The sequence below is a fragment of the Trichococcus pasteurii genome, from assembly GCF_900112935.1.
Classification (GTDB): Bacteria; Bacillota; Bacilli; order Lactobacillales; family Aerococcaceae; genus Trichococcus; species Trichococcus pasteurii.
Genome location: NZ_FONM01000022.1, coordinates 1 through 43,782, shown reverse-complemented (window position 1 = coordinate 43,782; position 43,782 = coordinate 1). Strand labels below are relative to the sequence as shown.

The window sequence follows — 43,782 nt, the reverse complement described above, 5'->3', positions numbered from 1 at the left end:
CCTGAATTATTCATAGGTTTTCAGAAAACACCTTGAAATGTTGTTCTATCAACGTATTCTTTATTTCACTTTCACACCCAAAAGGTGTGAAAAAAGAACCCCTATCTGTTATGGTTAATGTACTACCAACAACCATAGAAAGGGGTTCTCTCAATGGCAACTTTACACGAAAACACTCTAAAATTCAATCAAAAAATGACGGTTACAAATACTGGAGGTAATCTCTCCACGGATGCTGGTCTCATTTTGGTTAAAGAATTCCTTCATTCAATCGGATTCGAACAGTTGATGGAGAAAGAGCTTCATTTTCAAGACTCCCGTCTCTCACCTACACATTCGAATGAAACCATCCTTGAACAACTGATTTTCCAATTAATTGCAGGCTATGATACCGATGCATCTGCCAACATCTTACGTCATGATCCTTTCTTCCAGCAGATGCTTGAAAAAAGTACATTGGCTTCACAACCTTCGCTTTCGCGTTTTTGGGATCGCATTAGTGAGAGTCCCGATGCGCTTTTGCAGCTACAAGCGCTCAATCAAGCGATTCTGGATAAGGTACGCATACAACGTAATGCAACAGAACTGGTTTTTGATTTGGATTCCACATATAGTGACACCTACGGCGATCAAGAAGAAACGGCCTTTAACACACATTATCAAACAACCGGTTATCATCCGCTCGTTGCCTTTGATGGTCTGACCAAGGACTTTCTGAAGGCGGAACTGCGTTCCGGAAACACATACTGCTCAACCGGGGCAGCCGATTTTTTGAATCCGCTTCTTGAACACTATAATCAGACCGTTCCAGTCAGCACCATTCTTGTCCGCGCAGATAGTGGCTTTGCAGCGCCGGAACTGTATGACCTCTGTGAAGAAAAAGAGCATCAGTACGTCATTCGGCTCAAACGGAATGCCCGCTTGCATAAGTTCGCGGAACAGTTTGTTCAAGTTGGGGATGAGACCGAATGGAGTCAGAAGGAAGAGCATTTCTACTCCATTCGCTACCAAGCCGGCACTTGGAAGCATGATCGTAGAGTTTGCATTCGTTCTGTCAGGGAAGCAAATGAACTGATTTTCCACCATGAATTCATTATCACCAATCTATCCGATGTTGTCTCGACTGAACAAGTCTACCAAACGTATTGGAAGAGAGGTACGATGGAGAATTTCATCAAGGAAGCCAAGAATGGCTTCTTCTTCGACAAGACGGACAGTTCTCATTTCTTGGAGAATGCCGTCCGCATGATGGTCAGCGTCCTTTCCTATAACATCAACAATTTTATACGCACACTAGCTTTCCCGGAAAAGGCCAAAGGCCTACAGATACAAAGTATTCGTCTTCGGTTTTTCAAGATCGCTGGGAAACTGATCCACAGCGGAAGACGCATGATGCTAAAACTCAGCACCCATCATGTCTACCAAGATGAATTTTTTCATATCCTACGGCAAATTCAATCCTTGTCTTGGTGAGGAGACCCCGCAAATTTAAAAAAAACGTTCGAACAAAGGAATTAGTATGCCCAAAAACACAATAACAATCGCATTCCGTGCTTCTTTTCGTCTCTAAGAGACGTTTTGAAAGGGAAAAAATAACAGCTCTACCAAAAATCCAATATTGCAGATGAAATAGAGTTGTTCATATCAAGATTTGGGGTGGTATGAATAATTCAGGTATACTGGAAGAATGTGTAGATTGGATGGAGATTGGGAGTCTTCATCTGAGTCACATAATGGCCTGATATCCTGTGACTGTAGTAAAAAAACAATCCGGAAAGAAGTGCCAAATAATGCTGACAATCCAATTTATTATTTCAATACTGATGGTTCTAGTCTTAGTGATGTTGATCATAAATACAATCCGTAAATATGATTCTGTTTTGAGAGCAGATGTGAAACGACTGCGGGCTGAAAATGAGGCTTTGAGGAAAGAGCTTCTCAAACGCGGCATCGTTGAATATGTCCAGTCGTTGATGATCGGCAGCGAAAACAAACGCTGTCCCTACACTATAAAAAACCAGCCGGAAAACGAAAGTTCGATAGACGAACTCCGTTTCCCGGCTGGTTTATTTTGTTGAAATCAATTGATTTACCTATGTTGTGCTACGTAGTTATTGCAACCGTGGTGCTTCAGATTTAGTCATTTTTGTATGAACAGCAATAGTCCACATACTTCTCGACGATCATCTTGAAGGATGAGTTTGCAGGAACGACATAGCTTTGACCTTTGCTGTAAAGCGTGTATTCCGCTTCACCCGGCAGCATGACCGACATGTCACCGCCCAGGACTTCCATGATTTCTTCGGCATCGGTGTTGAATTCGTACTCGCCTGCCAACATGAAGCCCAACGTCTTTTTCTCTCCGCTTTCGAACAGAACCGTTCTGCTGGTTACTTTCCCGTCAAAATACACATTTGCTTCCTTGATCACTGTCACATTTTTGAATTCCATCCTATTTCCCCCATTAGCTTGATTATTTTATGTTTTTCTTGCACGTATTACTATTTCCTCAGTATCTTCTCCATGGCCTTGCCTTTTGCCAACTCATCAATGAGTTTATCCAGGTAACGGATCTTTTGCATAAGTTTGTCTTCGATCTCTTCGACTCGGTAACCGCAAATGACCCCTGTGATAAGCGAAACGTTGGGATTCAGCTTTGGCGCCTGGGCAAAAAAGGTTTCGAAATCGACTTTGTTTTCCAACTGTTGCTGCAGGGTCGCTTCATCGTATCCGGTCAGCCAGAAAATGATTTCATCGACTTCCTCTTTCGTGCGGCCTTTTTTCTCGGCTTTCTGGATATACAACGGATAGACGCTGGCGAACGACATTCCGAATATTCTTGTGTTCTTCATGAGTACCCCCTTCCGAATCTTCCTGAAGCTATCTTTGGTGCTTATGCTTTTTATTATGCCATAAATCGCAAAAAAGCTCACCATTTATTAATTTTACTGCTTGATGCTCGCCGTCATATCCAGGATATCTATCGGATCATTTGTGCTGTCGATTCGATACACAACTTCATTCTTCTGCCACATAACCATCGTTTCCGTTTGCGAAGGGCTTGTCACAGCCACTCGGATACGCCCCGCATCATTTGGCGGCGGCAAAAAGATGCTTTCCAATTCATCTACAATATTCTTTGCCAAATCTGGACCAATCTGGTTTCCGATAGGATACAGCACTTCCAATAACCAATTGCCTTCATTCCATGCCAACAGCGTTTTGCCCATGCCCGAATTTTGATAGCCGACTATTCCGTACCCCAGATCAAGAGTGGGAGCATCCGGTGAAAATCCCTCACTGGCATCGTGGTGGTCAATGGCTTTCGTTGCAGCCGATTTATGTACATAGACGATGGCTTCAAATGTAGCTACTTGGCGGGCTATGTCCGGATTATTCAACGCTGCATCATTGATCGGAACAAGCCCTTTTGTTTCGTAGAAAGTGACAAAGTATCCGTATTCCGTCCTTTCGGCAGCAGCACTGGCATATGTGTACCCAGGATTCAGCGGAATCGTGGAGGGTAAATGATCTGGGCTCTCACCCAAAAGGTTAGCCACTTGATGCAGCAATGCCTCGGTTGGGTCCACCGTTGCCGTTCCCTGTGATCCTGCTTCATAGTGCCCCATGTTCGTCCATCCCAGAACAGCATACTGATTCCAAACATTTTCGCCTGCCACTGCAACAGTGCCGTCTTTTCTTAGTCCGAAAGTATTCCCGCCTGCGGTAATGGCTATCATATCTTTCCAGCCTGATACGTCGCATTGCCCTTCTTGGTTGTATCCCGTTGCAACGACCGTGCCGTCCGATTTCAATCCGACAGTATTATGGGCTCCTGCTGCCACGGCGATGACATCCGACCATTCGGAGACATCACCTTGACCATAGATGTTGTCTCCCGCAACAACGACGGTCCCGTCAGCCTTCAAACCGACAGCATGCGAATCACCGGCGGAAATAGCCACGATATCCGACCATCCGGAGACAGCAAGTTGGTTGCACTCATTTTTCCCTGTGGCGACAACTTTTCCATCCGATTTCAGCCCCAAGGTATAGCCATTCCCCGCGGATATGGCAATGATGTCTCTCCAATCCTGTACGTTGCATTCCCCGCTGCCATCGTTTCCGGTTGCGATGACTGTTCCATCTGCCTTCAGGCCAACCGTATGGCCGATTCCGGCAGATACAGCCACAATATCTTTCCAATCCGCAACGGTGCTTTCTCCGCTAAGATTACTCCCTGTTGCCACCACCGTGCCATCCGGTTTCAAGCCTACCGTGTGATAGGCTCCCGCTGATACAGAAATAATCTCCGACCAACTTCCGACATTCCCTTGCCCGGCTTCATTCCAGCCTGCAGCAACTACCGTACCCGCTTTTTTCACCCCGACCACATAGCCTCCGCCCGCGGAAAGGATTTCTTGTTGCGTGAAACTGGAAGCAAGGGGAAGCGTCAGCATCTGGCCGACGTAAATCAGGTTGGGGTTACTGATTTGGTTGGTTTCTACAAGCTGAGCAACAGTCACACCATACCTGAGCGCGATTTCGGAGAGCGTATCGCCGGATACAACCGTATACTTCATCCCGAATGGTTGCGAAGAATCCCCCCTTGCAGGAATGATTAGTTTTTGCCCCAACCTGATCAGTCTTGGTTGGACGATATCATTTTCCATCACAAGCTGTCGCAAGGTTACACCATATTCGAGGGCAATTCCGTAAAGAGTATCGCCTGCTTTGACAGTGTATACGATATTTTCTTGTGCTGCCTTTTGTGAATCCACAGCAAGTACGTTTGTCGAAAAAAAGCCGAAAAGGAACAACATCGAAAAAAACACAGAGCCAACTAATCTACGCATCCCTTGTACACAAGTAAGCATTTTTCTCTCCCTCTTTTCCGAATCCATCAGCAATGAGGTTGTCCAAAGCGGAATTTAATACATTTTTATAATGGCTTTAAAATTCGTACCTTGTTCTTCAACTCTATTTTACTGCTTCAATAATTGTTAATCAAAAAACGGCATTCAAATAATCCGGAAGGCAAAAAAAAGCGGAAAATCCGACATATTATAGGTATTCCGCTTAATCGATTCTATTTTCTTTTTTAGGTCTTTTCTGTAGCCATCGCACATTATAATTCACGGCTCCGGGCTCTAATTTTACGGGATGCTAGCAATGGCTAAAAAAGATGGTAGGATAAAATTCGGTTCAAACAGAAAAAAGCCAGCAGTCTGGAGACTGCTTATCTCCGAACCGCTAGCCAGCCTTTTTCTGTTCCCTATTGTCGACGGGAGTTCCACTTTATCGGTGCACTGCAGATGCTTTCTCGGTCTGCCTATTCTGTTTGTTCATCACGTTCTCTATTTTTGAACAGCAAGTGTCTCTCCTCAACAGTCACTTGCTATTCTGTAACTAGTGTAGGTTCCATTGCATCCCAGAAAACTTGCGCTATTGCCCGGTATCCTTGAACAGTCGGATGAATATCGATTGGCAAGAATTTCTCTAGATGTTTGTCCATACTGTCATAGGGATCAACATAGGTGACGCTTGGCATGGTATCGGGTAGGTTACTAAGACTTAAATTATAGTCCTGAATCAAACCGTCCAAGTCAGCCTGCAGTAAGGGAATTTTGTTTGGATCATCTGGATCATTCACACCCAAGTCCGCCAAAAAAGGGAAAGCATTATAATAGCCCATAATGTATATTTGGGCGTATGGCTTCCCTGCACTATCCTCCATAGCACGTATTTCCAAGATTTTTTGGACAACTAAGTATGTAACAGTAGGAATATAGCCCCTTATCCCTTGTATTGTCGGGGCTATATCTCCCTGATAATTCTGAGTATAAAGCCAATTCGCTAGGTCTGTTTTTGTTAAATTCGATAATCCTACATCGTCCATTTGCACCCAACTCAACAAGTCATTAGCGCCAATGTTCAACGTGATGACATCAGCTTCCTGAATTGCCTCAACAAGCTTTGCACGGTCACCACCAGTAACAGGTTCTAGGACAGTCTGAGTTGTCTTGCCCGACTCCCCAAAATTGGCATAGCTGCTTAACAGACCTTTACCGGATAACTCATCCCGGATGAACTTGGGATAACTTGTCCCATATACCTTAGTAGATCCGCTGCCTAACTCAGTCGGTTTTTGGCCCGCAGCAAGGGAGTCCCCCAAGGCAACATAATCGATTGTCTTTTTATTTTCCGCTGCGGATACCGTTCCAGTAGCCATGGCGGAAAGCAACAATAAGTTGAAGATTGTGATGGATATTTTCCGAATAAACATGATAGATAACCCCTTTTCAAATTATTTTGCGAATCAAAGCAGACTATAACCATTACGTTTAGCGTTGAATACAGTCACCTGTTCTACTATCATCCCTTTACTTTTTTGAATCCCTCTACGGCAGTTTCCCTGTCAGCGGTTGCAAACTTCATAAACTAATTGTACTCCTAAATGTATTTGCTACAAAATAATACGAAAATCCCCTCAAAAATAGGTGTTTCGCCCATATTTCCGCACTGATAATTCCCGTTTTCCCATAACTTCCCTGATCAACCAGAGCGCCAGCCTAAATTCTGGATTCCTCATTCTTCTTTCGTCAGCATTTCCATGAATTCCTCGCCGGTCATTGTTTCTTTTTCGAGAAGATATTTTGCAAGTTCATGCATTTTCGGTAAGTTTTCCCGGATGATTTCCTTGGCTTTCTCGTGGGCGAATTTGATGATGCGCAAAACCTCATCATCAATTTTCGCGGAGGTTTCATTCGATACGAGCGAGGTTACATCCGTTCCCAGATAAGGATTATTGATTGTTTCCAAAGCCATCATGTCGAATTTATCACTCATACCGTAGCGCGTGACCATCGCTCTCGCAATAGCTGTTGCTGCCTCTATGTCATTTTCAGCTCCGGATGTAACCGTATTCAAAATAACTTCCTCGGCAGAACGACCGCCCATGTAGGTGACGATTTTATTCAGGAATTTTTCCCGGCTCATCAGAATCTGGTCTGTCTCTTCAGATTGCATGGTGTAGCCAAGAACTCCAGATGTCCTTGGGATGATGCTAATTTTATTGACTGGTGCGGAATCGGTCTGTTTTGCGGCAACAATCGCATGGCCAATTTCATGGTACGCGATTGCCAGTTTGTCTTCTTTCGAAAGGATCGCATTTTTCCGCTGGTATCCGGCCAGAATGATTTCCAAAGCATACTCCAGATCGGATTGGTTGATTTTGCCGCGTCCCTCCTTTATAGCATGGAGAGCGCCTTCATTTATCAAATTGGCAAGATCAGCGCCGGAGCTGCCGGGTGTATCCCTAGCGATCTCCTTCAGGTTGATATCTTCGGCCATTTTGACGGATTTTACATGAACCTCCAGAATCGCTTGCCTCCCGGCAATATCCGGCAGTTCAAGCGGGATGCGCCGGTCAAACCGTCCAGGTCGCAGCAGCGCTTTGTCGAGAACTTCAGGTTTGTTCGTTGCCGCCAGGATCACCACACCTTTTTCCGAGGAAAAACCATCCATCTCGTTCAATAATTGGTTGAGCGTCTGGTCCCGCTCATCATTTCCGGTTATCCCTGACAGATTACGGCTCTTGCCGATCGTATCGATTTCATCAATGAAGACGATGCAAGGGGCTTTTGCCTGCGCTTGATTGAACAGATCCCGCACCCTCGCAGCTCCCACGCCGACGAACATCTCCATGAATTCTGATCCCGAAATAGAGAAGAAGGGAACCCCGGCTTCTCCAGCGACCGCTTTTGCAAGCAGCGTTTTACCGGTCCCCGGAGGTCCGACAAGCAGAATCCCTTTTGGCATCTTCGCCCCGATTTCCCGGTATTTTTGGGGATTGTGCAGAAAATCGATTACTTCCCAAAGTGCTTCTTTCGCTTCGTCCTGGCCCGCTACGTCCGCAAATGTTTTTCCTGTTTCAGATGCAGCATAAACCATGACATTGCTTTTGCCGAATTTCATTTCGCTGCCGCCGAGCCCTCCGACTCTTCCCTGAAGCCTGCGCATCATGAATCCCCAGAAGACATACAATAACGCCAATGGCAGCATCCAGATCAGGAAAAAATCAACAATCGGCGAACTTTCTTCAACAATCTCTTTTTCAAACTTTGCTTCAGTAAGCAGCAGTCGTTCAGTAAGCTGTGGATCCTCCATTCTGCCGGTGATGAAGGTGCTCTCTTCACCTTCATCGTCCAGCGCTGTGAATTCTATCCGGTTTTCCTCCACCAGAACCGACTCGACACTGCCTTCTTCAAGCATTGTAACAAACGTCTTATAATCCACTTCCGTTACCGGATTTTCCTGAAGACCGGGAAAAACGAAAAAATTCAGCACAATCAGAAAAATTGCAATTGTCACAGCAAAATTCAGCCATTGTTTATTGACCTTCGGGGGCATTTTAGATTCCATCAGCTTATCCCTCCCCTTCTTAAAAAAGAACATTCCGTCATACTTATTATCCCAGAAATATAGGATATTACAAAAAATTATGCAGTCTTTGAAATAAGTGCTCACCAAATGATCAATCGCATCTCACGAAACTTGTTTTTATAAACGTTTTTATTTTTTGTTTACAATTATGATAACGAATTGTATAATCGTTTACATAACAAAAAGGGAGGAGGATGGGGTTTTATGATTGACAACAGCACTCTAGCAGAATTACAGAACGGTTATCGATTTGATCAGCATGCTAAAAGCTACGCCTGCTTATTTTGTCGTCAAATCTACCAACAGGGCATCATCTATCCAATGGAAGAGGTGCTTTATGAAGCGGAAAAGGCTATGCTCGTACACATACAGCAATCGCATGGCTCTGTTTTCGAAACACTAATTCAATTAGATAAAAAATATACAGGATTATCTGACGTTCAAAGGGAAATGTTACTGCTATTTCATGAAGGACTATCCGACAAGGAAATATTGGAGCGGTCTTCTTCGGGAAGTATCTCGACCATCCGGCAACATCGATTCAAGCTGAAGGAAAAGGAAAGGCAGGCAAAAATTTTTCTTGCTCTGATGGCCAACCTGGACAGCGGCAGAGTACCCATGAAAGATAGCCCTATTCACAAGGAGGATTTAATAGTGGATTCACGCTATGGCATTTCAGAAACTGAACGGGAAAAAGTACTGCAAACCTATTTTAAAAACGGATTGGATGGGGCAGTGGATATTTTCCCAAGCAAGGAAAAACGCAAAATTATGGTGCTGCAGCATATTTTGAAGCGTTTTGACCAAGATAAGAAATATTCTGAGAAGGAAGTCAACGACATCATTAAAACGGCTCACGATGATTATGTGACGGTGCGTCGCTATTTTATCGAATATGGATTTATGGATCGCAACAGCGATGGCTCGCAGTACTGGGTTATCACTGACTAACGTTGAATTTTACAGTCTTTTCCGCATAATTGTATAAAAAGTGAATGGGGCTGTATCAAAATCAGAATAGTATTTTCTGGTTTGATACAGCCTCTTCTTTGGCATATTTTCAACTGTTTTGCGACCACCGGCTATCCTTTCACAACACCCAGCGTTTCCAGCCTGCGGATAGGCTCAATCAAGTCCAGTTCATTGGCGATGACAAAATCGATATCTTTATAGGCAAACCGGGCTTCTTCTCCTATATCGCGTTTCCTTGTCTTCCCCAGAAAAATTCCCTTCGATTCAAGATCGAGGATTGTATCCTCCACACTGAATGTTTCCATCGCCTCTTTCCTGCTCATCTGGCGTCCGGCTCCGTGCGAGCAAGATTGAAAACTTTCCGGATTCCCTTTTCCTTTGACCAAATAGGAACTCGTCCCCATTGCACCTGGGATGATCCCCCATTCGCCTTCCCTGACCCGGATGGCACCTTTCCGATGAACCCAGATCCTCTTCCCGGCATGTTCTTCATAAGCGGCATAATTATGATGGCAATCGATCGGTTCGGACACTTCAATCTCGGTAAAATCTGCATATTCGGCAACAAGGCGACGAATGATTTCGATAACGATCCCCGTAATCTTCGCCCGGTTCTCTTTGGCAAACGCCATGGCAAACTCCATCCATCGGATATATTCTTTTCCGATGTCGCTTTCCGCCGGCAGATAAGCCAAGTTCCACTCCGGAGGAACGGGTGAATGTTGCTGTTTGTTCAGTTGCATTGCCTTGTCATCAAAATAACGGCAGACAGTATCCCCAACATTCCGCGAACCGGTATGGACCATCACGCCCAAGAAGCCCTCTTCATCGGTTTGCAGCTCGATAAAGTGGTTCCCGCCGCCAAGCGTCCTTGCTTGAAAATAAGCCTCATCCAACACATAGGCAAGTTCCTTGGTTGCTCCCACCTTATCCTGTTCTTCCAGATACCAGGAAAACTGCCGGACAGCTTCGCTAGCTTGTTTGCGTTTATGTTTTTCATAGCCGTTCGGAATGCTGCGCAGAATAGTGTTGACGATGGTTTGCGCCAATTTCCCATCGGGCGTCTCACCCGTAATAAGGATTTCCACGGGAATATTGGTTTGCACAAAAGTCATGCCACAGCCGATATCAGCCCCGACTGCATTCGGGACGATCATCCCTTCAGCAGCCAGGATGCCTCCGATGGGCATGCCATAACCGGCGTGGGCATCCGGCATGAGCGCGATGTGTTGATAGGCAAAAGGCAGATTGGCCAGATTTTTAGCTTGTTCCAGACAAATCCGATCCAGTTGGCCTGTATCCTCAAGCCAAATTTTGATCGGCACTTTCTGTTCAGAAGGTTCGTACAACGTGAACATATTTCATCCCCCATGCGTCGAAATTTGCATAACCAACAGCGAACTCGCGGAATCGGCAGTTTCTGCCAAAGCTTAGTTATCATCATTTTTTCGGTCGCAAATTATTGCCGCTCCATCATATTTACGAAGGCAGCCGGAACCGTAATGGTTTCTCCAAGGGTGGACTCGTAGCTGATCGTTCCAGCCGCCGTGCCATAAAATTTTATGAGGTCATTTTCCGAAATCCCAGATCCATTGATATTAGATTCGTATCCCAGAAAAATGACGGCACCCTCCTTATCATCAACCGCCACCAGCATTTGTGAAGATCCCTCACCTTGCATCATTTGAATGACCCGACCGGACAACACAATCATCTCAGAATTATAATCATCGGGTGCCTGTGCTAATTGATCATAGGTGATATCCGTCCGATAATTCGCAGGATCCTTGAGTTTTGCCTCTGCTTCAGCCTGAGCTTTGGCTTGAGCTTCAGCATTAGCTTTCTCTTCAGCCGCTTGGATGGCCTCTGTTGCCTGTTTATCCGCCTCAGCTTTTTCTATGCTTGCTGCAGTCGCCATCTCTTCAAAGTTAGCTATTGCGGTTTGCACTGCTGTACCGGATGCGTTTGTTTCCGCCGTATCCGTTCCTTTACCGAATGCAACCATCGTCCCGACCGCAACAATAAAAATCAACCAAAACCACCATTTTTTCAATAACAGTATTCCGTTTGCCTCATTGCTTGTCTTCTTTGCCATAAAATCCACCTCCCGCATTCTGTCCTCTTCCCCGCAGCTTTTTCCTGGGCAAGAAGTCGGTATTTCTTCTTTAATATGTACCTTTATTATACCCCCAAAGATCACGCAAGCGGTATCATTCACTATCCAGTATAAGCCTACTTATAAACCGAAAATAAAAAAAGAAGCACTTGTCAGAATTCGACTCTGACAAGTGCTTCAAATTTTCAATTTGGATGGACCTGGAATAAACATTTCAACCCAACGGCCATCAGAATTTTACTTCAATCAGGAAGTCGCACGCAGTAACTCTGCATCGCCGTTGTACGCCAATGCTTGCGCGCCTTCTTCACCAGTGCTAACGCGGATGACATTTTCAACATCATAGACAAAGATTTTCCCGTCGCCGATATTGCCTGTATATAACGCTTTTCTGGCAGTTTCGATCACTTGTTGGAGCGGCACTTTGCTGATCACGACTTCCACCCGGACTTTAGGCAGCAGATCCGCATCGGTTTCTACGCCGCGATAATAAGTTGTATGCCCTTTTTGCACGCCGTAGCCGAACACATTCACGACCGTCATGCCGGTGATTCCGATGCCGTTCAAAGCTTTTTTCAGATGATCGAATTTGCTTTCATTGATCAAAATTTCCACTTTGGTCATTTTTTTCGTCTTATGTGCCTTGTTGCCCGGGGTCGCTGTCGCGTGGTTTTCCACGACAACGGCTTCATCCATGGCGACTACTTCTGCACCAAACTGCTTTTTCGGGGAAACGGCTGGACTTGCCGGAATGGCAACAGCATCATGCGAACCAACCGCAAGGCCTGCAGCACTGACCGACCCGTAAGCCGTTTCGCCGTGCAAGGAATAGTCCAAACCGTCTTCCTCTTCCTCCTCGGAGGCTCTTACCGGCATAACCAGGCTGATCAGTTTCAGAATGACAAAGGAAACGATGGCTGAATAAACAGTGACCGCCAAGATACTGATGATTTCTGCGATCAGCAGGGCAGCATTTCCGTCAACCAAGCCGCCTGTTATATCCGGATTGATTGTGGATGTCGCGAAAATCCCCGCTGAGATTCCACCCCAAATTCCGCCGACCCCGTGACAGCCAAAAGCATCTAGTGCATCATCATAGCCGATTCTCTTTTTCAATTCAGTGACAGCGAAGAAACAAAGTATCCCACCGACGAAACCGATGAGCAGAGCTGAGAATGGGCTGACATAACCGGCACTTTGCGTAATCGAGCCAAGTCCGGCGATGATTCCGCTGACCAAACCTAACGCAGTCGGTTTTTTATGCAGGACCCATTCGCACATAAGCCAGCTGAATCCAGCAGCAGCTCCGGATACAGTCGTTGTGATGAAGGCATTCATTGCAATGCCGTTCATGCTGAGCGCGCTGCCGGCATTGAAGCCGAACCAGCCGAACAACAACAAGCCGGCACCGATCATCGTCATCGGGATGTTATGCGGTCGGACAGAGTCTTTGTTGGTTCTTTTTCCGACAAAAATCGCAGCCACAAGCGCTGATATACCGGCGCTGACATGAATAACCGTTCCGCCTGCGAAGTCGAGAGCGCCCATTTCACGGATCCAACCGCCATTGCCCCATACCCAATGCGCGATCGGGTCATAGACCAAGGTTGACCAGAGCAGTACGAATGCAAGGTACGCCGGGAATTTCATTCTTTCCGCAACGCTTCCGGAAATGATTGCAGGTGTAATGATTGCAAAAGCCAATTGAAACATCATGAATAACTGATGTGGGATTGTCGGAGCATAATCTGCAGGGGCGAAACCAACATTTTTAAGAAAAGCAAATGAAAAGTCGCCGATGATTGAATTGTCTCCTCCGAATGACAAGGAATAACCTAAAAGTATCCATTGTATAACCACAACTACAATAGCTGCATAACTATGCATGGTTGTGCTCAGAACATTTTTTGCCCTGACCATCCCTCCGTAAAATAAAGATAAAGCTGGGGTCATCAGCAAGACCATTACCGTTGCGAGGAACATGAAAGTCGTGTCCGCCATATTGATTTCCATTTAATTGATCTCCTTTGCCTGAATATTTCTGATTTGTTCTTAACTATGGAGCAAATTATATAATCAAAAAAGAAGATAGTCATTCCGATACTCACAACTGATGGGACTATATGTTACATAAACCTGGGATTATACCCAAATTCATGACAGCGCTCGCAAATATACACAGTCCAAAACAGTCGCCGGTTCTGTCAGTGATCGCTGTTCGTCCGCAAAAATATAAGCCACAGTGTTTGCGGAAGGATTCGCCTACTCATTCCTTTCTTCACGAGCAAGGAAAAACCGCTGAAAAACCCATCAGTTCAGTGTTCCGCGACGTCTCTCTATTGGAATAACTCCCGAATCAGAGGCTTTTTCGACGGCAGGATGCCCTAAAAAACAGTGAATCTAAATGCAAATTCTGCACTTACTTGATGTCTCTGCCCCAGTGCATATGCTCCGTTTAGCTATGGAAACTCTGTGAACAAGCTCACATTACTTGTCACCGCACACCAGAAGCAATAGGTCAAAAAGCCTGTCAGATCAACTTTCTTATTGAATTCTATCAATAAAATGGGGAATTTCAGAAAAAGTGGGGATTTGATGATTGGATGAAACTATCGAGTGGGGCCTGTTTGATTGATTTATCCGTTTTTGCTGATTTTACCAAAAAATTCACTTCTGCATGGGAGTAATTCTGCTCATGGACGTCAGATTTTACGGCAATTCAGCTGGAAACGCCAAAACAGTGCTGACTAATTTCGGTGCGCAAGAGGGCAGGCAAAAGAGGGGGTGAAATAATCTTTATTGTTGATGTAGGTCAAGTCTATTTTTGTGAATCCATCCTATAATGAAATCATCAATCATCAGAAAGTAGGAGTCCATATGTCCAATCAATCAACCTTTAACGATGTAAAGGAAAGCATCTTTCCAACACTGGAGCAATATGTGCCGATCGTAGCCCGCGTTCACGGAAAAAATCACCCGGAATTCCATGAAGTCCACAAACTGTTCAACGCAATTATTGAGAAAACCCAAGCAGCCGGCGCAGAAAAACCCGACTTGAACGAAGAATTCACCCAATTGCGCGCCGTTTCGAATAACTACACCGTTCCGGATGATGTCTGCGAAAGCTACGAAGCGGTCTACCAGATGTTGGCTGAAGCGGACAAAGCCTACCACGCTTAATAACCGCCAAAAGATTGCTATTTCTGAGCACTTCTCAGGCATACGAACAGAAAGGCCAAGATTCGCATATGGAATCCTGGCCTTTCTTTTTGTCTGTTGATCCAGGCATCGCGCTTGATGGATACCCTAATAAGAATGCCTGCAGAACTCTACGACTACTGCAGATTCCGGACTCCCTTGCAACCGGCTGACCATTTCTGTCCCCAAACCTGCAGAAGGTGTTATTCTATTGACTACTCCCCAATATAATCATCAGTTTCTTGATTGCTGTCTTCACTTTCGGAGTTGCTGTCATCCTCTTTGGATGGAACTTGGGATGGGATTCCCTTATCCGCAACCGGAACGGTTTCAGCGCCACTGCCTTTTTGCTTAGATGGTTTGCCCTTGCTTTTCCCTTTGAAGGAGAAAAAGACAAGAAGTCCGATAGCCACTGTTGCCACAACATCATAGGCTATGAAAGCAGTCTTGAAATTTGACCAGAGTGTTTTGCTCTCGGAGCTTTTCTTCTGTGAATTTTCTATGAGCTTGTCGATTTCAGAATGTTCAGGGAATAGTCTCTTGACCGCCTCAAATTTCGTCAAGGCGTCTTTGTAGTAGCCGCCCCAATACAATTCGAGCCCCTCTTTGTAGAGTTTGTCCACTTCGCCTTCCTCATTGGAGCCGCCAGATTGGGAAACGAATTCCTTGATGGTGTTGGAAGGGACAATGAAGTTGAATCCTTGAACTTCCTGACCGTTGACGGTGTCGCCCCCGAATGTAGATATCCCGATAACTTCACCATCCGCTCTGACGACTGGCCCGCCACTATTGCCGTGGGTGATGGCTGCATCCATTTGGAGAATAGGTGCCCCTTGCGTTGAACGTTTGTCCACAGCCGAAATGTTCCCGGAAGTCACAGAAACCACCAAAGCAGCATCAGGAGAAAGCGCACTCGATTCGGCTGCGGCCGGGAACCCGAGCGCCCATACGCTATCTTGCAGCTGAACTTCATCCGAATTCGCAAGGCTCAACGATGGAAGATTATCCGCTTCAATCTTGACGATAGCAACATCTTTCCCTTCCCCTGTAGGTGCCCCGTAACTCTTGATTTCGCCATTGAACATGATTTTACTGTCTATCTGTTGGACATCAGCAATCTCACTACCGGGCAGCACCACTCTCAGGCTCCTATCGACCTTAGTCCATCCCATGTAGCTCCACAGGAAATTATAGGCGTTGTCGTAGGTCTCTGAAATGCCTATGGATGTCAGATAAGAACTGAATTGGTCGGCATAGTAGGCTAACGACATATCCGCCAAATCCTGATCATCCAATTTGGAATATTCAACAACATGGGCGTTTGTGACGATATAGCCATTTTCGTTGATGATAAAGCCGGATCCTTGGGCGCCGAATTGATCCACAGTACCGATTCCATTGAAGAAATTGTAAAGCAGATCATCATAATAAGAATCACCGGTCCCATAATAAGTCCATTCCACACTTACCATGTCAAATAAATATACAACCGCTGGATCCGTGTAATCCGCCACCTTTTTTGCGGTGCTGATGTGAGAAGTGTCCGGTTTTATGTTGATCAGAAAAATGCTTGTGACGATGGACGCGATAAGAATAACGATAGCCGGAACGGTCATAAACAGCCTCTTTTTCATTTTCGATATCCTCTTTCCTCATCATAACTGTGGTTGATGTACCTGGAATTCCGATGATTTAGAATCCAACAACTTGCGCTTCTTATAACAAGCCTCCTCCATGGTTGCCTGCTCAGTGCCGTTCTTCCATATACTGACTTTCTTGCAAAATGCCACACATTTATTATAACGCTTCCATTTTCCAACGCAAAAGCACACCCCTTACAGAATGTATCCACTTATTGTGGGTGTAATATTCTATTTATGGGATCTGAGCTTTTTTATGGTAAAATATTGATGAATAATTCATTCAGAAAAGGATACTTGAATTCTGCAAGCATCCTGAATTTCATAGGCCTTGCCAATCCAGATGATAGAAATGGAGAGAATCGCATGAAGAACAAACTAATGAAAAAATTTTTATGGATTGTTTCTGTCATAATAGCTGCAATAGTTGTTCCTCCCTTAATTGATGCCAGTCCCTTATTTGAAACCGCAAGGAACAAATCCTCCGAAACGGCTCTACTGCGGGAGCAATTGGTGGACATGTCGGAATTGACAACATTGAAGTACGAGTACAGCAATGTAATTGTCAGCCGGACAGACAAAAGTTTTTCTTTTTTTGACCTGCCTGATTTCAAATATGCAGAGGCCATTCGGCTCATTGAATATTCCGGCTATCTGAAAGCCGGGACCGATCTGGCAAAAATGGAATTAGACATTGATGAAGCATCCAATAAAGCGTCGGTCAGACTTCCAGAATCACAAATTCTCGACAATGTCGTCGAGACTGAACAAATGACCGTTGAAGATGTAAAAGGAACTATCTTTTCCGACTACCCCACTCAAATCATTATTGACGAAATCAACGTTCATAAAAAACAACTTGAAGAAGAAAAAATCAGTCAGGGGTTCTTGGAAGAAGCAGACGCGAATGCTCAGTCATTTATGACTTCCGTTTTGAAGTCTCACGGCTATGATGAAGTGGACGTCGAGTTCTATTAAATCAAATTTCAATAATTAACAAGAAAAAAACCGCATGAAACCAACAACTAAACGTTGGTTTCATGCGGTTTTCATTTAAGTTCAAATGTCATTTACGTAATCAAGTATCAATTAGCAAAGGCGCTTAGCCCTTCATAGCTGTCGCTGTGGATCACATCAGACTTCAAGTAATCGATGATTGATTCCGGAATTTCCACGCCTTGAGACTTGTTTCTCTCATAGCGCTCGTTGGATCCTTGTCCAGGGTAACGGACACTTGAAAAGCCTTCTGTTGGTTTGATGGCGTTCAATTCCTCCATCGTTTGGCTGATGTGCTGTCTGAAAGTATCGGCATCCCCGAAGCGGGCTGGATCGAGGATAATGTAGAGTTGTCCCAAGTTCCGGCCGGCATGCAGGTCATTGTACATGGAGCTGACGTGTTTTCCGAACGGCAGATTCATCAGGACGCCCGAAAAGATGTCGACCATCATCATCAGGCCATAACCTTTAGGACCGGCGATGGGCATCAATCCCCTCACCGCATGCGGATCGGTTGTGGCTTGCCCGTTTTCATCGACCGCCCAATCTGCTGGAATTTCACGGCCTTTTGAGCGGGCATCCAGGATTTTTCCCCAGGCCTGCACAGTGGTCGCCATATCAAAAATCAGCGGCGTTTCCGTCGCACTTGGCGCGCCGAAGCCGAGCGGATTGGTCCCGTAATACACTTCTGCGCCGCCAAAAGGCACAGCCATCGGATCCGACTGCGTCATCGCCATTCCGGCTAATCCCGCTTCAGCAATTTTGCGCAAATAATAGGACAATGTGCCTGTGTGCCCACATCTGGACACGCCGACTACCGCAACGCCGGATTCTTTCGCCATTTGGATGGCTGGTTCCAAGGCCAAGTTCGCCACGTACTGCCCTTGCGCGTTATCCCCATGGAAAACGCCGGAGCTTTCCCCGGTTTTTTCGAATCTGATTTTGGGTTCTAGTGTGATGCCGCCTTTATGGATGCGTTCCGAATAGTACTCCACCCGGACTGCGCCGTGGGAATGCACGCCGCATAAGTCCGCATACACCAAATGGTTCGCGGTTTCGGCTGCCTGGACTTCCGGCAGGCCCGCTGCTTGGAGTTTATTTTGGATCAACGCGTGCAACTCATCGGGAGTCACTTTGATCAATTTTTCTTCCGACATGAATGATTCCTCCTTCGCCTTTCAATAATGATAACTAGACTGAATGCATGTTGGAAGTCACCAAACAGACTGACCTCCACTAGCCATAAAGCGCTACCATTTTATAAGATTACAATATCACAAGAAAAATCGGATAGATTTAGCCGAAGTGCACAAATTGCCCGTGGTTGCTTGAACGTTTTAAACGAATGAAAAAATGCGTGATCTGCATACGCTTCAATTGAGAAGCACCTGCAGATCACGCATTATTATTTCTTACAATCTCCAGCAAGCCTACGCACTGGTTTGCTATGCGATCCATATTCAGCAACTTGAATGTCTGCATGATGTCAGTGAGCTTTTGGGCATCCTCCTGTTGCTGCATGATGGCGATTAATTCCTTGAAGAACAGCAACATGGTATGTTCATACATCTTGTTGTCCGATGCAGAAACGGTCTTTTCCAAATCAGCGTAATAAAACAAGCTCTTCTCCAGGTCATTTTTCTCCAGCTGCAAAACCAGGATATTTGAAATGAGGGAAAACAGTTCGTTTTTATACCGTTTCATCCGAGTGAACTCAGTCATCTTCTCCTTGGCTTTAGCGTACACAACATCCACTGCATCCTCCGGAAAAAAATCCAAGGCATTGGTGAACAAGACCAACTCATAATAATGCCATGTCTCGCAATCGAAAAGATAGTCTTTTATGACCGCCATCTCCTTGTGCGGGAATGGCAGTTCGCTGAGGTTACACCGCAGTAGATGGATGATGCTCGCATGGTGCAAATATTTGATTTGGGAAGTTTCATCAAAATGATTTCTGGACGCTTCTTCTAAAGCCGCCAACCTTGGTATATCCTTTGCGTAGTAGGCTTCTGAATAAGCGCTGATCATCATAGCATCCGTATTCGCTTTATTATCGCTATAAATGAAAGTGAACTCCTCCAAATACAGATTCAAATTATCAAGAATCTGGAGAAATTTCTCGGCAGTCGTATCGCTGTGACCTTTTTCAAATCGCGATATGGCCGGCCTGCTCAGTATACCTTTGTAAACTTCTTTCGATTTCAGATTCTTGTTCTTCCGAATGTCACCTAGTACTTCTCCGATGTGCATCAACACCCCACCTTTTTGTTCCGTATTATTAACATTTTTACTATTAACAGTATAACTAGTTTACACTAAATATGTAAACAAATAGGAAGTAGGAGGAGTGTAAAATGTTGGAAAGCATCGGAACCCTTATTTGGGAGGTGATAGGAGGTAATATATTATGAATTTTTGGAAATGCATTGATTTCATTTTTTATTTTTCTTTAACACTTTTGATGATTAATGACTATTTTCCTGATTCGTTCCTATTTAATTTAATTCCCATAAAGTTAAATTTATGGATCATCTTAAGTTTGTACCTTTTATATATTCTATCAAAACGATTCCGCCGTCCCAAAAATACAGACAATATAAATGGGCAGATACTGTCAATAATCTATTTGTTCTTCGTAATGCTCTTGCTGACCGCTTTAGGCGGGAAATCCGCTTCGGGTATAGGTTTAGGAAACATTGGTGTTTGGGTAACTTTAGGTATTTCTCTTGGAGAAATTTTTGCGCAGAAACGTAAATCAGAATGAAAAGCAAGCAACGTGCGATGCCTTTTCGCAGGTTGCTTGCTTTTCTTTTACAAGGTTTTCTTACTGGATTCTCAGAAAATTTCAAACAGAATTTAGGCTGCCGAATAGAAGGTGATTATCACAATCCAATTCCAGATTGTATATTGAAGATTACATCGAAGGCTCACCTTACTCTGTGATCTGAGGCAGCAGGTCTCCTGTATCGCTCAGATTATATTCCGTTTCGGTAAGGAGACCTCCGTTTTTACGTAAAGCGTAGTCGGAGAAGATAGTACCATCCTATTGAAAAATGTACGTTTTCTCCTTGCCTACCTCCTTTTTTCTTATATTTTGAATTCATACAGCAACAAAAAATTGATTCAATGAAAAAGGCGACTGTCAATGATTTTAGTTTAAACTAGTTCTGTCATTAACAGTAAAAACATTAATAATACGGAACAAAATATTGGACTGATTAAAAAATCTTGCCTATTGGATCTGATTGAAAAATATAAAGATTCCACGAAAAACCGCCAAATCGGAATGAAATTCGGTATAATACAGGAGTACAAGGCATGTAACGATGCCCAGAATCCGATGTTTAAGGGAGATAAAATGAGAAACATAAAAATGACGATCGAGTATGATGGCGGCAGATACCTAGGCTGGCAAAGGCTCGGGGATTCGGACAAAACCATTCAAGGCAAAATAGAGAACATCCTGTCGGCAATGACAGGAACAGAGATCGAAATCATCGGCTCAGGCCGGACCGATGCCGGCACGCACGCAAGGGGACAAGTTGCCAATTTCAAAACGACATCCGATATGGATTTGTTGGCGATGCGGGACCACCTGATCCGTTATCTACCGCGCGACATTGTCGTCAAAGAGCTGGAAGAAGTTCCGGAAAGGTTCCATGCCCGCTATCACGCAGCCGGAAAGACATACAGCTACCATGTCTGGAATAATGTCGTGCCTTCCGCATTTGAGCGCCATTACAGCTACCATTACCCTGGCCAGCTTGATGTCGACAGAATGAACGAGGCTTGCCAAAAGCTTGTCGGGAAGCATGATTTCCTCGGGTTCTCTTCACTCAAGAAATCGAAAAAATCGACGTTCCGGACCATCAATGACATCACAATCCAGCAGGAAGGCAATCTGCTGCACTTTTCGTTCACAGGGGAAGGCTTCCTCTACAACATGGTGCGGATCATGATGGGGACGATCCTGGAAATCGGAGCCGGGACGATGGAACCGGAATACATTGACGCCATCTTCAAGAGCGGAATCCGCAGCGAGGCTGGGATGACCGTTCCTTCACACGGGCTGTTCCTGGATGAAGTTTATTACGATTGACAGTAGGCACAAATTCTAAAAAAATAGACGAATACGCTGCGGTTTTTCGCAAGTATTCGGCTATTTTTCATTGATTGCCACAAAAGCTGCTCGCTCAACTTGCCGTGCAACCCATAAAACACTGCTCTTCTGCTTTGTCTTGTGAAATATTTAATAAGTGATAAAATAAAATTTGGATTAAGGAAGTGTCCACATGCGTATCAATAAATTTATAAGTGAAGCAGGTACAGCCTCCCGACGAGGCGCCGACAAACTGATTACCGAGGGGCGCGTAACGATCAACGGAAAGCGGGCAACGATCGGCAGCCAAGTGGAGCCGGGGGACGATGTCCGCGTAAACGGCAACCAGCTTTTCGTAGCCCGCAACAACGTCTACATTGCCTTGAACAAACCGGTCGGCATCACGAGCACGACCGAAAAAGGCGTCAAAGGGAATATTGTCGATTTGGTCAACCATCCCTTCCGTGTTTTCCATATCGGGCGCCTCGATAAAGATTCTGAGGGCTTGATCCTACTCACGAATGACGGCGATATCGTCAATGAAATTCTGCGTTCCGAGAACCAGCATGAGAAGGAATATGTCGTTTCCGTGGACCGCCCAATCACGCCTGAATTCCTGAAGCAGATGTCAGAAGGGGTCAAAATATTGGATACGGTCACCCTGCCTTGCAAAGTAGAGCAACTATCAAAATATGATTTTAAAATCATCCTGACCCAAGGACTCAACCGTCAAATCCGCCGCATGTGCGAGGAATTGGGATACAACGTCTACCGATTGCAAAGAATCCGCATCATGAATATCCAGTTGGACAATCTTCCAGTGGGACAATGGCGCTACCTGTCCAAGAAGGAAAAGGCGCAGTTATTCCAAGAGTTAAACTACGAGCCTAAGGAATGGTGAAAACAGAGGATTAGAGTAGCCTCTGCCACAACTTCCTCAGTTATTTCCATATTCCGCAAAAAGAAAGGCCAGAATCCGTTTAGGGAATCTTGGCCTTCTTTTTTGTCCGAGGGTTCATCGACATAATTGATATTTGAAATCGATTGTATTTCCATAGTTACTTTTTGCCAGCTATTGGGCAGAATACCTTCATTACCAGAAATGCATGATTCAAATTCATAATTGTGTTTTATTCAGCTAACAGTTGCTACTCCCCAATATAGTCATCATTCGATTTACTGCTCGCTTCACTCTCGGAGTTGCTGTCATCATCTTTGGATGAAACTGGGGAAGTGATCCCCTTTTCCCGAGCTGGTTCTGTTTCAGCGATACCGCCTTTTTTCTTGGATGGTTTTTTGCCTTTGAAGGTGAACAACAAAAGAAGTCCAATAGCCACTGCTGCCACAGCATCATAGCTTATGAAGGCAGTCTTGTAGTTTGACCATAGTGTCTTGCTCTCGGAGCTTTTCTTCTGTGAATTTTCTATGAGCTTGTCGATTTCAGAATGTTCAGGGAAAAGCCTCTGGACCGCCTCAAATTTCGACAGTGCATCTTTATAATATCCGCCCCAATACAAATTGAGACCCTCTTTGTAGAGTTTGTCTACTGCTCCTTCCTCATTGGAACCCCCAGATTGGGAAACGAATTCCTTTATGGTGTTTGAAGGAACAATGAAGTTGAATCCTTGAACTTCCTGACCGTTGACGGTGTCACCCCCGAATGTGGATATCCCGATAACTTCACCATCCGCTTTGACGATGGGCCCGCCGCTGCTGCCATGGGTGATGGCTGCATCCATTTGGAGAATAGCTGCGCCTTGCGTCGAGCGTTTGTCCACAGCCGAAATATTACCGGAAGTCACAGAAACAACCAAAGCGGCGTCCGGAGAAAGCGCACTCGATTCCGCAGCAGCCGGGAAACCGAACGCCCATACGCTATCTTGAAGCTGAACTTCATCCGAATTCGCAAGGCTCAAAGTCGGAAGATTATCCGCTTCAATCTTGACTATGGCGACATCTTTGCCTTCCCCTGTAGGTGCGCCATAACTCTTGATTTCGCCGTTGAACATGATTTTGCTATCTATCTGTTGGACATCGGCAATCTCGCTGCCTGGAAGGACCACTATAAGACTCCTATCAACGTTGAGCCATCCCATGTAGCTCCACAGGAAATCATAGGCGTTGTCGTAAGTTTCTTCAATGCCAATGGAGGTCAGATAAGAACTGAACTGGTCGGCATAGTAGGCTAAAGACATATCCGCTAAGTCTTGATCATCCAATTTGGAATATTCAACAACATGAGCGTTTGTGACGATATAGCCATTTTCATTTATGACAAAGCCGGATCCTTGAGCGCCAAACTGATCCACAGTACCAATCCCTTGAAAGAAATTGTAAAGCAGATCATCGTAATAAGAATCACCGGTTCCGTAATATGTCCATTCAACACTTACGCCATTGTATATATATACAATGGCTGGATCGGTGTAATCCGCCACTTTTTTTGCGGTGCTGACTTGAGATGTGTCCGGCTTTATGTTAATCAGGAAAATGCTTGCGACGATGGACGCGATAAGAATAACGATAGCCGGTACAGTAATAAGTAGCCTCTTTTTCATTTTCGATATCCTCTTTCCTCATCTTCCAAAGCTTGTAAAGTAGCGTAGGATGCTCTTGCAGCTCGAGTGTTTCTCAAGAACGAACCGCTTGAATTTGCCCGTTTCAGGTTTTATCTCGTTTTGGTGGAAACCTTTGAAAAGACATTGACTATGGTATTAAGCTTCTTAACCATTATTTCCCGTCATTGTTAGGAGTGCGTGCAAAGATTCCGACTAGGGCACCTACTGATGCTGACCCAATAGAAACTAGCGCTTCAGGAATCTTGCTCGCCCCAGTTGGGTCTATAATGAGTACTATTACCCCCGCAAATGCAGCAGTTAAAGCCAAAATGCCTAGGATAACGATAGAATATTTATAAACAAAAGGTATACCTGTATATCCCACTATATCTTCCACTTTCTTTTGTATTTCGGCATCTTGTGCATCCGGATTCTCTCTTACGACTTTTATTGTTTCTTCAATCAACTTTCTGTCCATCAATTTGATCGCCCCCTATCAAATTTCTAAATCAATATATAATAGGCGCTTCATTAAATCGTGTGGAGAACTCTGATTCCTCACTATTGAATAGCGCGCTTGAGTTTTCCTTCAAAAAAAAGAATCATTACCTTAAATATTTAAACGTTAGTGTATCATTGTACCCTGATTCATTTTAAATACCGCAAGGATACAGTGGCTCAATCAAACTAAACTGTTCTTCACCTCGCTTTGATGAATTTCTGTTAACATTCGTTGTTTGGATCGTTTTTTCACCCCCGTCATGAAATTTTCGAATGCTATTTCCCGTATATCATTTCCGTTTTTGCGCAGCTCTCCTATAATCTGAGCTACTTTCACAAAATGGATTTCTGCTGTTTAGTTTATTTTCAGACTCTCAATTTGTTCAATATATCACACGTTAATTGTACACCTCTGCTTCTCGAATGTACAAAAATGAACCCCATAGAAATCCAGTTTTTTTATTATGTTATTTGAAAAACTAAATTCCAGTTGAGCCCATCAACTGAATGACTGGTAAACAAAGGTGGCTAACTTATCCCCGAAATTTCTGCAGATAATTATTCTTGAGAAGCATTTTCTGGTATTATATTCTTATGACATTTTAATGGAGGAAAATCAAACATGTTGGAATTTAAACAAAATATACGGGGAAATGTAGCCCTTGGTGTAAACCCGCTTGGATGCAAGCAGGAAGTATTGAATGAAATCGACTATGTAAAAAACAAAGGAACTTTTGCAGGTCCGAAAAAGGTATTGATCATTGGTGCGTCATCAAGCTACGGTTTAGCCACCCGAATCAGCCTGGCTTTTGGTGCGGGAGCGGATACGATCGGCGTTTCTTTCGAAAAAGGACCGAAAAATGAACGGAATCTCGGCACAGCCGGCTGGTACAACAATATCGCTTTCCGTGAGGCTGCCGAAAAAGAAGGCCTGATCGCCAAGAATTTTGTGCAGGACGCCTTCAGCCACGAAAGTAAGCAAGAAGTCATCGAATATATCAAGAACGAGTTCGGGGGCAAAGTAGACCTGGTTGTTTATAGTCTGGCAAGCGGCAGAAGGACAGATCCCGATACTGGAGAGACGTACACTTCCGCAATCAAAGCCCTTGGGGAGCCCGTGGTCGGTCCGAACATCAATATGCAAAATCAGGATTTCTACATCGAAACGCTGGAACCTGCAACAGAGGAAGAAATCGCCGGTACCCTAAAAGTCATGGGTGGCGAAGACTGGCAGCTATGGATGGAAGCGTTGAAGGAAGCAGATGTATTGGCTGACGGGGTTCTGACGACCAATTATTCTTATTTGGGAACAGAGCTGAACCGTCCTTACTACGGTGGCGGTACCCTTGGTCTTGCCAAAGCAGATTGTGATGAGAAGGCGAAGACCATCAATGCGTTGTTGGCTGACATCAACGGTAAAGCCCAGATTGTGGTGGCAACTGCCGTTACCACCAAAGCAAGCTCAGTCATTCCGTTCTTCCCTGTTTATTGCATCGGTCTTTACAAAGTCATGACGGAAAAAGGCACCCACGAAACACCGATCATGCATATCGACCGCATTTATCGCGATATGGTTTATGGTACCAAGGCTGAGTATGATGAAGCTGGCCGCCTGAGACCGGATAGCTGGGAACTTGACAGCGACACGCAAGCTAAAACAAAGGCACTGATCGAGCAATTGAACAAAGAGAATTTCAATACCGACATGGCGGCGTATGATCTTCTTTACAAAGAGTTTTCAGTTTTAAGTGGATTCATGGTTGATAACTATGTCGAGCAAGACGTTACGATCGAAGAATTGAAAGCTTTGGAATATTAAATCGTTCCGGTGACACCAATTCACCTTTTATCCGCACCGATGAATGACAAGTCCTAGCTCTGAGAGTCAGGACTTTTCTCCTTCTACGGCTGACAACACAAGCGTTCTTCTTCCATCCGGTTACCGTTTCCATCTAAATATTGGTCGATAATCAAAATAGTGTTATAATGATAGACAATGATACACCAAATTTGAATAAGCCTTTATTGACCAGACACAGCTATTGCCTCTGCAAAAGAAAGAAGGAAAATGGATATGTTCAGAATAAAAAATTTCGAAGATAACAATGATGTGAAAATTGTCGAAGAGATGGGCGCATTTAAGGTCGTGGAATACTTGAAAGATTTGAGTGTCGATCACCTGACAGCTCAAGCTGCCTACTATGCTTCTGAAATGAACGTCAGAAGAAGACAGCTGGTCTGCGATGTCAGCCTTTCCGACATCACCGTTCAATCAGGAGCCATGCAGTGGATGGTCGGGAATGTCAGTGCTACAACCGGGCTTAAAGGCGTGGGCGATTTTTTGGGAAAAGCGCTTCGAGGGAAAGTCACGAATGAATCCGCAATTAAGCCTGAATACACCGGAACCGGAAAACTGGTATTGGAACCGACCTATAAGCATATTTTGCTGATTGATGTCGATGACTGGAATGGCTCAATTGTAATCGAAGACGGATTATTTTTGGCTTGCGATTCGGAATTGAACCACAAAGCAGTCATGAAGTCCAACCTCTCTTCTGCTGCGATGGGCGGAGAAGGTCTTTTTAACCTAGGTCTTTCTGGCGGCGGGATTGTCGCACTTGAATCGTACGTACCAAGAGAAGAACTGATAGAAATAGAGTTGGAAAATGATGAATTGAAGATTGATGGGAATATGGCGATCGCTTGGTCCGGCAGCCTGGAATTTACAGTATCAAGATCAGGCCAGACGCTTCTGGGTTCAGCCGCATCCGGCGAAGGTTTGGTCAATGTCTATCGTGGAACAGGCAAAGTTTTGATGGCGCCCGTTCTTCGCTAATAGAAGTTCGCTTGCCAATCCAGCAGTGCTTACGTCCATTCAAAAAAGGATCGGAACAAAGTGTATCAAAAACACTTTGTTCCGATCCTTTTTCTTATCTGCCCGGATTGATTCCAAGCGAAATGCGGCCATAGCGGGTGATGCGATCCAACACCCAAGCCGGACTCCACACAATCTTGATTTTGACGGCATTGATGAAACCCAACGGATCCAGCTGCTCATGGACCCCCTTCAAAATATGCTCCGAGCAAGAACAGCCGGCCCCCGTAAACGTCAATCGGACCGTGCAAATCCCGTCGTCATCCAAATCGATGCCGTAAATCAATCCGAGATTGACGATATCGAGGCCGATTTCCGTATCGATGACGTTCATTAGTTTTTCTTCCAGTTCTTCCTTGTGCTGATCCGCTTGACCAGTATACGTGATGGCTTTTTCCACTATGAAGCACGCCTCCTTTATTTTTCCTCAAATGGGTTGCGGTTGAAGAAGTCGGTTACGGCACCTTTCGATGCGGATGACACGATGTGTGCGTATTTGCCCAGGACACCGCGCGATTTCAAAGGCGGCAACACCAGTTTTTCGCGTCGCTTGGCCAACTCTTCATCGGATACTTGCATCGTCAACTCACGCGTATCCTGGTCAATGATGATCGTATCATTCGTTGCCAATAAGGCGATCGGTCCGCCGTCTTGTGCCTCCGGTGCGATATGTCCGACCACGAACCCGTGGGAACCGCCGGAAAAACGGCCATCTGTGATCAGACATACTTTGATGCCTTTTCCGGAAATGATGCTTGATAAGGACAGCATTTCCGGCATACCCGGCCCACCTTTCGGCCCGACAAAGCGGACAACCACGACGTCGCCATCCACGATTTCCCCGTTCAGTGTCGCTTCGATCGCCGCTTCTTCGGTGTTGAAAACCTTCGCAGGTCCTTCATGGCGTCGTTGCTTCAGTCCGGAAACTTTTACGACAGCGCCATCCGGGGCTAGATTGCCTTTCAGCACAATCAGCGGGCCATCTTTGCGTTTCGGATTCTCAAGCGGCATGATCACGTCCTGGCCTTCTGCCAAAGGAGCCACATTTTCCAGATTTTCCGCCAGCGTCTTGCCGGTCACGGTCAAGCAGTCGCCGTGCAGCAAGCCGTTGTCAAGCAAGTATTTTTGAACGGCGGGCACACCGCCGACGTTGTAGAGGTCTTGGAACACATATTTTCCTGAAGGTTTAAGGTCGGCCAAATGCGGTACCCGTTTTTGGATTTCATTGAAGTCCTCGATCGCGAAGTCGACCTCAGCGGCATGGGCGATCGCCAATAGATGCAGGATGGCGTTCGTCGATCCGCCCAAGGCCATCGTGATCACCACGGCATTTTCCAGCGATTTGCGGGTGATGATGTCGCGCGGACGGATATTTTTTTCGATCAAGCCGATGATGGCTTCGCCGGCCTCGAAAACATCCTTCAATTTATCACCCGTTGCTGCAGGGTTCGACGATGATCCTGGCAAGCTCAGCCCCATCGTTTCGATTGCCGATGCCATCGTGTTGGCCGTATACATCCCGCCGCAAGCCCCAGGTCCGGGACAGGCGTTGCATTCGATCGCCCGTACTTCTTCTTCCGTCATTTCGCCGTTGTTCCACTTTCCGATGGCTTCAAATACTGATACGAGATCGATGTCATTGCCATCCTCATCTTGGCCCGGCGCAATCGTGCCCCCATATACAAAAATGGAGGGTATGTTCGCATTGGCCATCGCGATGACAGAGCCCGGCATGTTCTTGTCGCAGCCGCCGATGCTGATGAAGGCATCCAGATTTTGGCCACCTACCGCAATTTCTATCGAATCGGCAATCAGATCGCGCGAAGGCAACGAATAATTCATCCCCGGCGTACCCATGGCGATGCCATCGGAAACGGTCACTGTCGTAAACTGGACTGGCCATCCGTGCTGCTTCTTGATGCCGTTTTTTGCGATTGCAGCTAGATCATTCAAGTGGATATTGCAAGGCGTGTTCTCAGCCCAAGTGCTTATCACTCCGACCATCGGCTTTTTGAAGTCTTCGTCATGCATGCCTGTCGCGCGCAGCATCGCACGGTTCGGTGATTTCACAACCCCATCATAGACGAAACTGTTGATGCGTAAATCTTTTTTGTTCTTCTCGTTATCCATTCCCAAACCCCTCCCGTATTCTCATCCGCAAACACTTACTATTAATCGAATTTTAACATTTCTGTCCACAAAAGACTATCAGGGTCCCTCCGTACTTTAGGATAGGACGGAAAATTGTCAATATTTCCGGGGTAAAAGTTGAATCCTCAGTTGATAATTTCGCCTTGATTATTCGCCAACTTTTCACGCCACCGACGAAGTTCCTCAGGCGTCTGTTGCAACCAATCAGTTGCTTCGCCAACAATTTTTAAAGGTACTTGCGAGCGGTAGGATCGCGTCAGATTTCCGGGGAATTTCTTATCCGTGACATTTGGGTCGTTCTCAAATTCCCCGGTCGGCTCTACAATATAAACCCGCTCAGGACCATCGCCTTTTGCCAATGCGGCCGCAAGTCCCGCCCCACTAATCAAGGCCGTAAAATAAATGTGGTTCATTTTAAGTCCAGGTTTGTAATTCGATTCCTCTTTTGCTGTCAGCAGCTCACCGACCTGCAGATCTGCTCTTGTCCCATGAAAGAAGGGGCCTGGGTCAGAAGGCGTACCCTTATACGAATGTGACAATTCAATATTCTTTTTTGCTTTGTCCGGATCGGATAACGCCTCATAGCATTTCGCGATGTTCATATACAAAGATGGGAACGCACTCTTTACCGCAATATCATTCACTTCTAGCGCAAACCGCAAAGAGGTTTCGAACCATATTAATTTTTCTGATACAATTTTTTGATGCCGGGCCACATAATAGGCTGCGACAAATTTTTCAAAATCGTCTGTCGCTTCACTCCAGGCTTTAAGAAACAGCAGGCCTGCCGCTTCAGGGTTGCCGCTATCTTCCATGCCCATCCCCTGAAGAAGCAGTTGAATGATCTTGTTATTGGGATCGAATTGATTATGCATCTTATTCCACCTCTCAATTATTGAACCGTATACTCACTTTTTCTTCTCTCTTTTCATTGCCTCAAGTTTCCTTGGCGGCGGCATTTTTTCTATCGCATACCTTAATGCCGTTCTGGGCATGATGTCCCTCTTGCTTAACACATACTGGTATACGTCATCTTCATACTTGGTGCATAAAGACTTCAGCATCCAGCCATACCCTTTTTGCACTAAATCGTCCTTATCCAACAATAATCTGTCGGCAATTTCAAAAATATCGTCTTTGAACAGACCTTTTCTGGCTGGAATTATAAGCGATACGGCTGACGCCCGCCTAACCCATCTATTTTGGGATTTCGTCCAATCTTTTAATTTTTCTATGTACAATGGATACATTTCCAAGAATGTTCCGATAGTGTGGTTACAAAAAGTGTCACAAGATGCCCAATTGGTAACATATTCATTTACCCATCTTTCGAACAAAAGAAAATCATCTTCAGTGTATTGTTTGTTGATGGCATAGGCCCAATTGCAGGCAATAAAAGATTCCTCCATCATTCCGGAAAGCCACAGTTGTTCACACAGATCAAATATTTCTTTTTTGGAAAGCTTCTTAATGCTTTTAAATGCCTCCTTGGAAATTCTCGAGACTGTCATCGTTTTTACGCCATAGAACCTTACTTCTTCTTTAAAAAATCTTTTGCCGCTTTCCTTTGTCGTTTCGTCTGAATTGTTGATTAGTTCCTGCCTTACCTGTTCGATTATGTTAGACATAGCCCACCACCCTCTCAAACTTTTACCCATTCTTATTTCTCGGTACGTTAAAGTAAGTTCATTTCGCTTCATTATCTCAATAACAGCGGATTCAATCAACATGTTGTGGTTTTGATTTTTTTAGCCTAAAAAAAATATATACAAGTGATGTGAACTTATATCGTCTGACTATTTAAACCATGATATAATTTATAATAATAGTATTTTTGTGATTAGTGGTTCTTTAACTCTGACAATTTGGGTTATGCTTAATAACTTTTCTAATTTCTTGCTTTCAAATGATTAATTGTTGAAATGTTAATCATAGTAATGGAGGAGAAACTTATGCCTGTATATAATGGAAATTCCATAGAAGAAGCTATTGGTAACGGTCTGAATGACTTACAGCTTTCTTATGATAACGTAACTATTAACATTCTTTCTGATGTATTAGAAAATAATTTAGGAGAAGTAATTAGGCAAGCTGAAGTTGAAGTGAAGAAGAAGGAAAGCAAACGCACTCGTTACGCAAAATATGGTGTGGCATTTGGATCAGGTATTCTTGCAAATCGCCTCTTATCTAATAAAATTCCTCGTTCAAATCGTTGGGGCGTGCTTGGATTTCTTACCCTATTCATTTTATTATTATTTGGTTTAGTTATTGGTATGGATGCTGAGAGTACTCCACAAATTCAAGTTCCTGGAAGTTCAAGACAGTTTGAATCAGTGAATTTCTCAATCGTAGCTCAACAATTTGAAGATGCGGGTTTTTCTAATATTACATTAACCCCTATTGAAGACCTCAAATTTGGTATCATAACAAAGGATGGGGAAGTAGAAAAAGTAACAGTTTCTGGTAATGAAGAGTATGTTATAGAAAAGTGGTATCGTCAAGATGTTCCAATTAACATTTATTATCATACTTTTGAACCAGAGAAGTGATTTTCTAAAAACTTCTTAATAACTTATTATTATAATTGTTTTTGCCTTATATAATCCTAAAGGCAAAAATAAAGCGGAAATCCCGTCACTATGGGCTTTCCGCTTTTTTCGGTTCTATTCTCTTTTTCAAGCCCTTTCTGTACCTAGATCTGTAATGCCTTTACAGCGCCATTCTCCTCAAAAAAATGACCTCATTTATGATATGCTGACAAGTAGTTGACCAATTATCATAAAAGCACTCTTTTTTATTGTTTCTATATTAGCAAAATATATTTAAAACTATCTATTTATCCCTGAATAGTTCATACCAATACAAAAATGATCTGTTGCTCAAAACTTTACCGAAATTTGTATTTTTTATGACTACTGCTATAAATCGATGACTGGGATAACAATCATTAAATAGCCAAGAGGCTGGGACAAACGTCCCAGCCTCTCTGATATATACGAATGTTTGCTTCGCAGGCGTGCTCCAAAAGGCAGCCCCGAACCACTTCACGAATAATGCTCTGAATACTCAAAATATCTCTGCATTCATTTAATCTCATACTTAATAACTTGATTTTATTTTCATAATTATGTACATGACCAGTCTTTCTATAGTGGCAAATCCTTCTTGGTAAAAATGACATTAGAGGCTGCATACAAGACGAAGGTAATGCCTCCTAAAGCCACCAATCCCCAACCAAAATCTCCACCTGTTAGAATTGCTTCAGTATCAAATAGAGTCGTTATAGTCAGATACTCGAGATTTTCTGATGTATCCATCAATTGTTGTACCATGGTAATAATAAAGAATGTAAATGGAATTCCGCCACCAATAGCTAAAGCTAAACCTGTACGGTTGAATAGCGTTGATGCAAAAAAGGAAATCGAACTAAGAGCCAATATCAACAACAAAAGTCCGACACTTAACCAAATATACGCTTCAGCATCAAATTCCAACGCTTCATCGACCGCTTTGGCAGAGCTGACCATGCCATTATTAGCCATTGTAATGATTTGTTGCTCGGTTAAATCCGTTGCTAGCATCGCCGCTTCTAGTGCCACTGGATCTTTAATCAAGGCAATCTTATCCGCAACTTGATCAGTCTCCATATTCAAAGCTTTCGCTGAAGACTCAATCACTAATTGCATTAAGATATCGGCATTATCTTCGGATACCATGACAGTCGGTTGTGTAGCCGGTTGTGCAGTCGCTTCTGTACCCTCTTCATTTGGTGTTTTTTCCTCTTTAACGGCGACTTCAGTTTCCTGTTCAAGTGAAACCATTTCATTATTGATAAATTGTTGGTATTCATTCACTGACAAGCCTGTTACTTTTGCGCCAGTAACAAGGGCATCGTTACTTAACAGAAGCATGGTGGGGTCGGCGGCCAATTCCTCCGCAGTGATTTCAATATCTTCGTCTTCCATGTCTTCATCATCTTTGTAGATATCCCAGCGTTCATCGGTGATGACTGCTGCGGCTTCCTCATAGGAGCGGTCATTGATGACACTCTCAAGATAGATCGTATAGGCTTCGGTATCCATATTTCTGACTGCAGCTGCTTCCCGCATGGCATGATCGTTTTCCAAAATTAGATACATACGCTCGGATATATAGCCCTCGTCTTGATTCAATGCCTCAGCGGCTGCCCGCACATCATCGGTAATGGTATAGCCGGTGACGTTTTGATACTTAAGTTGGGCTGCAACCAGACCGGTGGATCCAATGATTCCATACATCAAAACAATGGAAAGGACCAAAAAGATCGATTTAGTAAAAATAACACTGGACCGTTTAATCGGAGTGGATAAGGTATAGGCCATTGAGCCAGAATCCACTTCATTAACCACCAGGTTGTTTGCGGTGAACACGACGTAGACAATTCCCAGGATAACGGCAATCAGTTTATAGAAGTTTTCCAGACTTCCCAATAAGCTTGTCATCGTTGATAAGATATTAGAAAATCTTGTCCCTTCAGCAGCAGATGCGATTGCCGCAAAGCCTTCTGCATCAAAAGTTACCGTAAAGGCCGATAGGATCATCGCTGCAACGAAAGTAATAATAACCCAGAGCTTCCAATTGGCTTGAATACTTTGCTTAAAAATTGGTTTTGAGAACATGTTATTTTTCCCCCTTGAACACTTGCGTGACATAATCTTCGAATGTGACTTTAATTTCCTTGAAATACACTAAGTTAAAATTCTTTAAATCTTGGATCAAACGATTAATATCTTGATCATGAATCATGATGTTTAATTGCAGGTCGTCCACCTTAACCCGATGTAGGTCATAACCGAGACTGCGGAAGTGCTCGAAATCTTCAATCGATTTAAACTCCATTTTATAAGTTTTCATCTTGTTATAGCGGATGTCCTTCATATCAATCACATCAATGATCATCCCATCACGAATGATTGCGACGCGGTCACAGACCTCTTCCACTTCTTGGAAAATATGACTGGACATAAAAATGGTTTTCCCTTTGGCTTTTTCCTCTTTCAATAGCTCGATAAAGATATCCCGCATCAAAGGATCCAGTCCTGTCGTTGGCTCGTCCATTATCAAAATATCGGCATCAGAGGCAAAAGCTGAGACGATAGCGGTTTTCTGCTTCATTCCTTTGCTCATGGCTCGGACATTCGCTTTCGCGTCTAATTGGAGCTGGTCAATAACATTCTCTGCATATTCCCAATCACCTCGACCTGATAAATAAATCTGATTTTTGATAAAATCCTCTCCGGTCGAATTACCTGGAAAATTAATTTCACCAGGTATATACGATACATAGCGCTTTACCTCTGCACTACTTTTGTTCGCATCAAGCCCATTAATGGTGACCGTTCCTTCATCCGGTGTTAAAAAGCCCATCATGTGTCGGATCGTCGTGGTCTTGCCTGCACCGTTTACACCAACAAAGCCATATATCTCACCTTTTTCAACTTCTAATGACATATCGAAAATACCGCGTTTCTTTCCATAGTCCTTTGTCAGATGCTTAATTTCAATGTACGCCATGTTCTAGGTTCTCCTCTCCGGCTGCTATAGATTTCTTACGATCATAGAAGTCCATAAAGTAATCTTCCAGTGTAAATTTAATTTCTGAGATAAAACGAATACTTACTTCACTTAGTTCGGTAAACAACCGTTGCATCGTCTCATCTGTCAGATTTAACTTAACTTGATTCTGATCGGGCCGTTCGACCGGAATTTTAAATTTCGTTCGGGCCAGGAACTGTTGGTAATCTTTTTTTGTCGCAAACTCTATTTTAAAAGTTTTGTTTGTATTATGTTTAAGTTTGGCTGCTTCAATAGTTGAGACAACCACTCCATCCTTGATTATGGCAATCCGGTCACACGTTGCATCCACTTCACTGAAGATGTGGCTAGAGAGCAGAATGGTCTTTCCTTCTTTTTTTTCTTCCAAAATAAATTGGATGAAACGTTCTTGCATGACCGGGTCCAATCCTGAGGTTGGCTCATCCAGAATTAATACCTTGGGATTATGCATGAAGGCTGTCACCAATGCCAGCTTTCGTTTAGAGCCAAGACTCATTGCTTCAATTTCCATTGCTGAATCCAATTCAAACATTTCCTTCAGATAATCTGTTCGGGACATATCGCTGATTTGTCTTTCTTCAGCCATGAATTGGATAAAGCCCTCTCCGGTCATCCCCTTCGGAAAGGCCAACTCTCCAGGTAAGTACCCAACATCATGTTTAATGATAGCTGCTGATTTCCAACAGTCTTTACCATTGATATATAGTTCCCCTTCTTGAGGCTTGGAAAATCCCATCAAGTGGCGGATAGTAGTGGTCTTCCCGGCACCGTTAGGCCCAAGAAAGCCAAAGACTTCTCCTTCTGCTATCTCAAAGGAAACATCGAATATTCCCCGTCCATGCCCATAATCTTTGGTTACGTGTCTTACTTCGATAACTGACATAGTGTCACTGCCTTTCTTTTAATTTGCTTATGTAAGATAAATTACATTCGTTTCTTTATTTACATTTGTTACAATTTCTATTATACTAATATCGAAAAGCAGAACAAGATACATATAATTGGTATTTGATACTTAACTTACATTCTTTTGATAATTGATAGTTTTCCTTAAGGAGGAAACCCAGGATGGAGCAATTAGATTTAAGGGTTCAAAAGACGTATAAAGCCCTAGTTGAAGCATTTGAACGCTTACTACTAGAAAAAGAATTTGAGAGTATATCCGTAACCGAAATATGTGATGCTGCCATGATTCGTCGCCCCACTTTCTACAAGCATTTCTTGGATAAATATGACTTCATAACTTTTTTCATTAAACACAAGATGAATAAAATATTTGATTTTGCCATTCAAAAGTCAAACGATGAAGGTGTTGATTTTTTCATTGTTGTTTTCGAGCAGCTTTTGGATCAATTCGACAATCTCTTACACCTCATTTTCAGTATTCAAACGAATGGGAACAGCATCTTTGAACTTGAAAGTGTACGGGAATACGGAAAGAGTATGTTAAACAATTACGTAAAAAAAGAGGACACTGACAAGGAACTGCCTCTGCAACTAAGTTATAAAGGACAGATTATTATGGGCATCACGATTCAATCTGTTTTTTGGTACAAAGATAAGAAAAGTCAAATTAGTCGTAAAGAAGTTATTGAACTCTATACGCAAACACTGGATAGACTTCGTTGACAGCATTAACAATTTTGCGTAAATGGCTTGTTCCCACTGCAGATTATTCCTCATTTTGTAACTATTCTAAAAGACTATGACAGACCCGTAAGGAATAGCAAATTTCTTAAGTTACGAACGCGATAAGCTTAAAAAACTAAGATGCTAACCCTTTCTTACAGGATTAGCGTCTTAGTTCCGTAGGTTAATTGGAAGGTAAAAAAAAGCGGAAAGCCCATCGTCTTCTCCTCCTTTAAACAAACGCTTTATGAAAAGTAAGTTTATTGTCTTTGAGTACACCCAGCAGCTTCCATTCGCTGTTAGTTGCGTCAGTAATGATGTACACAATATATTCGTCGACGGCGTAGTAATGTACAAGAACTTCCTTTTCTAGATTGATTTCATCGAAAAAATCCGGCAAAAGATTCCTATCCAGCTCATTTCTGAACAGCAAAATGCTTTCAGTAGCGTAGTCAGCACTGTTTTTGGAACAACCGAAATCCCTGTGCATCAGATCCATTACATACTGTAATTTGTCCATTTGTTATCCTCCTTTTTCCTTGCCATCAGACACGCTGGACCCCAAAACGGCACACAGTGTCTTTAAAAAAACCAGATTGTATCTATCGGAATTTTTATCCCCGACCACTTTTTACATGTATCCGCCCGTTTTAAGTGAAACGAAATCATCATCGCCTAATATAATGTGGTCCAGCACATCGATTCCCAAGATTTCACCTGCTTCAGTCAATCTTGCTGTCATCACAAGATCCGCTTCAGATGGTTCAGGGTTCCCGCTTGGGTGCGTGTGACCTACCATGATGCGGGCTGAATTGGAAAGTATAGCAGTCTTAAATATTTCGCGTGGATGCGCAATGGATGAGTTGATGCTACCGATGTGACAGCAATTGATGTTCGTAGGCTCATTTTTGGTATTCAGACACAGCACAATCAGGTATTCACGATCGACATCCCCCAAAAACTGGCGCATCAACTGGTAGCCATCGTTCGGGCAACTGATGGCACGGTACTTGTACAGCAAAGATTTGTCTTTCACCATCTGTATTTTCACAACATCCACACGTTTGGCTGCTGTAAGGGCTAGTTCTTCAACGGTATGCTGTTTCGTTTGGTTAGTGTAGTCGTTTTTCATTTTGATTTCCCCTTTTCTGATTAGTATTCTTCCGGAAAGAGCATTGTTTGGTAATCATCGCTATCGATCACCCAGATGGTTTCGGTGATGCAGCATTCGCTAGGAACCGCCATTACTGTTACTTGGCTCCACTGAGGCACCTCTTGGCTATGGAGAATCTCTTGACCCATTTCCGTAGCCTTCAACTCGAACTTTTGGAAATAGTCCACTGCATTCCCATTCTGCACTTGATCGTCGATCAGGGACCACAGAAAGAACTGCGTTTCGATTGGTACGGTATTATCTACACTTCTGGTGACATAGCGGTTATTTTTTGATTGAAACATATTCCATCCTTCTTTCACTCGTTATTTTTAGGTAAAAAGAAAAAGACCAAAATCCACATTTGAGATCTTGGCCTTCCTATTTTCTGATGATTCATGGATATGATATATATTTCAAATTGGGATTGTTTCTTCAAAGTTGATACAACCACTTTATTTAATCTAAATCTAATTATTATAATTGTGATTTATAAAATGTAAGCGTATAATAATTTTAAACAGTTTATTTTATTATTGTACGTAATGAATCACTTATTTGAAGCGAATGATAGACCCCTGTTTTTCTCATGTATCGTACCAATATTAGCAATGATTGACTGATTAAAAGTCAGAAATATTTTATCAGTGTAACGGAGGCAGTGAAGTGATGGAAAATAACATGATGTGCTCCACTCTATGCACTTTTCAGAATGGGGAAAATTCAACAGTTCAAGTATTACCTGATTTTGATGGATCATTTGAAAATGGTAATTTTGATGGCTTATTTCATCAGTATCGGGGTGTAATTATCAATTCCTTAGTAACCGCATTCGGTCTCGATCGCATTCTCTTTGTAGATCACGATGGAGGTAACGTGCAGACAATGCACAATGCAGAAAATCACATCTACTCAGATAATACATTTGAGAAACGTGGCGAGCGAGCATATAACCGCAATGACTATGCGACCGCAACATACATGAACAACAGACGCAAAAAAGATTTCCAAAACATGGAAAAATTAACTGATGGATATACTGGAAAGGACCTTGTAAAAGATGGTAGCTCCCATCTTGAACATATCGTATCGGCTAAGGAAAACCATGATAACACTGCTATGCGTGTACTTTTCACTGAGGATGAAATGTCCAAAACAATAAACAGTGACAATAATACTCTTTACACAAATGCTAGCCTTAATATGTCAAAAAATTCATATACTATGGAAGAATGGGCAAATAAACAAAGTAAAAAAGATCCAACAAAGTCAAATGCAGAATTCTATGATGTCAATACAGAAAAAGCTTATGCAGCCGACGCAAACGCCCGAAAGCAAATTGATGCAACAGTGGCTCGCCGCAAGCTTGACCATTATTCTAAAAGTATGGCTAAAGATAGCCTCAAGCAAGGTAGCTTAATGGCAATTCGCCAAGCATTAGGTCTAGTTTTTACTGAAGCCGCAATGGTTGTTATGGATGAAATGCCCGAGTTGATAAAATCTATGAAGAATGATTTCTCATTGAAGCGCTTCTTTTTACGCATTGGCGATATTGTAAAAACTGCATTTAAACGAGTAAAAGAAAAGAAAGGCGACATTTTGGAAGCAATTAAGAGTGGCTTTGTGTCAGGAATCTTCACATCAATAACCACAACCATCATTAACTTGTTTGCTTCTACGGCAAAGAACATTGTCCGATTGATACGCCAATCGATGGTCAGCATAACTGAGGCTGTAAAAATACTGTTTTTTGATAAAGAAAGACGAACAACTGGTGAACGTATTATAGCTGCTTCAAAAGTTGGATTAGTAGGTGCTAGCACGGTATTGGGGGTCTTTGTTGAGCAGCATTTGTCAGAATCCCTAGTAGGAATAGGTAGTGCTATACCTGTTATCGGCCCAATATTGGTTGATGTTATTTCGACATTTGCCGGTGTTCTTCTTACGGGATTGCTGTCTGTCTCCTTTATTTACTACATAGATCATTCTGAAAAAATAAAGGATTTGATTTCATTCATAGATAAAACTCGTGAAAACTGCTTCGACTCTGCTTTGAACAAGATGGATGAAGCAAACCGCCTAATCGATAGCTACATCGCAAAATTGTGCGAAATAGACGTTGAACAGCTTCATAGTAAAATCTGCGAATTACATGATATCAATGCTGCACTGAAATCATCTAACACAGTCGCGCTATATAATTACTGCAGTAACAATAATATCATCCTTCAATTTCACGACAGTGAGGAATTCATGAGTTTCATGCTAGATGAAGATACTATTTTAGAAATTTAAGGAGTGAAAAAATGGAAATCAATGAAATTTTAATATCTGAAGAAGCACGACGTAGTTTTCTGATTGGACTTGTTTTTCTTTCTAAGGCTGACGGTAACATTGATGAAAGTGAGAAGTATTTCTTCCAAAATGCAGCCAGCTCCTTGGCTCTGAGCGATGAATCCACTTTGGACTTGAACGCTTGTTGGGAAAAAAAAGAAATGCCGGATCTGTCATTTCCCGATAGGACCAGTAAAATTTTTTTCCTTCGTGAAGCTATCCAACTCAGCTACGTTAGCGGGGGGTTCTCCGAAAACGAAAGAATTTTCATACAAGAAACTGCAATCCACCTTGGCATTTCTCCCTCTATTCTAACTGCTATAGAGGAATGGGTAATTGCTGGCATGGTTTGGAAAAATAACGGGGACGATTTATTAGAAATGGAGGGGTAATTATGGGAATTGGCAAATATTTAGCAGGTGGTTTATGTGTAGTTGGAGCAATCGTTGCAGCTCCAATCGTATTACCCGCAGCAGCGGCCGCTGCTGCTGCTGCTGGAACTGCAATTGCAGGCTCTGCCGTAGGGACAGCTGTCGCAGCTGCTGGAACTGCTGTTGCAGGCTCTGCCGTAGGAACGGCTGTCACTGCTGCTGGAACTGCTGTTGCAAGCTCTGCCGTAGGGACAGCTGTCGCAGCTGCCGGAACTACTGTTGCAGGCTCTGCAGCTGCGACTGCAGTCGGGGGGGCTATGGCAACTGTAGGAACGGCAGTAGCCTCTGCCACTAGTGTTGTCGGAATAAGTTCTGTAGCTAGTACTATAGCCGTAACAGGAGCAGGAGCAACTGCAGTAGGAACAATGTCTACAGCAGGAGCTATCACTGCCTTATCAACAATGACCGGTGTTAAGAAACTATCTGAGGCAAAAGAAATTGTTGAAGATGCCAATTCACGATACAATGAAAAAAAAGAAAGACTAGATCAAGCAGAAAAATACGGTAATGAGGCTCTAAAAAAATTGGGTAAGTTAAAAATTTCAGTGTGGGACGGCTTTGATGAATTTTATACGGTTGTATCTAAAATAAAGAACTGCAAAATGCTTGAGGGAAACTATTCAGAAGAAAATATTCATTTATCAAAAGACGAATTAGATAATATACAAACACTCTCAATTACAGCGGGAGATCTTCTAAAAACCAGCGCAGGATCGATAGGAGTAGGTGCATTGACGGGTCTTGCGGCTTATGGAGGTACCATGGCCAGCGGAGTAGCTTCCACGGGCACACTCATTAGTTCCCTCTCTGGAGTTGCGGCCACGAACGCCACATTAGCTTCATTAGGTGGAGGATCTCTTGCTGCAGGTGGACTCGGTATGGCAGGTGGTACAACAGTTTTAGGTGGTTTGGTTGCTGCACCTGCATTGGCTGTTGGCGGTCTATTATTGGCTGCAAAAGGCATTTCAAATCTTGAAAAAGCTCATGAAACCTCTCATAAAGCTGACGAAGCAATTAAAAAATTCCAAACAAGTATAGTTCTTATGAACAATATCAAATCACTCACCCATCAAGTTTATGGGGAAATCAACCAACTACTCGCCCAACATAGAATTCTTTTAAGCGATCTTTCAAGTATAGTTGAGACTAAAACTGATTTCCGTAGTTTCACACCTGAAGAAGCTAAAACTACGGAACTTTGCATTCTGTCAATTAAAATCCTTAAATCCTTAACTACTACTGATCTGTTGGTTAAAAAGAATAATGAACAAGCAATCAATAGAGAGCCTATAGAGGATGCTATTCACAGTTCCAAAAATTTTTATTCCAAGTTAGCCTAAAATCCTTCATTCCCGTGTGAATTATAACGAGGAACGCTAAAAACATTGATATAAAAGGGTTTTTCTGGATTTCCCTATTGAATTCTCGCACTTTCCACGTTATAATTATAACGTGGAAAGGCGTGATTTTATGAGTTTAGTATATGTAACCAACAAGAAGAACGGCACTACCTATGTTTACGAATCAACAAGCTATTGGGATAAAGAAAAGAAACAGTCGCGCAGCAAGCGTGTCTGCATCGGAAAACTGGACGAAGCTGGGAACCTGGTTCCCTCTAAGCGATTGGCTATGCCGCCGGCATTAACACCTGCAAAGCAAGGCCCGGTACCATCCACCGTCATGAAACGAAGCTTCTACGGTGCGACCTATCTGTTTGACAAAATCGGTGAACTGCTTGGTGTTACAGCTGATCTAAAAGCTTGCTTTCCTGAAAACTATAAGCAGATACTCTCGATTGCCTACTTCTTGATTTTGGAAGATCGCAATACGATGCTTCGTTTTCCAAAGTGGGATCGCACCCATTCCCATCCTTACGGCAGCTGTATTCCCTCGCAAAGAAGCAGCGATCTGTTTGCCTCGGTTACGGAAGAAGCTAAAAATCGTTTTTTCAGCCTGCAGGCTAAGCGACGGACGGAGAATGAATATTGGGCTTATGATACTACCAGTGTTTCCTCCTATTCAGAGTCTCTTAAGCAAGTCAAATACGGTATCAACAAGGACCACGATCCGCTTGCGCAGATCAATCTTGCTTTGTTGTTTGGTGAAGAATCTGGATTGCCGTTTTACTACCGCAAGTTAGCAGGCAATATAAGCGACGTCAAAACAGTGAAGCACTTGCTTGCCGATTTAGGCAATCTTGGTTTTAGCAAGGTCAAACTCGTAATGGACCGAGGGTTTTACAGCAAGGAAAATATCGATGCCTTGTACCAAAATCATTTGAAATTTTTGATGGCCACAAAAGTATCCCTTAAATACGTGCAGGAAGAACTGAACAAGGTTCGAGATAACATCCGCACACGCGCTAATTACAATGCCAGTTACCAACTTTACAGCCATACTGCAACGATAGACTGGGAGTATTCACAGAAACGGCCGTACAAAGGCGATGTGATTGAAGGGAAACGGCGGATGTACCTGCATCTTTATTTTAGCGGTGAAAAAGCACTGGAGCACGAGAACCGTTTCAATGCGCTTCTTGATCGGCTCGAAGCAGAACTAGTTTCCGGGAACCGCAAAGTGGAACACGAAAAGCAGTACGCTAAATACTTCGAAATCACTTCAACGCCAAAACGCGGGACAAAGGTACCCCCCAAACAAAAAGCCATTACCCAAGCGGAAAAAGACTACGGATTCTTTGCCCTCATCAGCAATGAAATCAAGGATCCCATCGCCGCTTTAGATTTGTACCGTAACAAAGACATCGTTGAGAAAGCATTTGGAAATCTTAAAGAGCGGCTGAATTTACGGCGCACAGCCGTTTCATCAGAAAGTTCGCTTGAAGGAAAATTATTCGTACAGTTTATTGCATTGATCTATTTATCGTACATCAAAAAGCAGATGTCCGAAAAAGAGCTGTATAAAAATTATACGATGCAGGAATTACTGGACGAATTGGATATCATTGAAGCATTTGAAAATCCAGGCAGTGCATTGCGAGTGGGTGAGGTTACGAAGAAGCAGTCGCAATTATATAACACCTTAGGTGTTGTGCCCCCGACCACGTTATAATTTTTTGGGAATCTAGG

39 protein-coding genes are annotated in these 43,782 nt (G+C 43.5%); 16 read left to right on the top strand and 23 right to left on the bottom strand.

Annotated elements, in window-relative coordinates; genetic code table 11:
- Nucleotides 1-153 precede the first annotated feature (153 nt).
- Nucleotides 154-1,473 (top strand): IS1380 family transposase, encoded by a 1,320-nt coding sequence (locus BM184_RS13645; protein WP_093365099.1) that lies wholly within the window; start codon nt 154-156, stop codon nt 1,471-1,473.
- A 317-nt stretch (nt 1,474-1,790) separates the two neighbouring features.
- The gene (locus BM184_RS13640) at nt 1,791-2,078 is read left to right on the top strand and encodes a hypothetical protein (RefSeq protein ID WP_086941939.1); all 288 of its coding nucleotides are present in this window, start codon (nt 1,791-1,793) and stop codon (nt 2,076-2,078) included.
- A 58-nt stretch (nt 2,079-2,136) separates the two neighbouring features.
- Here BM184_RS13640 and ppnP read toward each other — a convergent pair whose 3' ends face one another.
- From ppnP to ftsH, 5 genes are all read right to left on the bottom strand, one after another.
- Nucleotides 2,137-2,451, bottom strand: a complete 315-nt coding sequence (gene ppnP, locus BM184_RS13635; RefSeq protein WP_068562294.1) for a pyrimidine/purine nucleoside phosphorylase — start codon at nt 2,449-2,451, stop codon at nt 2,137-2,139.
- 50 nt (nt 2,452-2,501) lie between these two features.
- Nucleotides 2,502-2,852 (bottom strand): DUF2200 domain-containing protein, encoded by a 351-nt coding sequence (locus tag BM184_RS13630; protein ID WP_086941938.1) that lies wholly within the window; start codon nt 2,850-2,852, stop codon nt 2,502-2,504.
- Nucleotides 2,853-2,945: 93 nt separating this feature from the next.
- Complete coding sequence (locus tag BM184_RS13625; RefSeq protein WP_177208680.1) at nt 2,946-4,877, bottom strand: LysM peptidoglycan-binding domain-containing protein; 1,932 nt, start codon at nt 4,875-4,877, stop codon at nt 2,946-2,948.
- Between the two features lie 521 nt (nt 4,878-5,398).
- Nucleotides 5,399-6,286 carry a GDSL-type esterase/lipase family protein gene (locus tag BM184_RS13620; protein WP_086941936.1) on the bottom strand — a complete coding sequence of 296 codons (888 nt, stop codon included), beginning with the start codon at nt 6,284-6,286 and terminating at the stop codon, nt 5,399-5,401.
- Between the two features lie 302 nt (nt 6,287-6,588).
- On the bottom strand, nt 6,589-8,424 hold the full coding sequence (gene ftsH, locus BM184_RS13615) for an ATP-dependent zinc metalloprotease FtsH (protein WP_086941935.1): 1,836 nt from the start codon (nt 8,422-8,424) through the stop codon (nt 6,589-6,591).
- A gap of 225 nt (nt 8,425-8,649) precedes the next feature.
- Here ftsH and BM184_RS13610 point away from each other — a divergent pair, with 225 nt between their 5' ends.
- Nucleotides 8,650-9,396 carry a DUF2087 domain-containing protein gene (locus tag BM184_RS13610; protein ID WP_086941934.1) on the top strand — a complete coding sequence of 249 codons (747 nt, stop codon included), beginning with the start codon at nt 8,650-8,652 and terminating at the stop codon, nt 9,394-9,396.
- A 131-nt stretch (nt 9,397-9,527) separates the two neighbouring features.
- Here the strand turns inward: BM184_RS13610 and BM184_RS13605 are convergent, their stop codons facing one another.
- The 3 genes from BM184_RS13605 to BM184_RS13595 all read right to left on the bottom strand — a co-directional run bounded on the left by BM184_RS13605 (nt 9,528) and on the right by BM184_RS13595 (nt 13,546).
- Nucleotides 9,528-10,775: an RtcB family protein gene (locus tag BM184_RS13605; protein ID WP_086941933.1), complete on the bottom strand. Its 1,248-nt coding sequence runs from the start codon at nt 10,773-10,775 to the stop codon at nt 9,528-9,530.
- A gap of 101 nt (nt 10,776-10,876) precedes the next feature.
- Nucleotides 10,877-11,512, bottom strand: a complete 636-nt coding sequence (locus BM184_RS13600) for a hypothetical protein (RefSeq protein ID WP_086941932.1) — start codon at nt 11,510-11,512, stop codon at nt 10,877-10,879.
- A gap of 267 nt (nt 11,513-11,779) precedes the next feature.
- Complete coding sequence (locus BM184_RS13595; protein WP_177208679.1) at nt 11,780-13,546, bottom strand: ammonium transporter; 1,767 nt, start codon at nt 13,544-13,546, stop codon at nt 11,780-11,782.
- A gap of 864 nt (nt 13,547-14,410) precedes the next feature.
- Here BM184_RS13595 and BM184_RS13590 point away from each other — a divergent pair.
- Nucleotides 14,411-14,713 (top strand): iron-sulfur cluster repair di-iron protein, ric, encoded by a 303-nt coding sequence (locus BM184_RS13590; RefSeq protein ID WP_086941931.1) that lies wholly within the window; start codon nt 14,411-14,413, stop codon nt 14,711-14,713.
- Nucleotides 14,714-14,946: 233 nt separating this feature from the next.
- Here BM184_RS13590 and BM184_RS13585 read toward each other — a convergent pair whose 3' ends face one another.
- Complete coding sequence (locus BM184_RS13585) at nt 14,947-16,365, bottom strand: S1C family serine protease (RefSeq protein WP_086941930.1); 1,419 nt, start codon at nt 16,363-16,365, stop codon at nt 14,947-14,949.
- A gap of 372 nt (nt 16,366-16,737) precedes the next feature.
- Between BM184_RS13585 and BM184_RS13580 the strand changes: the two genes are divergently transcribed.
- Entirely contained in the window at nt 16,738-17,349 is a 612-nt protein-coding gene (locus tag BM184_RS13580; protein ID WP_177208678.1) for a DUF4230 domain-containing protein, read from the top strand.
- Between the two features lie 107 nt (nt 17,350-17,456).
- Here the strand turns inward: BM184_RS13580 and allD are convergent, their stop codons facing one another.
- On the bottom strand, nt 17,457-18,524 hold the full coding sequence (allD, locus tag BM184_RS13575; RefSeq protein WP_086941928.1) for an ureidoglycolate dehydrogenase: 1,068 nt from the start codon (nt 18,522-18,524) through the stop codon (nt 17,457-17,459).
- Between the two features lie 238 nt (nt 18,525-18,762).
- Complete coding sequence (locus tag BM184_RS13570; protein WP_086941927.1) at nt 18,763-19,620, bottom strand: Rgg/GadR/MutR family transcriptional regulator; 858 nt, start codon at nt 19,618-19,620, stop codon at nt 18,763-18,765.
- A gap of 157 nt (nt 19,621-19,777) precedes the next feature.
- On the opposite strand from BM184_RS13570, the gene BM184_RS13565 reads away from it, so the two are divergent.
- From BM184_RS13565 to rluF, 3 genes are all read left to right on the top strand, one after another.
- Entirely contained in the window at nt 19,778-20,134 is a 357-nt protein-coding gene (locus BM184_RS13565; protein WP_086941926.1) for a hypothetical protein, read from the top strand.
- A gap of 594 nt (nt 20,135-20,728) precedes the next feature.
- Nucleotides 20,729-21,469, top strand: coding sequence for a tRNA pseudouridine(38-40) synthase TruA (truA, locus tag BM184_RS13560; protein WP_086942396.1), 741 nt, complete (start codon nt 20,729-20,731; stop codon nt 21,467-21,469).
- Nucleotides 21,470-21,662: 193 nt separating this feature from the next.
- A complete protein-coding gene (gene rluF, locus BM184_RS13555; protein ID WP_086941925.1) occupies nt 21,663-22,370 on the top strand; it encodes a 23S rRNA pseudouridine(2604) synthase RluF in 708 nt (235 codons plus the stop codon).
- Nucleotides 22,371-22,617: 247 nt separating this feature from the next.
- On the opposite strand, the gene BM184_RS13550 is transcribed toward rluF, so the two are convergent.
- Together BM184_RS13550 and BM184_RS13545 are read right to left on the bottom strand one after the other, a co-directional pair.
- Complete coding sequence (locus BM184_RS13550; RefSeq protein WP_086941924.1) at nt 22,618-24,027, bottom strand: S1C family serine protease; 1,410 nt, start codon at nt 24,025-24,027, stop codon at nt 22,618-22,620.
- Between the two features lie 172 nt (nt 24,028-24,199).
- Nucleotides 24,200-24,508 (bottom strand): hypothetical protein, encoded by a 309-nt coding sequence (locus tag BM184_RS13545; RefSeq protein ID WP_143091147.1) that lies wholly within the window; start codon nt 24,506-24,508, stop codon nt 24,200-24,202.
- A gap of 642 nt (nt 24,509-25,150) precedes the next feature.
- Here BM184_RS13545 and fabV point away from each other — a divergent pair.
- Nucleotides 25,151-26,347, top strand: a complete 1,197-nt coding sequence (gene fabV, locus BM184_RS13540) for an enoyl-ACP reductase FabV (protein ID WP_086941922.1) — start codon at nt 25,151-25,153, stop codon at nt 26,345-26,347.
- 255 nt (nt 26,348-26,602) lie between these two features.
- Nucleotides 26,603-27,364 carry an AIM24 family protein gene (locus BM184_RS13535; RefSeq protein ID WP_068560385.1) on the top strand — a complete coding sequence of 254 codons (762 nt, stop codon included), beginning with the start codon at nt 26,603-26,605 and terminating at the stop codon, nt 27,362-27,364.
- A gap of 94 nt (nt 27,365-27,458) precedes the next feature.
- Here the strand turns inward: BM184_RS13535 and BM184_RS13530 are convergent, their stop codons facing one another.
- From BM184_RS13530 to BM184_RS13515, 4 genes are all read right to left on the bottom strand, one after another.
- A complete protein-coding gene (locus tag BM184_RS13530; protein WP_245830556.1) occupies nt 27,459-27,803 on the bottom strand; it encodes a metal-sulfur cluster assembly factor in 345 nt (114 codons plus the stop codon).
- A gap of 17 nt (nt 27,804-27,820) precedes the next feature.
- Nucleotides 27,821-29,533 carry a dihydroxy-acid dehydratase gene (ilvD, locus tag BM184_RS13525; RefSeq protein WP_086941921.1) on the bottom strand — a complete coding sequence of 571 codons (1,713 nt, stop codon included), beginning with the start codon at nt 29,531-29,533 and terminating at the stop codon, nt 27,821-27,823.
- 146 nt (nt 29,534-29,679) lie between these two features.
- The gene (arr, locus tag BM184_RS15640; protein ID WP_245830614.1) at nt 29,680-30,156 is read right to left on the bottom strand and encodes an NAD(+)--rifampin ADP-ribosyltransferase; all 477 of its coding nucleotides are present in this window, start codon (nt 30,154-30,156) and stop codon (nt 29,680-29,682) included.
- Between the two features lie 306 nt (nt 30,157-30,462).
- Nucleotides 30,463-31,182 (bottom strand): DNA alkylation repair protein, encoded by a 720-nt coding sequence (locus tag BM184_RS13515; RefSeq protein ID WP_086941919.1) that lies wholly within the window; start codon nt 31,180-31,182, stop codon nt 30,463-30,465.
- Between the two features lie 324 nt (nt 31,183-31,506).
- Here BM184_RS13515 and BM184_RS13510 point away from each other — a divergent pair, with 324 nt between their 5' ends.
- Nucleotides 31,507-32,103, top strand: a complete 597-nt coding sequence (locus tag BM184_RS13510) for a hypothetical protein (RefSeq protein ID WP_086941918.1) — start codon at nt 31,507-31,509, stop codon at nt 32,101-32,103.
- A gap of 597 nt (nt 32,104-32,700) precedes the next feature.
- Here BM184_RS13510 and BM184_RS13505 read toward each other — a convergent pair.
- Genes BM184_RS13505 through BM184_RS13495 form a run of 3 tightly spaced genes read right to left on the bottom strand, consistent with a single transcriptional unit; the run spans nt 32,701 to nt 36,032 of the window.
- A complete protein-coding gene (locus BM184_RS13505) occupies nt 32,701-34,212 on the bottom strand; it encodes an ABC transporter permease (RefSeq protein ID WP_086941917.1) in 1,512 nt (503 codons plus the stop codon).
- 1 nt (nt 34,213) lies between these two features.
- A complete protein-coding gene (locus tag BM184_RS13500) occupies nt 34,214-35,107 on the bottom strand; it encodes an ABC transporter ATP-binding protein (RefSeq protein WP_068560331.1) in 894 nt (297 codons plus the stop codon).
- Nucleotides 35,094-36,032, bottom strand: a complete 939-nt coding sequence (locus BM184_RS13495; RefSeq protein ID WP_068621758.1) for an ABC transporter ATP-binding protein — start codon at nt 36,030-36,032, stop codon at nt 35,094-35,096. Before BM184_RS13495 ends, BM184_RS13500 begins: the two co-directional genes overlap by 14 nt.
- Nucleotides 36,033-36,217: 185 nt before the next feature.
- Between BM184_RS13495 and BM184_RS13490 the strand changes: the two genes are divergently transcribed.
- Nucleotides 36,218-36,778, top strand: a complete 561-nt coding sequence (locus BM184_RS13490; RefSeq protein WP_068560325.1) for a TetR/AcrR family transcriptional regulator — start codon at nt 36,218-36,220, stop codon at nt 36,776-36,778.
- 232 nt (nt 36,779-37,010) lie between these two features.
- Here BM184_RS13490 and BM184_RS13485 read toward each other — a convergent pair whose 3' ends face one another.
- The 3 genes from BM184_RS13485 to BM184_RS13475 all read right to left on the bottom strand — a co-directional run bounded on the left by BM184_RS13485 (nt 37,011) and on the right by BM184_RS13475 (nt 38,236).
- Nucleotides 37,011-37,298 carry a hypothetical protein gene (locus BM184_RS13485; protein ID WP_086941916.1) on the bottom strand — a complete coding sequence of 96 codons (288 nt, stop codon included), beginning with the start codon at nt 37,296-37,298 and terminating at the stop codon, nt 37,011-37,013.
- 111 nt (nt 37,299-37,409) lie between these two features.
- Complete coding sequence (locus BM184_RS13480; protein WP_086941915.1) at nt 37,410-37,910, bottom strand: JAB domain-containing protein; 501 nt, start codon at nt 37,908-37,910, stop codon at nt 37,410-37,412.
- Between the two features lie 20 nt (nt 37,911-37,930).
- The gene (locus BM184_RS13475) at nt 37,931-38,236 is read right to left on the bottom strand and encodes a DUF960 family protein (RefSeq protein WP_086941914.1); all 306 of its coding nucleotides are present in this window, start codon (nt 38,234-38,236) and stop codon (nt 37,931-37,933) included.
- Between the two features lie 364 nt (nt 38,237-38,600).
- On the opposite strand from BM184_RS13475, the gene BM184_RS13470 reads away from it, so the two are divergent.
- From BM184_RS13470 to BM184_RS13450, 4 genes are all read left to right on the top strand, one after another.
- Nucleotides 38,601-40,226 (top strand): hypothetical protein, encoded by a 1,626-nt coding sequence (locus BM184_RS13470; protein ID WP_086941913.1) that lies wholly within the window; start codon nt 38,601-38,603, stop codon nt 40,224-40,226.
- Nucleotides 40,227-40,237: 11 nt separating this feature from the next.
- Nucleotides 40,238-40,657: a tellurite resistance TerB family protein gene (locus BM184_RS13465; protein ID WP_086941912.1), complete on the top strand. Its 420-nt coding sequence runs from the start codon at nt 40,238-40,240 to the stop codon at nt 40,655-40,657.
- Nucleotides 40,658-40,659: 2 nt separating this feature from the next.
- Nucleotides 40,660-42,036, top strand: coding sequence for a hypothetical protein (locus BM184_RS13455; RefSeq protein WP_177208677.1), 1,377 nt, complete (start codon nt 40,660-40,662; stop codon nt 42,034-42,036).
- 130 nt (nt 42,037-42,166) lie between these two features.
- The gene (locus tag BM184_RS13450; RefSeq protein WP_093365123.1) at nt 42,167-43,765 is read left to right on the top strand and encodes an IS1634 family transposase; all 1,599 of its coding nucleotides are present in this window, start codon (nt 42,167-42,169) and stop codon (nt 43,763-43,765) included.
- The last annotated feature ends 17 nt before the right edge of the window (nt 43,766-43,782 follow it).

Bases quoted from the DNA above. Each gene is read 5' to 3' on its own strand.
- BM184_RS13645 (WP_093365099.1), top strand. From the start codon at position 154: ATGGCAACTTTACACGAAAACACTCTAAAATTCAATCAAAAAATGACG.
- BM184_RS13640 (WP_086941939.1), top strand. From the start codon at position 1,791: ATGCTGACAATCCAATTTATTATTTCAATACTGATGGTTCTAGTCTTA.
- ppnP (WP_068562294.1), bottom strand. From the start codon at position 2,451: ATGGAATTCAAAAATGTGACAGTGATCAAGGAAGCAAATGTGTATTTT.
- BM184_RS13630 (WP_086941938.1), bottom strand. From the start codon at position 2,852: ATGAAGAACACAAGAATATTCGGAATGTCGTTCGCCAGCGTCTATCCG.
- BM184_RS13625 (WP_177208680.1), bottom strand. From the start codon at position 4,877: ATGCTTACTTGTGTACAAGGGATGCGTAGATTAGTTGGCTCTGTGTTT.
- BM184_RS13620 (WP_086941936.1), bottom strand. From the start codon at position 6,286: ATGTTTATTCGGAAAATATCCATCACAATCTTCAACTTATTGTTGCTT.
- ftsH (WP_086941935.1), bottom strand. From the start codon at position 8,424: ATGGAATCTAAAATGCCCCCGAAGGTCAATAAACAATGGCTGAATTTT.
- BM184_RS13610 (WP_086941934.1), top strand. From the start codon at position 8,650: ATGATTGACAACAGCACTCTAGCAGAATTACAGAACGGTTATCGATTT.
- BM184_RS13605 (WP_086941933.1), bottom strand. From the start codon at position 10,775: ATGTTCACGTTGTACGAACCTTCTGAACAGAAAGTGCCGATCAAAATT.
- BM184_RS13600 (WP_086941932.1), bottom strand. From the start codon at position 11,512: ATGGCAAAGAAGACAAGCAATGAGGCAAACGGAATACTGTTATTGAAA.
- BM184_RS13595 (WP_177208679.1), bottom strand. From the start codon at position 13,546: ATGGAAATCAATATGGCGGACACGACTTTCATGTTCCTCGCAACGGTA.
- BM184_RS13590 (WP_086941931.1), top strand. From the start codon at position 14,411: ATGTCCAATCAATCAACCTTTAACGATGTAAAGGAAAGCATCTTTCCA.
- BM184_RS13585 (WP_086941930.1), bottom strand. From the start codon at position 16,365: ATGAAAAAGAGGCTGTTTATGACCGTTCCGGCTATCGTTATTCTTATC.
- BM184_RS13580 (WP_177208678.1), top strand. From the start codon at position 16,738: ATGAAGAACAAACTAATGAAAAAATTTTTATGGATTGTTTCTGTCATA.
- allD (WP_086941928.1), bottom strand. From the start codon at position 18,524: ATGTCGGAAGAAAAATTGATCAAAGTGACTCCCGATGAGTTGCACGCG.
- BM184_RS13570 (WP_086941927.1), bottom strand. From the start codon at position 19,620: ATGCACATCGGAGAAGTACTAGGTGACATTCGGAAGAACAAGAATCTG.
- BM184_RS13565 (WP_086941926.1), top strand. From the start codon at position 19,778: ATGAATTTTTGGAAATGCATTGATTTCATTTTTTATTTTTCTTTAACA.
- truA (WP_086942396.1), top strand. From the start codon at position 20,729: ATGAGAAACATAAAAATGACGATCGAGTATGATGGCGGCAGATACCTA.
- rluF (WP_086941925.1), top strand. From the start codon at position 21,663: ATGCGTATCAATAAATTTATAAGTGAAGCAGGTACAGCCTCCCGACGA.
- BM184_RS13550 (WP_086941924.1), bottom strand. From the start codon at position 24,027: ATGAAAAAGAGGCTACTTATTACTGTACCGGCTATCGTTATTCTTATC.
- fabV (WP_086941922.1), top strand. From the start codon at position 25,151: ATGTTGGAATTTAAACAAAATATACGGGGAAATGTAGCCCTTGGTGTA.
- BM184_RS13535 (WP_068560385.1), top strand. From the start codon at position 26,603: ATGTTCAGAATAAAAAATTTCGAAGATAACAATGATGTGAAAATTGTC.
- ilvD (WP_086941921.1), bottom strand. From the start codon at position 29,533: ATGGATAACGAGAAGAACAAAAAAGATTTACGCATCAACAGTTTCGTC.
- arr (WP_245830614.1), bottom strand. From the start codon at position 30,156: ATGAACATCGCGAAATGCTATGAGGCGTTATCCGATCCGGACAAAGCA.
- BM184_RS13515 (WP_086941919.1), bottom strand. From the start codon at position 31,182: ATGTCTAACATAATCGAACAGGTAAGGCAGGAACTAATCAACAATTCA.
- BM184_RS13510 (WP_086941918.1), top strand. From the start codon at position 31,507: ATGCCTGTATATAATGGAAATTCCATAGAAGAAGCTATTGGTAACGGT.
- BM184_RS13505 (WP_086941917.1), bottom strand. From the start codon at position 34,212: ATGTTCTCAAAACCAATTTTTAAGCAAAGTATTCAAGCCAATTGGAAG.
- BM184_RS13500 (WP_068560331.1), bottom strand. From the start codon at position 35,107: ATGGCGTACATTGAAATTAAGCATCTGACAAAGGACTATGGAAAGAAA.
- BM184_RS13495 (WP_068621758.1), bottom strand. From the start codon at position 36,032: ATGTCAGTTATCGAAGTAAGACACGTAACCAAAGATTATGGGCATGGA.
- BM184_RS13490 (WP_068560325.1), top strand. From the start codon at position 36,218: ATGGAGCAATTAGATTTAAGGGTTCAAAAGACGTATAAAGCCCTAGTT.
- BM184_RS13485 (WP_086941916.1), bottom strand. From the start codon at position 37,298: ATGGACAAATTACAGTATGTAATGGATCTGATGCACAGGGATTTCGGT.
- BM184_RS13480 (WP_086941915.1), bottom strand. From the start codon at position 37,910: ATGAAAAACGACTACACTAACCAAACGAAACAGCATACCGTTGAAGAA.
- BM184_RS13475 (WP_086941914.1), bottom strand. From the start codon at position 38,236: ATGTTTCAATCAAAAAATAACCGCTATGTCACCAGAAGTGTAGATAAT.
- BM184_RS13470 (WP_086941913.1), top strand. From the start codon at position 38,601: ATGGAAAATAACATGATGTGCTCCACTCTATGCACTTTTCAGAATGGG.
- BM184_RS13465 (WP_086941912.1), top strand. From the start codon at position 40,238: ATGGAAATCAATGAAATTTTAATATCTGAAGAAGCACGACGTAGTTTT.
- BM184_RS13455 (WP_177208677.1), top strand. From the start codon at position 40,660: ATGGGAATTGGCAAATATTTAGCAGGTGGTTTATGTGTAGTTGGAGCA.
- BM184_RS13450 (WP_093365123.1), top strand. From the start codon at position 42,167: ATGAGTTTAGTATATGTAACCAACAAGAAGAACGGCACTACCTATGTT.